The sequence below is a fragment of the Thermococcus henrietii genome, assembly GCF_900198835.1.
GTDB classification, from domain to species: domain Archaea; phylum Methanobacteriota_B; class Thermococci; order Thermococcales; family Thermococcaceae; genus Thermococcus; species Thermococcus henrietii.
The window spans coordinates 1,157,078-1,210,794 of sequence record NZ_LT900021.1; the positions used below are offsets into that span (position 1 = coordinate 1,157,078).

The 53,717-nt window shown below is 52.7% G+C and carries 65 protein-coding genes and 1 tRNA gene (1 of these 66 cut by a window edge); 26 read left to right on the plus strand and 40 right to left on the minus strand.

Annotated elements, in window-relative coordinates; translation table 11 throughout:
* Window positions 1–92 precede the first annotated feature (92 nt).
* A complete protein-coding gene (locus CS910_RS06455; RefSeq protein ID WP_099210423.1) occupies window positions 93–1,433 on the plus strand; it encodes a DUF438 domain-containing protein in 1,341 nt (446 codons plus the stop codon).
* On the opposite strand, the gene CS910_RS06460 is transcribed toward CS910_RS06455, so the two are convergent.
* A complete protein-coding gene (locus CS910_RS06460; RefSeq protein ID WP_099210425.1) occupies window positions 1,430–1,891 on the minus strand; it encodes an Lrp/AsnC family transcriptional regulator in 462 nt (153 codons plus the stop codon). The two genes, CS910_RS06455 and CS910_RS06460, sit on opposite strands and share 4 nt — an antisense overlap.
* A gap of 115 nt (window positions 1,892–2,006) precedes the next feature.
* Here CS910_RS06460 and CS910_RS06465 point away from each other — a divergent pair, with 115 nt between their 5' ends.
* Window positions 2,007–3,347, plus strand: a complete 1,341-nt coding sequence (locus tag CS910_RS06465; RefSeq protein ID WP_099210427.1) for a leucine/methionine racemase — start codon at window positions 2,007–2,009, stop codon at window positions 3,345–3,347.
* An 11-nt stretch (window positions 3,348–3,358) separates the two neighbouring features.
* On the opposite strand, the gene nuoI is transcribed toward CS910_RS06465, so the two are convergent.
* The 14 genes from nuoI to CS910_RS06535 all read right to left on the minus strand — a co-directional run bounded on the left by nuoI (window position 3,359) and on the right by CS910_RS06535 (window position 13,929).
* Window positions 3,359–4,060, minus strand: a complete 702-nt coding sequence (nuoI, locus tag CS910_RS06470) for an NADH-quinone oxidoreductase subunit NuoI (RefSeq protein WP_099210429.1) — start codon at window positions 4,058–4,060, stop codon at window positions 3,359–3,361.
* A gap of 5 nt (window positions 4,061–4,065) precedes the next feature.
* The gene (locus CS910_RS06475; RefSeq protein ID WP_099210431.1) at window positions 4,066–5,250 is read right to left on the minus strand and encodes an NADH-quinone oxidoreductase subunit D; all 1,185 of its coding nucleotides are present in this window, start codon (window positions 5,248–5,250) and stop codon (window positions 4,066–4,068) included.
* A gap of 10 nt (window positions 5,251–5,260) precedes the next feature.
* Window positions 5,261–5,860: an NADH-quinone oxidoreductase subunit C gene (locus CS910_RS06480; RefSeq protein ID WP_099210433.1), complete on the minus strand. Its 600-nt coding sequence runs from the start codon at window positions 5,858–5,860 to the stop codon at window positions 5,261–5,263.
* Complete coding sequence (locus CS910_RS06485; protein ID WP_099210435.1) at window positions 5,851–6,429, minus strand: NuoB/complex I 20 kDa subunit family protein; 579 nt, start codon at window positions 6,427–6,429, stop codon at window positions 5,851–5,853. The genes CS910_RS06480 and CS910_RS06485 overlap by 10 nt, the downstream gene beginning before the upstream one ends.
* 3 nt (window positions 6,430–6,432) lie before the next feature.
* On the minus strand, window positions 6,433–7,332 hold the full coding sequence (locus CS910_RS06490) for a respiratory chain complex I subunit 1 family protein (RefSeq protein WP_099210437.1): 900 nt from the start codon (window positions 7,330–7,332) through the stop codon (window positions 6,433–6,435).
* Window positions 7,333–9,180, minus strand: coding sequence for a proton-conducting transporter transmembrane domain-containing protein (locus tag CS910_RS06495; protein WP_099210439.1), 1,848 nt, complete (start codon window positions 9,178–9,180; stop codon window positions 7,333–7,335).
* Complete coding sequence (locus CS910_RS06500) at window positions 9,177–10,673, minus strand: proton-conducting transporter transmembrane domain-containing protein (RefSeq protein WP_099210441.1); 1,497 nt, start codon at window positions 10,671–10,673, stop codon at window positions 9,177–9,179. Before CS910_RS06500 ends, CS910_RS06495 begins: the two co-directional genes overlap by 4 nt.
* Entirely contained in the window at window positions 10,670–11,026 is a 357-nt protein-coding gene (locus tag CS910_RS06505) for an NADH-quinone oxidoreductase subunit K (protein WP_099210443.1), read from the minus strand. Before CS910_RS06505 ends, CS910_RS06500 begins: the two co-directional genes overlap by 4 nt.
* Window positions 11,023–11,739 (minus strand): Na(+)/H(+) antiporter subunit B, encoded by a 717-nt coding sequence (locus tag CS910_RS06510; RefSeq protein ID WP_099210445.1) that lies wholly within the window; start codon window positions 11,737–11,739, stop codon window positions 11,023–11,025. Before CS910_RS06510 ends, CS910_RS06505 begins: the two co-directional genes overlap by 4 nt.
* The gene (locus tag CS910_RS06515) at window positions 11,733–12,017 is read right to left on the minus strand and encodes a DUF4040 domain-containing protein (protein WP_099210447.1); all 285 of its coding nucleotides are present in this window, start codon (window positions 12,015–12,017) and stop codon (window positions 11,733–11,735) included. Before CS910_RS06515 ends, CS910_RS06510 begins: the two co-directional genes overlap by 7 nt.
* A complete protein-coding gene (gene mnhG / locus CS910_RS06520) occupies window positions 12,014–12,421 on the minus strand; it encodes a monovalent cation/H(+) antiporter subunit G (RefSeq protein ID WP_099210449.1) in 408 nt (135 codons plus the stop codon). Before mnhG ends, CS910_RS06515 begins: the two co-directional genes overlap by 4 nt.
* The gene (locus CS910_RS06525; RefSeq protein WP_099210451.1) at window positions 12,418–12,672 is read right to left on the minus strand and encodes a monovalent cation/H+ antiporter complex subunit F; all 255 of its coding nucleotides are present in this window, start codon (window positions 12,670–12,672) and stop codon (window positions 12,418–12,420) included. Before CS910_RS06525 ends, mnhG begins: the two co-directional genes overlap by 4 nt.
* Complete coding sequence (locus CS910_RS06530; RefSeq protein ID WP_099210453.1) at window positions 12,669–13,202, minus strand: Na+/H+ antiporter subunit E; 534 nt, start codon at window positions 13,200–13,202, stop codon at window positions 12,669–12,671. The genes CS910_RS06525 and CS910_RS06530 overlap by 4 nt, the downstream gene beginning before the upstream one ends.
* Before the next feature lie 226 nt (window positions 13,203–13,428).
* A complete protein-coding gene (locus CS910_RS06535) occupies window positions 13,429–13,929 on the minus strand; it encodes a regulator (protein ID WP_099210455.1) in 501 nt (166 codons plus the stop codon).
* Between the two features lie 157 nt (window positions 13,930–14,086).
* On the opposite strand from CS910_RS06535, the gene CS910_RS06540 reads away from it, so the two are divergent.
* The 3 genes from CS910_RS06540 (at window position 14,087) to CS910_RS06550 (ending at window position 16,758) form a co-directional block, all read left to right on the plus strand.
* On the plus strand, window positions 14,087–15,346 hold the full coding sequence (locus tag CS910_RS06540; protein ID WP_099210457.1) for a radical SAM protein: 1,260 nt from the start codon (window positions 14,087–14,089) through the stop codon (window positions 15,344–15,346).
* A 35-nt stretch (window positions 15,347–15,381) separates the two neighbouring features.
* Window positions 15,382–16,053 carry a hypothetical protein gene (locus CS910_RS06545; protein ID WP_145955374.1) on the plus strand — a complete coding sequence of 224 codons (672 nt, stop codon included), beginning with the start codon at window positions 15,382–15,384 and terminating at the stop codon, window positions 16,051–16,053.
* Window positions 16,054–16,242: 189 nt separating this feature from the next.
* Window positions 16,243–16,758: a hypothetical protein gene (locus CS910_RS06550; protein WP_099210461.1), complete on the plus strand. Its 516-nt coding sequence runs from the start codon at window positions 16,243–16,245 to the stop codon at window positions 16,756–16,758.
* Window positions 16,759–16,763: 5 nt separating this feature from the next.
* On the opposite strand, the gene wecB is transcribed toward CS910_RS06550, so the two are convergent.
* Window positions 16,764–17,897: a non-hydrolyzing UDP-N-acetylglucosamine 2-epimerase gene (gene wecB, locus CS910_RS06555; RefSeq protein WP_099210463.1), complete on the minus strand. Its 1,134-nt coding sequence runs from the start codon at window positions 17,895–17,897 to the stop codon at window positions 16,764–16,766.
* Entirely contained in the window at window positions 17,894–19,165 is a 1,272-nt protein-coding gene (locus CS910_RS06560) for a UDP-N-acetyl-D-mannosamine dehydrogenase (RefSeq protein WP_099210465.1), read from the minus strand. Before CS910_RS06560 ends, wecB begins: the two co-directional genes overlap by 4 nt.
* A gap of 293 nt (window positions 19,166–19,458) precedes the next feature.
* Here CS910_RS06560 and CS910_RS06565 point away from each other — a divergent pair, with 293 nt between their 5' ends.
* On the plus strand, window positions 19,459–20,559 hold the full coding sequence (locus CS910_RS06565) for a DUF354 domain-containing protein (RefSeq protein WP_099210467.1): 1,101 nt from the start codon (window positions 19,459–19,461) through the stop codon (window positions 20,557–20,559).
* On the opposite strand, the gene CS910_RS06570 is transcribed toward CS910_RS06565, so the two are convergent.
* Both CS910_RS06570 and CS910_RS06575 read right to left on the minus strand, forming a co-directional pair.
* Window positions 20,506–21,051: a stage II sporulation protein M gene (locus CS910_RS06570; protein WP_223211937.1), complete on the minus strand. Its 546-nt coding sequence runs from the start codon at window positions 21,049–21,051 to the stop codon at window positions 20,506–20,508. The two genes, CS910_RS06565 and CS910_RS06570, sit on opposite strands and share 54 nt — an antisense overlap.
* 5 nt (window positions 21,052–21,056) lie before the next feature.
* Window positions 21,057–21,335: a lipoate protein ligase C-terminal domain-containing protein gene (locus tag CS910_RS06575; protein ID WP_099210471.1), complete on the minus strand. Its 279-nt coding sequence runs from the start codon at window positions 21,333–21,335 to the stop codon at window positions 21,057–21,059.
* A 69-nt stretch (window positions 21,336–21,404) separates the two neighbouring features.
* Here CS910_RS06575 and CS910_RS06580 point away from each other — a divergent pair, with 69 nt between their 5' ends.
* The 3 genes from CS910_RS06580 to CS910_RS06590 all read left to right on the plus strand — a co-directional run bounded on the left by CS910_RS06580 (window position 21,405) and on the right by CS910_RS06590 (window position 24,005).
* Window positions 21,405–23,327: an arginine--tRNA ligase gene (locus tag CS910_RS06580; RefSeq protein WP_099210473.1), complete on the plus strand. Its 1,923-nt coding sequence runs from the start codon at window positions 21,405–21,407 to the stop codon at window positions 23,325–23,327.
* Between the two features lie 190 nt (window positions 23,328–23,517).
* A complete protein-coding gene (locus CS910_RS06585) occupies window positions 23,518–23,736 on the plus strand; it encodes a DUF5646 family protein (protein ID WP_099210475.1) in 219 nt (72 codons plus the stop codon).
* Entirely contained in the window at window positions 23,733–24,005 is a 273-nt protein-coding gene (locus tag CS910_RS06590; protein ID WP_099210477.1) for a type II toxin-antitoxin system RelE family toxin, read from the plus strand. The genes CS910_RS06585 and CS910_RS06590 overlap by 4 nt, the downstream gene beginning before the upstream one ends.
* A 1-nt stretch (window position 24,006) precedes the next feature.
* Here CS910_RS06590 and prf1 read toward each other — a convergent pair whose 3' ends face one another.
* From prf1 to CS910_RS06605, 3 genes are read right to left on the minus strand one after another with little or no spacing between them, the layout of a single operon-like run.
* Window positions 24,007–25,254: a peptide chain release factor aRF-1 gene (prf1, locus tag CS910_RS06595; protein WP_099210479.1), complete on the minus strand. Its 1,248-nt coding sequence runs from the start codon at window positions 25,252–25,254 to the stop codon at window positions 24,007–24,009.
* Window positions 25,255–25,313: 59 nt separating this feature from the next.
* A complete protein-coding gene (locus CS910_RS06600; RefSeq protein ID WP_099210481.1) occupies window positions 25,314–25,559 on the minus strand; it encodes a pro-sigmaK processing inhibitor BofA family protein in 246 nt (81 codons plus the stop codon).
* Between the two features lie 9 nt (window positions 25,560–25,568).
* Window positions 25,569–26,129 carry a hypothetical protein gene (locus CS910_RS06605; RefSeq protein WP_099210483.1) on the minus strand — a complete coding sequence of 187 codons (561 nt, stop codon included), beginning with the start codon at window positions 26,127–26,129 and terminating at the stop codon, window positions 25,569–25,571.
* A 140-nt stretch (window positions 26,130–26,269) separates the two neighbouring features.
* Here CS910_RS06605 and CS910_RS06610 point away from each other — a divergent pair, with 140 nt between their 5' ends.
* The 3 genes from CS910_RS06610 (at window position 26,270) to CS910_RS06620 (ending at window position 30,976) form a co-directional block, all read left to right on the plus strand.
* A complete protein-coding gene (locus CS910_RS06610; RefSeq protein WP_099210485.1) occupies window positions 26,270–27,319 on the plus strand; it encodes a radical SAM protein in 1,050 nt (349 codons plus the stop codon).
* Between the two features lie 86 nt (window positions 27,320–27,405).
* The gene (locus tag CS910_RS06615; protein WP_158523816.1) at window positions 27,406–28,797 is read left to right on the plus strand and encodes an ArnT family glycosyltransferase; all 1,392 of its coding nucleotides are present in this window, start codon (window positions 27,406–27,408) and stop codon (window positions 28,795–28,797) included.
* Complete coding sequence (locus tag CS910_RS06620; RefSeq protein WP_158523817.1) at window positions 28,778–30,976, plus strand: ArnT family glycosyltransferase; 2,199 nt, start codon at window positions 28,778–28,780, stop codon at window positions 30,974–30,976. The genes CS910_RS06615 and CS910_RS06620 overlap by 20 nt, the downstream gene beginning before the upstream one ends.
* Before the next feature lie 244 nt (window positions 30,977–31,220).
* Here CS910_RS06620 and CS910_RS06630 read toward each other — a convergent pair whose 3' ends face one another.
* Window positions 31,221–31,397: a class III signal peptide-containing protein gene (locus CS910_RS06630; protein ID WP_099210493.1), complete on the minus strand. Its 177-nt coding sequence runs from the start codon at window positions 31,395–31,397 to the stop codon at window positions 31,221–31,223.
* Between the two features lie 260 nt (window positions 31,398–31,657).
* Between CS910_RS06630 and CS910_RS06635 the strand changes: the two genes are divergently transcribed.
* Window positions 31,658–32,080 (plus strand): hypothetical protein, encoded by a 423-nt coding sequence (locus tag CS910_RS06635; RefSeq protein ID WP_099212453.1) that lies wholly within the window; start codon window positions 31,658–31,660, stop codon window positions 32,078–32,080.
* On the opposite strand, the gene CS910_RS06640 is transcribed toward CS910_RS06635, so the two are convergent.
* The 5 genes from CS910_RS06640 to CS910_RS06660 form a co-directional block, all read right to left on the minus strand.
* Window positions 32,073–33,356: a site-2 protease family protein gene (locus tag CS910_RS06640; protein ID WP_099210495.1), complete on the minus strand. Its 1,284-nt coding sequence runs from the start codon at window positions 33,354–33,356 to the stop codon at window positions 32,073–32,075. The two genes, CS910_RS06635 and CS910_RS06640, sit on opposite strands and share 8 nt — an antisense overlap.
* A 64-nt stretch (window positions 33,357–33,420) precedes the next feature.
* On the minus strand, window positions 33,421–33,603 hold the full coding sequence (locus CS910_RS06645; protein ID WP_197704279.1) for a type II toxin-antitoxin system RelE family toxin: 183 nt from the start codon (window positions 33,601–33,603) through the stop codon (window positions 33,421–33,423).
* Window positions 33,604–33,707: 104 nt separating this feature from the next.
* Window positions 33,708–33,929, minus strand: a complete 222-nt coding sequence (locus CS910_RS06650) for a hypothetical protein (protein WP_099210499.1) — start codon at window positions 33,927–33,929, stop codon at window positions 33,708–33,710.
* A gap of 69 nt (window positions 33,930–33,998) precedes the next feature.
* Window positions 33,999–34,394: a DUF126 domain-containing protein gene (locus CS910_RS06655; protein WP_099210501.1), complete on the minus strand. Its 396-nt coding sequence runs from the start codon at window positions 34,392–34,394 to the stop codon at window positions 33,999–34,001.
* A gap of 9 nt (window positions 34,395–34,403) precedes the next feature.
* A complete protein-coding gene (locus CS910_RS06660) occupies window positions 34,404–35,564 on the minus strand; it encodes an aconitase X catalytic domain-containing protein (protein WP_099210503.1) in 1,161 nt (386 codons plus the stop codon).
* A 93-nt stretch (window positions 35,565–35,657) separates the two neighbouring features.
* Between CS910_RS06660 and CS910_RS06665 the strand changes: the two genes are divergently transcribed.
* The 7 genes from CS910_RS06665 to CS910_RS06695 all read left to right on the plus strand — a co-directional run bounded on the left by CS910_RS06665 (window position 35,658) and on the right by CS910_RS06695 (window position 41,017).
* Window positions 35,658–35,735: transfer RNA gene (locus CS910_RS06665), tRNA-Met, on the plus strand.
* Between the two features lie 218 nt (window positions 35,736–35,953).
* A complete protein-coding gene (locus tag CS910_RS06670) occupies window positions 35,954–36,409 on the plus strand; it encodes a 30S ribosomal protein S15 (protein WP_099210505.1) in 456 nt (151 codons plus the stop codon).
* A 31-nt stretch (window positions 36,410–36,440) separates the two neighbouring features.
* Entirely contained in the window at window positions 36,441–37,856 is a 1,416-nt protein-coding gene (locus CS910_RS06675; protein ID WP_099210507.1) for a DHHA1 domain-containing protein, read from the plus strand.
* Entirely contained in the window at window positions 37,846–38,106 is a 261-nt protein-coding gene (locus CS910_RS06680) for a KEOPS complex subunit Pcc1 (protein ID WP_099210509.1), read from the plus strand. Before CS910_RS06675 ends, CS910_RS06680 begins: the two co-directional genes overlap by 11 nt.
* 15 nt (window positions 38,107–38,121) lie before the next feature.
* On the plus strand, window positions 38,122–38,724 hold the full coding sequence (locus CS910_RS06685) for a 30S ribosomal protein S3ae (protein WP_099210511.1): 603 nt from the start codon (window positions 38,122–38,124) through the stop codon (window positions 38,722–38,724).
* Between the two features lie 99 nt (window positions 38,725–38,823).
* Window positions 38,824–39,915 carry an AAA family ATPase gene (locus CS910_RS06690; protein ID WP_317450600.1) on the plus strand — a complete coding sequence of 364 codons (1,092 nt, stop codon included), beginning with the start codon at window positions 38,824–38,826 and terminating at the stop codon, window positions 39,913–39,915.
* A gap of 49 nt (window positions 39,916–39,964) precedes the next feature.
* The gene (locus CS910_RS06695; RefSeq protein WP_099210515.1) at window positions 39,965–41,017 is read left to right on the plus strand and encodes an SPOUT family RNA methylase; all 1,053 of its coding nucleotides are present in this window, start codon (window positions 39,965–39,967) and stop codon (window positions 41,015–41,017) included.
* Window positions 41,018–41,125: 108 nt separating this feature from the next.
* Here the strand turns inward: CS910_RS06695 and CS910_RS06700 are convergent, their stop codons facing one another.
* The 7 genes from CS910_RS06700 to CS910_RS06730 all read right to left on the minus strand — a co-directional run bounded on the left by CS910_RS06700 (window position 41,126) and on the right by CS910_RS06730 (window position 44,901).
* Entirely contained in the window at window positions 41,126–41,839 is a 714-nt protein-coding gene (locus CS910_RS06700; protein ID WP_099210517.1) for a DUF92 domain-containing protein, read from the minus strand.
* A gap of 71 nt (window positions 41,840–41,910) precedes the next feature.
* Window positions 41,911–42,360, minus strand: a complete 450-nt coding sequence (locus tag CS910_RS06705; protein WP_099210519.1) for an Lrp/AsnC family transcriptional regulator — start codon at window positions 42,358–42,360, stop codon at window positions 41,911–41,913.
* Window positions 42,361–42,532: 172 nt separating this feature from the next.
* The gene (locus CS910_RS06710; protein ID WP_223211938.1) at window positions 42,533–42,835 is read right to left on the minus strand and encodes a nucleotide pyrophosphohydrolase; all 303 of its coding nucleotides are present in this window, start codon (window positions 42,833–42,835) and stop codon (window positions 42,533–42,535) included.
* A complete protein-coding gene (locus tag CS910_RS06715; RefSeq protein ID WP_099210521.1) occupies window positions 42,828–43,211 on the minus strand; it encodes an ArsR/SmtB family transcription factor in 384 nt (127 codons plus the stop codon). The genes CS910_RS06710 and CS910_RS06715 overlap by 8 nt, the downstream gene beginning before the upstream one ends.
* A gap of 55 nt (window positions 43,212–43,266) precedes the next feature.
* A complete protein-coding gene (locus CS910_RS06720; protein WP_099210523.1) occupies window positions 43,267–43,635 on the minus strand; it encodes a Mov34/MPN/PAD-1 family protein in 369 nt (122 codons plus the stop codon).
* Between the two features lie 24 nt (window positions 43,636–43,659).
* Window positions 43,660–44,046 (minus strand): RidA family protein, encoded by a 387-nt coding sequence (locus CS910_RS06725; RefSeq protein WP_099210525.1) that lies wholly within the window; start codon window positions 44,044–44,046, stop codon window positions 43,660–43,662.
* 63 nt (window positions 44,047–44,109) lie between these two features.
* A complete protein-coding gene (locus CS910_RS06730; RefSeq protein ID WP_099210527.1) occupies window positions 44,110–44,901 on the minus strand; it encodes a DUF2666 domain-containing protein in 792 nt (263 codons plus the stop codon).
* A gap of 112 nt (window positions 44,902–45,013) precedes the next feature.
* Here CS910_RS06730 and lonB point away from each other — a divergent pair, with 112 nt between their 5' ends.
* The 5 genes from lonB to CS910_RS06755 all read left to right on the plus strand — a co-directional run bounded on the left by lonB (window position 45,014) and on the right by CS910_RS06755 (window position 49,867).
* Window positions 45,014–46,918, plus strand: a complete 1,905-nt coding sequence (gene lonB, locus CS910_RS06735; RefSeq protein WP_099212457.1) for an ATP-dependent protease LonB — start codon at window positions 45,014–45,016, stop codon at window positions 46,916–46,918.
* A gap of 102 nt (window positions 46,919–47,020) precedes the next feature.
* Window positions 47,021–47,761: a Fe-S cluster assembly ATPase SufC gene (gene sufC, locus CS910_RS06740; protein WP_099210529.1), complete on the plus strand. Its 741-nt coding sequence runs from the start codon at window positions 47,021–47,023 to the stop codon at window positions 47,759–47,761.
* Window positions 47,758–49,098 (plus strand): SUF-like minimal system protein SmsB, encoded by a 1,341-nt coding sequence (locus CS910_RS06745; RefSeq protein ID WP_099210531.1) that lies wholly within the window; start codon window positions 47,758–47,760, stop codon window positions 49,096–49,098. The genes sufC and CS910_RS06745 overlap by 4 nt, the downstream gene beginning before the upstream one ends.
* Window positions 49,099–49,176: 78 nt before the next feature.
* Window positions 49,177–49,470: a hypothetical protein gene (locus CS910_RS06750; protein ID WP_099210533.1), complete on the plus strand. Its 294-nt coding sequence runs from the start codon at window positions 49,177–49,179 to the stop codon at window positions 49,468–49,470.
* Window positions 49,471–49,600: 130 nt separating this feature from the next.
* Complete coding sequence (locus CS910_RS06755; RefSeq protein WP_145955375.1) at window positions 49,601–49,867, plus strand: hypothetical protein; 267 nt, start codon at window positions 49,601–49,603, stop codon at window positions 49,865–49,867.
* Here CS910_RS06755 and CS910_RS06760 read toward each other — a convergent pair.
* On the minus strand, window positions 49,864–50,316 hold the full coding sequence (locus CS910_RS06760; RefSeq protein WP_099210537.1) for a hydrogenase maturation protease: 453 nt from the start codon (window positions 50,314–50,316) through the stop codon (window positions 49,864–49,866). The two genes, CS910_RS06755 and CS910_RS06760, sit on opposite strands and share 4 nt — an antisense overlap.
* Window positions 50,317–50,426: 110 nt before the next feature.
* On the opposite strand from CS910_RS06760, the gene CS910_RS06765 reads away from it, so the two are divergent.
* Window positions 50,427–51,152, plus strand: a complete 726-nt coding sequence (locus CS910_RS06765) for a hypothetical protein (protein ID WP_099210539.1) — start codon at window positions 50,427–50,429, stop codon at window positions 51,150–51,152.
* A 1-nt stretch (window position 51,153) separates the two neighbouring features.
* Here the strand turns inward: CS910_RS06765 and CS910_RS06770 are convergent, their stop codons facing one another.
* The 4 genes in view from CS910_RS06770 to hydD are tightly spaced (at most 54 nt apart) and all read right to left on the minus strand, a layout consistent with a single transcriptional unit that may run on beyond the window.
* Complete coding sequence (locus CS910_RS06770) at window positions 51,154–51,582, minus strand: type II toxin-antitoxin system VapC family toxin (RefSeq protein WP_099210541.1); 429 nt, start codon at window positions 51,580–51,582, stop codon at window positions 51,154–51,156.
* Window positions 51,563–51,772: a hypothetical protein gene (locus CS910_RS06775; protein WP_099210542.1), complete on the minus strand. Its 210-nt coding sequence runs from the start codon at window positions 51,770–51,772 to the stop codon at window positions 51,563–51,565. Before CS910_RS06775 ends, CS910_RS06770 begins: the two co-directional genes overlap by 20 nt.
* Window positions 51,773–51,826: 54 nt before the next feature.
* Window positions 51,827–53,113 (minus strand): NADPH-dependent hydrogenase/sulfhydrogenase 1 subunit alpha, encoded by a 1,287-nt coding sequence (gene hydA, locus CS910_RS06780; protein WP_099210544.1) that lies wholly within the window; start codon window positions 53,111–53,113, stop codon window positions 51,827–51,829.
* Window positions 53,110–53,717: the 3' portion of an NADPH-dependent hydrogenase/sulfhydrogenase 1 subunit delta gene (hydD, locus tag CS910_RS06785; RefSeq protein ID WP_099210546.1), read on the minus strand. 187 nt of this gene lie beyond the right edge of the window; only the last 608 of its 795 coding nucleotides appear in the window; its start codon lies beyond the right edge, outside the window; its stop codon occupies window positions 53,110–53,112. The genes hydA and hydD overlap by 4 nt, the downstream gene beginning before the upstream one ends.

The window sequence follows — 53,717 nt, forward strand, 5'->3', positions numbered from 1 at the left end:
CATGTCTCCCCTTTCTTGTGTTCTTTCATACACATTTCTGCCCAGAAAGACTTAAATATGTCCCTCATGACATTTGTCATGAAGGTGGTATTATGACCGAATTGCTCTCAAACCGCGAGCAGAAGAAAGAAGCCCTGAAGGCCCTTCTCCTCAGGATTCATAACGGTGAGGACGTTAATTCACTTAAGGAGGAATTCCGGGCAGTTCTAAGCTCGATATCTCCCCTTGAAATTCCAATCATCGAGCAGGAGCTCGTGAAGGAAGGCGTTTCCGCTAAGGACATCGCCAAAATGTGCGACCTTCACGTCGAGCTCTTCAGGGAGGCCGTGAAGGGAACGGACGAGGTTGAGGAGAAGGAACTTCCCGAGGGACATCCCCTCTGGGTTCGCTACATGGAGAACAGGGAAATCCTCAAGGACGCGGAGATGCTGAACCTCTACGCGAGAACCCTCGCAACGACAAGAGATGAGCGCATGAGGGAGGAAATCCTCGGAGTTCTGGAGGAGATAGTTGGAAACCTCCGGAAGGTCGGCTTCACCCACTACAACCGCGACGAGATGCTGACGTTTCCCTATATTGAGAGGAGGGGTTTGACGGCCATAGCAACCGTCCTCTGGACAAAACACGACGAGATAAGGTTCATGCTAAAGCACCTTTACGGACTTCTGGCAAGGAGGGAGGAGATGCCCTGGGAGGAGTTCGTTGAGCGCTTCAAGGCGAAAGCCGGCGAGGCATCCTTTGCGCTGAGTGATATGGTCTTCAGGGAGAACAACATCTACTATCCAACCCTCAAGGCCCTCCTCAGCGACGGCGAGTGGAAGGCAGTAAGAATGCAGGACGACGAGATTGGCTACTACAAGGTGAACCCGCCTGAATGGGACCCCGGGGAGGACGTTAAACCGCTCCAGCCCTGGCAAATCAACCCGGAGCTGAGCGCTGAGGAACTGCTAAGCCTTCCACGGGAGGTTCAGCAGGCCCTTAAAGGCCAGCCCCTGGAGTTTGATAAAGGCCAGCTGAGGCGCGAGGGGGACATCGACCTCGGCACCGGTTTCGTGAGCGTCGAGGAGCTTAAGGCTATATTCGAGGCCCTTCCCGTTGACGTTACCTTCATAGACAGGGACGACCGCGTTCGGTTCTTCTCCCCGGGCGAGAGGATATTTACGAGGACACCATCGATTCTCGGACGGCCGGTCCAGCTCTGCCACCCTCCGAAGAGCGTTCACATCGTTAACAAAATCCTGAGGGCCTTCAAGGAGGGCAGAAAAAGGGAGGCAACGTTCTGGCTCAGGCTCGGCCCGAAGTACGTCTACATCAAGTACGTGCCCCTCTTTGACAGGAACGGGAACTACCTGGGAACCCTTGAGATTACGATGGACATCGGAGAGTATAAGAGGATAGAGGGCGAGAAGAGACTGCTCGACTGGAGGGATTAGAACACCCTCGCGTAGCCCCACTTCTTCACGCTCGTGAGGATGGAGGTTTCCGTGCTCTTTATTCCATCTATTGAGCCAAGCTTCTCTACAAGGAAGTCTTCAAGCTCGTGGAGGTCCTTCACCGTCACCTGCATCAGTATGTCGTGGGCTCCGGTCGCTATGCCCAGGACGTCCACCTCGGGAAGCTCCTTAAGCTTTTCAACGGCTTCCTTTATCTTGCTCGGCTCAACGTCCACCGCTATAAAGGCCACTATTGAGTAGCCGGCCTTGAAGGGGTTTATCAGCGCCGCGAACTTCCTTATAACGCCCCTCTCAACAAGCTTTTTAACCCTGAGCCTGACCGTCGATTCCGGCACCTTAAGCCTTCTCGCTATCTCCGAGTAGCTGGCCCTCCCGTCCTCCTGTAGGATATGAAGTATCGCCCTGTCCAACTCATCAAGTCGTTCAATTTCCGCCATTTTGGGCCACCAATTTTAGGTTTTTATGATATTATTTTTAAAGTTTTCTACTAATTTCGCAAAAATTAACCGAAATTCCTATTAATTTCAAACGCATATGGTTAACGGTGGTTCCATGTTGCTGCCCCCAAAAGATGAAGTTATCCAAGGCTATTCGCGCTACATCTCCCGGGCCTCCCACGTAACATACTGGCCGGTCGTGCCATACAAGGCCCAAAACGCCCTCGTCTGGGACGTTGAGGGGAGGGAGTACATAGACTTCCTGAGCGATGCGGCCGTTCAGAACGTCGGGCATAACAACCCGAGGGTCGTTGAGGCCGTCAAAAAGACCGCCGAGAGGTTGCTTCACTTCACCTTCATCTACGGCTTTCCAGTAGAGCCTTACCTGCTCGCTCGGAGGCTCAGCGAGCTTGCCCCGGTTGAGAACGCGAAGGTTGCCTTTGGTCTCAGCGGGAGCGATGCGAATGATGGCGCGATAAAGTTCGCGAGGGCTTACACTGGCAGGAGGGTTGTAATCGGCTACCTTCGGAGCTACTATGGGTCCACTTACGGGGCCATGAGCGTTACCGGTCTTGACTTCGAGGTCCGCTCAAAGGTCGGCCAGCTAAGTGACGTTCACTTCATCCCTTACCCCAACTGCTACCGCTGTCCCTTTGGGAAGGAGCCCGGGAAGTGCCGCATGGAGTGCCTCGAGTACCTCAAGGAGAAGTTCGAGGGGGAGGTGCACGCTGAGGGGGTAGCTGTCCTCTTAGCCGAGCCGATACAGGGCGACGCAGGGATGGTGGTCCCTCCTGAGGGCTACTTCAGGAAGCTCAAAAGGCTCCTCGATGAACACGGTATTCTCCTCGGTGTTGACGAGGTTCAGAGTGGTCTCGGGAGGACAGGCAGGTGGTTCGCCATCGAGCACTTCGGCGTTGAGCCCGACATAATTACCCTTGCGAAGCCCCTTGGCGGCGGGCTTCCGATAAGCGCCGTGATTGGAAGGGATGAGATAATGGACTCAATTCCGCCCCTGGGACATGCGTTCACCCTCTGCGGGAACCCGGTCGCCAGCGCCGCCGCTCTGGCGGTAATCGAGGAAATCGAGGAGCGGAACCTCTTACAGAGGGCCGAAAGACTGGGGAAGAAAGCCAAGGACAGACTGGAGAGAATGAGGAAGAGACACGAGCTCATCGGTGACGTCCGCGGGCTTGGATTGATGCTCGGCGTTGACCTCGTTAAGGACAGGGAAACCAAAGAGAGGGCCTACGACGAGGCCAAGAAGGTCGTCTGGCGGGCCTACGAGCTGGGCCTAATCGTCGCCTTTCTCCAGGGCAACGTGCTGAGGATTCAGCCCCCGCTGACGATAGAGGAGGAACTTCTTGAGGAAGGCCTTGACAGGCTTGAAGAAGCAATCGAGGACGTGGAGGATGGCAGGGTTTCGGATGAAGTCCTGGAAAAGGTGCAGGGATGGTAAAAGAAAGAAAGTCACTCCTTCTTCTCAGCCTTTTCAGCCTTCTCTTCCTTCTTCTCAGCCGGCTTTGATTCCTTCTTCTCGGCAGGTTTGGCAGTCTCTTTCTTTGCAGTGGCCTTGGCGGTGGGCTTGGCTGGAGTGGGCTTCTTGGGCGGCCTTATACCGTAGCCGAGTATCTTGAACTCGAAGACCTCGCCATCGCGGAGGTGGTAGCGGTAGGTCCCATCGCCGAGCTTCTCAATCTTGACAACCGGGAAGCGGTAGTCACCGTACATCTCGTTGAGCTCCCTGACCTTGTCGGGATGAATGGGAACCCAGTTGAAGAGCTCGAGGTCCTCCTCACTGCCGCCGGTTGAAAGGTAGTACGCCTCCGTGAAGCCGAGGGCTCCAGTTGGGCAGACGTCCACACAGAACTGACAGAACGTACAGCGGCCGTAGTCCACCTTCGGGTGGGGCCTCTTCTCCATCTTGCCGTCCACTTCAAGCCATGTCATCTCTATAGCCCTCGCTGGGCATATCTGGCCGCAGAAGTTACAGCCAACGCACTTCTTCCAGTCAAGCGTGTGGAAGCCCCTGTACTTCGGTGCTGGCTCTATCCTCTCCTCCGGTATCTTTATCGTGACGGGTTTTTTGAAGAGGTATTTAAGGCCAAGCCAGGGCTTGACGAATGACTTCTTAATCTTGACCTTCTCCTCACCAACGACTCTCGCGGGCATCGTCATCACCTGTCTATGTCCGGCGGGCAGTTGTCAAGGGTCTTCAATATGACCGGCACGTCCGCCAAGCGAGCTCCCTTTAGAAGCTCCTCGAGCACTGTAACTCCGTGGCTCTGGCTCGGACCGCGGAAGTGGACGCGGTAGGGTTTGTGGGTACCGTTGCTCACCATATAGACACCGAAGTCACCCTTTGTGCTCTCGACGTGGGCGTAAGCGTCTCCCGCTGGGACCTTGAAGCGCGGCAGGTTCTTGAGTTTGGGGTCCTGCACCATGTAGGGCCCGCTCGGCGGTCCCATGTCCAGGAGCTGTTCTAGTATGTAGAGGTCCTGCTCCAGCTCGTACCTCCTGACAAGAACGCGCGCGAGGCTGTCGCCCTCTTTCAGGACCGGAACCTCGAAGTCGAGTTCGGGGTAGAGGTAATATGGGTCGTCCTTTCTGACGTCGTAGGGAACCCCGACAGCCCTGAGGTTAGGACCTGTGACCGCGTGTTTGAGTGCGAACTTCTTGTCCATAACGCCCACTCCCTCTGTCCTCTCGAACATAATATAGTTGTCAAAGAGTATCTCGTCGAAGTCCTTGAGTTTGGACTTGATGTACTCGACGGTGTCGCGGAGCTGGCGAAGCCACTTGTCGCCGGGTATGTCCCTCCTGACGCCTCCGGGAACGGTATAGATGTGGTAGACCCTTCCGCCGGTGAGCTCCTCGAACAGGCGCATGAATCTCTCACGGTAAGCCGCGGCCCACTGGCCGGCGGTGTAAAGGCCTATCTCGTTTCCAAATCCCATTATCCAGAACAGCCACGAGGTAACCCTTGCCATCTCGAGAACGGTTGTCCTAATCCATATCGCCCTCTCCGGAACCTCCCAGCCCATTATTTCGTCAACGGCCATTGAGTAAATGTTCTCGGGGACGTCGCTCTCAGGGACGCAGATACGGAGAATTAGAGCTATGTTCGTGAAGTAGGGCCTCTGCTCGGCGAGCTTCTCGAAGCCCCGGTGGAGAAAGCCGGGGTTGACTATGGCCTTCTCTACCCTGTTGCCGTCCATCTTGAGGATTATGCTGAAGTTCTCGGTGGCCATATGCTGTGGCCCGAAGAACAGCTCGTAGGTGTCCTTGTCAATGGGATGAAGGTACATGTCGTGGGCCTTCGCTTCTTCCCTAAGCTCGCGCGGAACCTCCAAATTCGCCATGAGCATCACCTCATATCACGTAGTTCGTCTTACTCTCATCGTACCTGTCGAAGTCCTCGCCGTATATCTGCTTAACGTAGCTCAGCGTGTTGAAGTCCTTCCTGAGCGGGTGCTTCTCGTATTCGCGCGGCTCGAGGATGAATGGACCGAGCCTGGGGTTGCCCTTGAAGATTATGCCGAAGAACTCGTGTGCCTCCCTCTCGTAGGTCTCTGCCACGGACCAGATGTCCATCACGGTTGGCATCTCGGCGTTCTCCCTTGGAACCCTCGTCTTCACGAAGGCGTGAACGCCCTCACTGACACTCCAGAGCTGGTAGACGAGCTCAAATTCATTCTCTTTGAGCCAGTCAACCACGCTTATCTGCATGAGCATCTCAAACCGCTCACTGGCGAGCTCAAGGAATTCGTGGATTCTCTCGGCCGGGACCTTGAATTCAACCCTCCTCTCGCGCCTGACGCTTCCTTCGGCGTAGGGGGCCTTTTCAAGGAGTTCTTTGACGAGCCTGCCCTCTTTGGTGTTGGGGAGCTCTGGCTTCTCCTCCGTGGGGACCCCCTGGGTGTTTGCTTTCTCCTCCGCCTTGTTCTCAACCTTGTTCTCGGTCACAGCCATGCCAACCACCTCTTCGCGTCCTTCTCACGCCATCCTTCTCCAAAGAGCTCGTCCTGGTTCTTCTTATACCACTCGTAGTTCTCCCTATACCTCTTCCAACCATCCGCCGTTCCGTCCTCGATTTTCCTCATGATGTCCATGATTCCCTGCATGACGGCTTCGGCCCTCGGCATGCAGCCGGCTATCGCCACGTCGATTGGGATGTATTTGTCTAGCTGTTTGACAACGTTGTAGGAGTCCCAGTAAACACCGCCGTTGATGGGGCATGAGCCGTGGGCGAGGATGTACTTGGGGTCCGGCATCATCTCGTACGTTATGATGATTCTCTTGAGGGTCTTTGGCGTGACGTAGCCGGTGATAAGGAAGAGGTCGCCCATCCTTGGTGCAGGGTTGGGCATTATACCGTATCGCTCGAAGTCGTAGCGTGCGTTTGCCAGCGGAGGCATCTCTATACCACCGCATCCCGTACAGAAGGCCACTATCCAGAGGCTCTTCTTTCTCGCCCACCTGAAGAGGGGCTCAAAGACCTTGAACTCCTTGAGTTCATAGCTTATGAAGTCGTTTTCCATACCTCACCACCCCATCGTGAGGATTACGGCTATTATTCCCAGTATGGTCGGCCACTTCCAGAAGAACTTCGCGGCTTGGTCGATTGTAAAGCGTGGGTAGATGCTGGCGACGAATATCGCTATGAAGAGCACGACCAGCTGTTTTACCAGGAGCACCAAGAGGTTGCTTGCCCCTCCCAGGAAGAGCACCGCGAAGAACGCGGTCTCGGCGAACAGCTGAACCGCGTGCTGGGTGAAGAGTATAGCCGCGTGCTTGCCGCCGTACTCGAGCATGACACCCATTGAGATTTCTGCAGGCGCGGTCATGATATCGAAGGGCTCCAGTCCGAGCATTGCCTGGAAGACTATGTCGAAGACTATGAACGCCAGGAACAGTGCCGGGACCGTTATGCTCCATCCGTGGACCTGCTGGAGTGCGACGATGTTGCTCAGCTTAAAGGTCCCCCAGTGCTGGACGAGCGCTATTATTGCCAGACCATAGGGGAGCTGCATGGCAACCATTGTGAGCAGACCACGCTGAACACCGACCGCCGAGTAAGGGTTTCCCGAGCTCATGACACCGAGCATTATACCAAGCATTGGCACTTCAAGGAGGTAAGCAACGACGATTAAGTCAGCGTTTGAGCTGAAGAGCTGGAAGTTGGCAATGGGGATAAAGAGCAGGGCCACTATGCTGGCCCCCAGTGCGAACACGGGTCCAAAGTCGTAGATGAAGCCGTGGCTCACGCTCTCTTTCTTGCCGAGCAGTTTGAGTGTGTCTATAATTGGCTGGTATATCGGCGGCCCAACGCGCCGCTGGATTCTCGCTATGGCCTTCCTTTCGATGCCCATGAATATGAAGCCCATGAAGGTCGCGTAGATTAGTATGCCAATCGCCTCGAGGGCTAACTTCCAGTCAAACATTCACAACACCCCCCACAGCGCTAAGATTAGGAGTATTATCGCCAGATACCAGGAGTAGCTCTGGACGTTTCCGTTGTAAAAGCCTTCCCTTAGGAAGTCCGCGAAGTCCTCAAACATCCCCGCGAGGCGCTCGTAGAACCTGTCCCAGCTGTACTTGAGCCAGAACTCAAGGGCTTCCGCAAGGGGCCTGTAGAAGTTTCTCCTTATGCTGAGGTTGTAGTCCTCGGTGACGGGGTTACCGGACTGGTACGTGTTGGTGATGGGTATCCTCCTCGCCTTTGCCCCGTAGATGTAAATCAGCCCCGCGACGGCGATGCCGAATATCAGGAGCACGGTGACGAGGAGGGCGTTGTAAGTTCCCGTCGGGGTCACGAGCTTGTAGTAGGTTCCACCGACTACCGTCTGACCGAAGAGCTTGTTGAGGTACTTGGTGACGAGTCCGGGGGCGATACCGAAGACGAGGTTCGGAATCGCGAGTATGAACATGCCTATGAGGAGCGGAAGCGGGGCCTCCTTGACGTCCTCAAGGTCGCTGGGTCTCTGGCCAAACCACACCGCGTAGAGGAACCTAACAACGTAGGCGAAGGCGAGACCGCTTCCCAGGAATATCGCTCCCGCAACGAGTGGCATGTGAGCGCTTATCGCCGCTTCGTAGATGAGCCACTTGCTCGCAAAGCCCGCGAAGGGCGGGATTCCTGAGAGGCTCATCACGGCTATGAGAGCCATAGCAAAGGTTACCGGCATCTTCTCCGCCAGACCGCCGAAGTCCTTGAACTCAGTCTTGCCGGTTCTAAGTATGAGCGCCGCGACGACGAGCCAGAACAGGCCCTTGAAGACCGCGTGGCTGAGAACGTGGAAAAGTGCTCCGGTTATTCCAAGTCCCGTTCCAACACCGAGGCCGAGGAGTATGTAGCCGACCTGTCCAACGGAGGAGTAGGCGAAGAGCTTTCTTATGTCCTCCTGAAGGACTGCCAGGAAACTCGCAACGACGACCGTTATTGCACCAATCCAAGCTATAATGTAGGAGAACATCATGTGGCCGTGCCACGTGCCGAGGGCGGCGTAGAGCTTGGCTCCCATCAGGATGTAGAGGAGCAGGAATCCGTAGGCTCCGGCCTTGCTTAAAGCCCCGCTGAAGAAGGTCGTGTAACTCTGGTCAACCTCGCTGTAAGCTCCCGGTGCCCAGACGTGGAGTGGGAAGGCACCGGCCTTGACGCCGAAGGCCGTTATGAAGAGCAGGAACACGAGGGCCGTGAGGCTCTTGCTCATGCTTCCGACCATGGCGTCCATGTAGAGGGCCTGCCTGATTGATGCAAAGTCGAGGGCACCTGTTTTCGCATAGATGATGCCTATCGCAATGAGCATCGCGTAGGCGCCGATGACACTGAGAACGAAGTACTTGAGGGACTCGTGCTTGTTCCTCCTGAGGACCATCATGAAGCTGGCGAACGTCATGAGCTCCCAGAACAAGAAGAAGCCCACAAAGTCCCCACTGAGGAAGACGCCCAGCACTCCAGTATAGCTCATGAGCGCGAAGAGCCACTCGTAGGAGTTTCTTGAGGTGCTGGCCATTCCAAAGGCCATAGCGACTCCGACGAGGGAAGCTATTACCGCGAAGTACCAGTTAATCGTGTTCAGCTGGAAGAGGAGCTTAAAACCTCCTACGCTCAGGGAGTACTCCACGTGGGGGTTGCTGCCCGTTATCGTTGAGTAATACTGGATGAGTATCCCCAGCGGAATCGCGGCGCCGATTATCCCGATGGCCTCGCGTATTCCCCTAACGTCTATAATCCACGCTATGAAGCCCGCGAGGAGGGGCGCGAAGAGCATTATCATGAGCTCGTTCATGCTCCCACCCCCGTGAGCGGCATGAGTGGAACGTTCTTAACGTACTGGGCCACGTTGAAGATGTCGCTTCCTGCCTTCTGGGAGATGCTCCAGAGGTAGTTCGGGTAGATTCCTATTGCTATCACGAGTATCACCAGGGCAATTACTATGGCCACGAGCGGGGCGCTCTCCGAAATTCTCTCACCCTCCCCCTCGAACCAGATGGTGTGAATCAGCCTGAAGTAATAGACCGCCTCCACGACGCTGGCGCCGAGGACAAGGAAAGCAGCCCATGTGTAGCCCGCCTGAAGCGTTGCGAGGATTATCCTGAGCTTGCTCCAGAATATGTTGAACAGCGGTATTCCAACGGCGGCAAAGGCACCGACCGTTATTCCGAAGGCGGTAACAGGCATCTTCTTGCCGAGCCCGCGGAAGTTCTCAATCTCTGCTCCTCCGAGCTGTATCGCGACGTAGCCGACGCCGAGGAACAGGAGGACCTTCACTATCGCGTGGTTGACCATCTGGAAGACTCCGGCGTCAACGCCCGCCTGGGTTCCCAGGGCAAAGGCGAGGGCTATAAGCCCAACTTGGCTGATTGACGAATACGCTATCATCCTCTTGACGTTCCTCTGCCTCAGGGCTGAGAACTCCGCCACGACGACGGTGAGGGTCGCCATGACCACGAGGAGCTTAAGGACGTTGTGCCAGGTTCCGACCGAGCTCATGAGGTATAGGAGCCTTGCCATCGCGTAGAGGCCGGCCTTGACGACGAAGGCCGAGAACATGGTCGTTACTGGGTGCGGTGCCGCCTGGTACGCATCGGGTGCCCAGGCGTTGAGCGGGAAGAGCTCGGCTTCGACGGCGAGGCCGAAGACTATGAGCGCCAGTCCGACCTGGGCAACCGTCGGGTTGATGTGGCCGACGAGCTGAGCTATCTGGGCCATGTTGAGCGTCCCTGTGGCGCCGTAGATTAGCGCGACGCCAATGAGGAAGAAGCTTGAACCGATTCCTCCAAGAATCATGTACTTGAGCGAAGCCTCCGCCGCCTCACCCGTCTTGTTGTAAGCCGTCAGCGCGTAGGCCGTTATGGCGGTTATTTCCATGAAGACGAAGAGGTTGAAGATGTCGCCGGTCGCTATCATTCCCGTCGCTCCGAGCATCAGCAGGAGGAACAGCATGGCGTACTTGTCTATTGGCTCAACGTCCACCGCTTTGAAGTTGAATACCGCCATGAGGAAGCTCGCCACAGCCACTATGAGCACGAAAAGTGCCGCGAAGTAGCCTATGTAAAGGTTAATGCCAACGGGCGGCTTCCATGCACCTGCCATGACGATTATCGGCTTTCCCGTGGAGTAAACCTGCTGGAAGACCCACGCCGCGATTCCGGTCTGTATCGCGGTGATTATCAGCACGTAGGTCTTTATCGCCTTCTTTCCAAATCCCTTAATCAGGGGAACGAAGAAGGCACCGAGGAGCGGTAACGCTATGAGGAGTGAAGCGTACTGCCCGTTCATCCTCTCAACCTCCTTATCTCCTCAACGTTAAGGGTCCCGTAACGCTTGTAGAGGACTATAACCGCGCTGAGAGCCATGGCGGTGGTGGCAACACCTATGACTATCGCCGTCAGAACGAGAGCCTGCGGAATCGGGTCCACGGCCTGATTCGGCCCTATCCCCTCGCTCAGAATCGGCGCGCTCCTTCCTGAGATGTACCCTATGCTTATAAGGAGCAGGTTGACGCCTGTTTCCATGATGCTGAGCCCTATGAGCATTTTGAGAATGTTCTTCTTGACGAGCACCGCGTAGAGGCCTATGAGCACGAGAGCAATCGAGGCGAAGTAGAAGGCGCTTATGTGTGGTAGGCTCATTCGCTCACCTCCTCCTTGAGCATGTTGTCGATGATTCCGCTCAGCTCGGTGCCGACTTTGATTCCGATGATTGTGTAAATCACCGGTATGAAGCCGCCGCTGAAGAGTCTGCCGATGTTGTTGTGTCCCCAGCCCCAGGTCTGCCATATCCAGTCAAAGAGGAAGTAACCGCCTATCGCGAGGCCGATGAGACCAACGATGACGTAGCCCATTCCAACGAGTCCCTCTGTCTTCTCAAAGGCCCTGTGTGGAATCTCGTAGACGGTAAAGGCCATGTACATGAGCAGGAACGCTGTTGCTATAGTCGCTCCTCCCGGGAAACCTCCACCCGGGGTCAGGTGTCCGTGGATGAAGATGTACGCACCGAAGAGCATCACGAAAGGTGCGAGAAGCCTGGTTCCGGTTGTGAGGACTATTGAACCTTCCGTCTTTGCGGTCCTCTTTCTCCTCTTGCCCCACAGGAGGGCGGCGACACCTGTTGATGCTATGAACAACACGGTGACCTCACCGAGCGTATCGAAGCCACGGTAATTCACGACTATGGCGGTAACCGCGTTGACCGCCCCAGTTTGCTGCTTGACGTGGTCGAGGTAGTATTGGCCGACGAGCATCTTATCCTGACCGAACGGAACACCGGCCAGTCCCTGGGCGAGCCAATAACCTATGATTAGGAGGGTTATTATTGCGAGGCCCCTCTTTAGAACGCTCACCATCTTATCCACCACCCTGGCCTCTCCTCTTCCTCGGTTTCATACCTCTGAGTTCTCTTAATGGCGAATATGAAGACCGCACCGCTCAGAGCGGCACCTATGGCGGCCTCGGTCATCGCCACATCGGGTGCCTGGAGTATGAAGAACAGTATCGAGGCGAACAAACTTACCGCCGCCATTCCAACGGCCGCCGCCAGGAGGTCACGCCACTCAACGGCGAGTATCGCCGAGAGTATCATAACTGCGATGATTATGTAGTCTATGCACGTTATGCAGTTCATGCGCTCACCCCCTCTGCTTCGGGTGTTTCCTCTTCAGAGGTTTTATTCGCCTCTGTTTTGCCCGCAAGGTGCTCTGCGTACTTGTCCACGACGCTTCCGTGCCAGAGAGGTATTCCGCGCTTGTAGGCGGCCCTTATGAGGGCGTGGGCGCTTATTGGGTTGGTGAGCAACAGGAATCCCGCGACCGCTATCGTCTGCACTATCCACGCCAAAGAATGGCCCTTCCCAACCGCCCAGATTCCGGTTCCGACGATGACACCAAGGGAACCCAACGTCGCGCTCTTAGTTGAGGTCTGCATCCTGTTGTAAACGTCCGGCATTCTTATCAGGCCGAGCGCCGACAGGAAGTAGAAGAACGTTCCTATGAGAACTAAGATTTCACCGATTGCCGCGAGCACGCTCATAGGCCTCCCTCCAGGTAGCGGGCGAACGCTATGACACCACCGAAAGCGAGGACCGCGTAGACCAGAGCAACGCTGATGTAAATCATCCTGCCGTAGTAGAGCGCGAAGAGAACCATCAGCCCCGTGGTTATGGTCGTCATGATATCTACTGCGACGAGCCTGTCAACGGTCGTTGGCCCTCTGAAAACTCTGTACATACTCAGGAGAGTTGCTATCGCAATCAGGGCGAGATAAATGTTAATCCCTATCATTCGAATATCACCCTCAAGAACTTTTCAAAAGGCTTTGTTATAGCTTCAGATGCATGTTCAACGTGTTCTGATTCCTCTTTGGCTCTGAGAACCTCGTCCGGAACCCAAATCCAGTGGATGAAGTACTCGTCCCCGTCAACGTCGAGCGTTATGGTTCCGGGTGTGAGGGTTATGGAGTTCGCGAGGGCAAGTTTGCCCGTGTCGCTGTTGAGAACGGTTTTGCACTTGACGATTCCCGGTCTTATCGGCCTCGCTGGATGGAGGACCCTGTAGGCCACGTCCAGGTTGGCCATTATCATTGCCCACAGGAAGTAGGGTATGTAAGCTATCGCGTAGGCGACCCTTTTGGGATGAAGGTTTCTAAGGCCTGCTTTTGTAAAGACATCGTACGTGAGTGCGGCAACTACAAGCGACATTATAGCCCCCATGGCGAGCTCCTGCGGGTCAAGACTGGCGGTAAAGAACAACCATACAACGAACAGCACAATAAACGTGTAAGCGAACTTGCTGGCAGGACTTGCTTCTTCCATACTCAACCCTCCGGAGGTTGGTGCACTCTTGGGAGTGACTATCGAAGGTTGCCAACCATAACTTATAAACCTTACCTGAGAATAAGAAAGGTTTAGAACTTTTGGTTAAAATAGGGGTCTCTAATTTGTCCCATAGTCCAAAAAAGCGTCCACGAGCGTTCGTTCTTTGAGAGGGAGTAACAAAAATCTTTGTAGAATATGTGGGTATAAGGGGTAAAAAATTCGGTCAGTAGATGGATATCCTCTTGACGCCTTCGAGCTTTGAGAGCTCGTTGATGAGGTCGCCGGGTATGGGCTTCTCGGTTATGATGGTCAGCGTTGCCTCGGGGTAGAGCTCCGGGTCCTCCGCAACGACCTGAACTATGTTGATGTCGCGCTCCGCTATCTTCTGCGCAATCTTGGCGAGGATTCCTATTGCCCTTGGTTCCGGCTCAATCTCGATGACTCCGTATCCAACGTGCCTGCCAACGTACTTCATGTGGACCGTCGGCTCCAGGTTGGTGTACACTTCTTTGAGCTCCGGAACCTTGAGTATCATCGCCACCGTTTCCTTGACGACACGCCTGTCAACGTCGAGAGCCTTGGCTATCTTGGTGTAAGGCACCTCGATGTCCCCCGCCTTTATCTTCATGTCGTCCGAGACCTTGAGGCCGTACTTGAGAAGCGTTTTTGCGATTTGCTTTCTGACGGGATACTCGTCAAAGTAATGCTCAATCTTCCCCCACATAGGCTACCCCCCAGTTCAGTTCACCAGTAGACTCTTTAATCCAATAGTATTAAAATGTTTCCATGCCCGCATGCCTTCACTGGGGGAATTTAAAAGTCTTCCGGACGGATGTTTTGTCCATCAACGGGTTTTTAAACGCACCGTTAAACTCACGACCATGATAGAGCTACGCCTTCCCCACGTGACGTTTGAGGATTTGGGGGACACAATCCGACTAATCTGGCGCGAGACCCTTTATGCGGACTTTCCAAAGCGAGAGCTTGAGCGGGCTATCAGGAGGAAGTACCGCGTCTCGCCTCAAATCACGGCCCGAAACGGCGCGCTGATAATAGACACCGACTACGAGAAGGTTGAAGGCTTCATAGCCCTTTACATCCAGAACAACCTCGGGGCGCTCCTCAGGAACCGCTACACGAAGAGGAAGGTTATCTACATCCACGAGGGGCTTGACGTTCCGCTCCTCGGCTACAACGCCTTCGGTTTGATAGATAGGGGAACGAACCTCATCCAGATAAGGGGCGTTAGCGGGTGTAACCTCAGTTGCATCTTCTGCTCAGTTGACGAGGGGCCATATTCGAGGACGAGAAAGCTCGACTACGTCGTTGATATCGACTATTTGATGAAGTGGTTCGACGAGGTTGCGAGGATAAAGGGGAAGGGTTTGGAGGCACACCTCGACGGTCAGGGTGAACCGCTCATCTATCCCTTCAGAGTGGAACTCGTTCAGGCGTTGCGGGAGCACCCGAACGTTTCGGTAATCTCGATGCAGAGCAACGGGACGCTCTTGACTGACAAGCTCGTTGAGGAGTTGGCGGAGGCCGGCCTCGACAGGGTGAACCTCTCAATACACTCCCTCGACCCGGACAAGGCGAAGATGCTCATGGGAATGAAGAGCTACGACCTTGAGCACGTTCTGGAGATGGCGGAGGCCCTTGTGAACGCGGGAATAGACGTCCTCATTGCCCCGGTCATAATCTTCGGAATCAACGACGACGAGGCGGAAGCATTCATAGAGTTCGCGAGGAAAATCGGTGCAGGAAAGCGCTGGCCGGCCCTCGGCTTCCAGAACTACATTCCCTACAAGTTCGGCAGGAACCCGGTCATAGCCAAGACCGTTCCCTTCAAGGAGTTCTACGCCTGGCTGAGGAGGCTTGAGGAGAAAACCGGGATGAGGCCCCTCGTCCTGAAGCCGGGCCACTTCGGTATGGAGAAGCGCGAGTTTATACCGCTTGCCTTCCGGCCCGGGGAGGTCGTAAAGGCCGAAGTTGTTCTTCCCGGCAGGATTGAGGGTGAAATGCTCGCGAAGGCCAGAAACCGGCTCATCGAGGTCGTTGGAACGAAGGCGGAAGTCGGGGACAGAATCAAGGTGAGAATCGTGAGGACGAGGCACGGCATCTACATCGGAACTGGGGTTTGAGAAACTTTTTAAAGTAATTCCTCGAACATCTTTAGGTGGACTTAATGAAACGCGTCGTTTTAGTGTTGGGCATCGCAGTGCTGATTGTTCTTTCCATCGTTGGGATTGCCGTTGCCAGCGAGTCCTATGTCATTTCTGACTACAGCGGGGCTTCTATGAATGGGAGAACTACAATCGTCGACAGCAACTCCAACTGGACCTCCGCTCCAAAGGACCCCAACGTCGTCTACATAGCCGTCTGGGCACCGAAGCCTTACCAGGTGTACATCGAGGATGCCCTCGTCAAGGTCGTAAGGGAGCGCGGACTCAAGCCGGTGTTGGTTGGTAACGTAACAATGTACGACCTTCGAGGCAGGTTTGTCATGTTCTACAGCCCGATGGTTGGCCACGGGGGTAGCGTTCTCTACAGAATGGTCTCGCTCTCGGGAATCCTCTACTACTCCTACGCCGGCGACGCTAAGTCCGCCGTCGATACCATCAACCACGGCCTTGAGTTCTCAGAAAGCGCAATCTCGAAATCCTCCGAGAAGTTCTGTCAGGCCAGCATGAACAGGCTGATGAAGCTTAAGGTGGCAAACCAGACCTGTGGCGTTGCCTACTGGTGGAACCTGAGGGCAAAGGTCGGAAAGCTCAGCAGGGCAAACCCCTACGAGATGATTGCCAACGAGATAGCCTCACAGCTTGACCAGTTCCTCACGAGCTCTTAATTCTTTTTTGCATGATGGCGTTCAACATTGTAAATTTTTTGAATTGAGCCCAAAAAGCTATGATAAACTTAGTCTAAGTTTGTATTGTAAACATTATCACCCATGATGTACCACTAATATTGCAGAAAATTCAATGTGAATTGTAAATTTTTTAAGGAGAACCGAGAACTCAATATTGGAGGTGGGAATGTGAAGAAAGTTGTTTGGATAATAGCGTTTGTATTAATTCTTGGGTGGGTCTACGGTGGATTGATGTCAACAATCTCCTCCTTTACCTCGACGGTGTCTAAGAACCTAAACTCTCCGGATAGTGTAAAGGTGCAGAGAATAGTATCCAACAGTACCAATGATGTGCTCTATAAGCCGCCCGTCCTAGAGGGGAACAGTACGAATAGGATAGGGCTCCAAAATGGTGTTTACAACTTGAGCGCTCTCAACGGTTCCACCACAAAGGAACTGCTGGACCCAACGAAGTGGTACGTTGGTAACAGCTCTCTCAGCATGGACTACGCTACCAAAGTTTACAACGATACCATGAAAGTTGTTCAAAATGCAACCAAAGAGTCACAATCAATATTGGAAAGATTCCTAGGCATATTCAGAACCTTTGGCTCGGACAAAGGTGGGATATCCCACATGATTGAGGAGACCTTGGAAAAGGCCAAGAACCTTACTAAATCCCTTGGCCGAATGGTAAGTGGATGAATGTCTTAGATGAACCTTGAGCTCCGCACCCTCAGCTCTCCCCTTTCGTAAAGTTCCAAGAGGATTTCCGCTATCCTCTCGCCGGCCTTTCCGTCGCCGAAGGGGTTCGGGGCGTTCGCCATCCTCTCGTAGAACTCCCTGTCTTTCATCAACTGGCCAAGATAGTTAAGGGCGCGGTCCTTTTCGAGGCCGACGAGCACGTTTCCGCCGGCCTCAACAGTCTCCGGCCTCTCGGTGTTGTAGCGAAGCGTGAGACACGGCACGCCGAGGATTATGGCCTCCTCCTGTATTCCTCCCGAGTCCGTCATTATCGCGAAGGCGTTCTTCTCAAGCCTGAGGAAGTCGAGGTAGCCGAGGGGTTTCGTGACGGTCAGGTTCTCAATCGCCTCTACTCGTCCAAGGAGTCCAAACTCCCTCAGCCGGTTCCTCGTGCGCGGGTGCATCGGGTATATGGCTCTCATCGGCAGGCTTTCGAGGATTTGGACGAGCCTCTCAAGGTTCTCCCTGCTGTCGGTGTTCTCCGCGCGGTGGGCCGTTATGAGGACGTATTCCTTTGGTTTAAGGTTAAACTTCTCAAGGACGTCGCTCTTCTTCTCAGCCACCTCGGCGTTCTGTAAAACTGCATCAACAATCGTGTTGCCAACGACGTAGACGTTCTCGGTTATCCCCTCGCGTTCGAGGTTTTTCCTCGCCTCCTCCGTTGGGGGAAAGAGAACCTCGCTCGCGTGGTCTGCGATAATCCTGTTTATCTCCTCCGGCATCGTCCTGTCGAAGCTCCTCAAGCCGGCCTCGACGTGGGCCACCGGGATTTTGAGCTTGACGCTGGCCAAGGCTCCTGCCAGAACCGTGTTGGTATCACCCTGAACGAGCGTCACGTCCGGCTTCTCGTCTATCAAAACCCTCTCTATTTTTATCATCGCCTTTCCGGTCTGCTCTGCCTGGGTTCCGGAGCCGACTTCGAGGTGGTAGTCTATCGGCGGAAGCTCAAGCTCCTCAAGGAAGACACTGCTCATCTCATAGTCGTAGTGCTGGCCCGTATGGATTAGAAGGGGTTCAACACCCCTCTCAAGGAACGCCCTTATGACCGGCGCGAGCTTTATTATCTCCGGCCTCGTTCCAAAGACGAAAGCGGGCTTCAAAACTCACCCCTCCCGATGCCCTTGAAGAGGAAGCCCCTCGGCGGGTTCTCGACCACGTGTCTGCCGTCTATGAGAATTCTCGTCCGCATGAGCTTCCCAAGGCTTTCCCAGTCGAGGGACTTGAACGCCGTGTGGTCGGTCGCTATGACAACCGCGTCCGCGTTCTCAACGGCCTCCTCGACGCTCCCGCTTGTGCCCGGGACGAAGGGGTCGTAGGTTTTAACGGCCTTCACGTCCCCCTCTATCTCTTCGATGAAAGCCAGCGCCGGCGAATTCCTCGTGTCGTCGCTGTCGCCCTTGTATGCCAGTCCGAGAACTGCTATGGTAGCATCCTCCGGCGGAACGTTCAGCTCCTTAAGCGCCGAGAAGAGCAAATCCTTCGTGAAGAGGGGCATGGAGTCGTTTATCTCCCTCGCGAGCTTTATGAGCCCGAAGTCTTCTTTGGCCGGCCAGAGGAGGAGGTGCGGGTCCTTCGGGAGGCAGTGGCCGCCGACCCCTATTCCGGGTGTGTGGATTCTAACGCGCGGGTGCGTGTTGGCGAGCTCTATTGCCTCGAAGACGTCTATCCCGTACTGGTGAGCGAGAAAGGCGAACTCGTTCGCCAAAGCTATGTTCACGTCCCTGAAGGTGTTCTCCATCAGCTTGACAACCTCGCTGACGGTCGAGTTCGTCTTGAACGTCTGCCCCTTGACGAAGGAGCGGTAGAGCCTTTCGGCCATCTCGGCGCTCTCGGGCGTTATCCCGCCGAAGATGCGGGAGTTGTAGACGAGCTCCTTGAAAATCCTGCCAGGCATTACCCTCTCCGGCGCGTGGACCATGTAGAAGTCCTTTCCCGCCTTGAAGCCCGTCAGCTCCTCGATGAGCTCTGCCATCTTAACCGTCGTGAGGGGCGGAACGGTGCTCTCTATGACCACCAGCGAGCCCCTTTTCATGGCCTTTGCAACGGTTTTAACGGCGCTCTCAAGGTAGCTTAGGTCCGGCGTTTTGTCCTCCCTCAGGGGGGTTTGAACGCAGATTATGTACGCATCCTTCCCCCGTATCTCCCCCGGGTCTGAGGTTGCCCTGAGGTTGCCTCTTTCAACGGCCTTTTTGAGCAGCTCGTCTATCTCGGGCTCGACGATATGGGCTTTCCCTGAGTTTATCTTCTCGACTACTTCTTCTCTTATTTCATAACCGGTGACCTTGAAACCGGCGTTCGCGAACATTATCGCCGTTGGGAGGCCTATGTAGCCGAGGCCTATGACCGCTATCTCCCTTATCCCGTCCATCACTTCCACCGGAGCGGGTTGGAACGGCCGGATAAAAGCCTTTTTGAGGTAACGATTTTGAAAGCGTTGGAATCGTTTTGGGGTGTCCCCACTTTGTCCTACTATACTGAACATCCCTGTTCATGAAACCTGCTTTCGGTGACCCTGTGAGAACCCCGGTTACGGAAGGAAAGCGTTAGAAAGCGTTTTTCATTGAAAGGGGCCATCTGAAACGTCCGTAAAAACGCTTCTGCAACCGTTTTTTGGAAAGCCTTATATTGGACAAAGCCGTTCACTCATCGGCGGGTGGTAGAATGAAGGTGTGGATTGACATCACGAACGCGCCTCACGTTCACTTTTTCAAGGGCCTCATCAGGGAACTGGAGAAGACTGGCCACGAGGTTCTAATCACGACGAGGGAGTTCGACGGTCTTACCGGAATCCTCGACATGTTCGGTTTCGACTACTACGTGGTCGGAAAGCACGGGGGTTCCACCCTTGAGGGCAAGCTCATCGCGAGCGCCGAGAGGGTTTACAAGCTCAGCCGGCTGATAATCGAGGAGAAGCCTGATTTGGCGGTTTACAAGCACTCAGTCGAGGCACCGCGCGTTGCCTTCGGCCTCGGGATTCCGAGTATAGGCTTCGTTGATAACGAGACCGCTGTGGCTCAAAACAAGCTCATACTGCCCTTCACGAAGCTCCTCCTCTTCCCGAAGGCGATAGACGCCTACGAGCTCCTCAAGTGCGGTGCCGACCCCAACGGCATGAAGCCCGTAAACGGCTTCTCGGAACTGGCGCATCTCTACGGCTTCAGGCCCGACAGAAAGGTCCTCAGGGAGCTCGGGCTGAAGAGGAACGGCTACATAGTGATGCGCACCGAGCCGGTCAAGGCCAACTACTTCAACGGGCCAGAGAGGAGCGTCCTCGAGGATGTTATTCCCCTCCTGCCGGAGATGCCCATCGTGCTCTTCCCGAGGACGGAGGAACAGAGGAAAAGGTTTGAGCGCTTTGACAACGTGATAATGCCCGAAACGCCGGTCGACAGCCTCAGCCTCCTCTACTACGCGAGGCTCATGATAGGTGCCGGCGGAACCATGAACAGGGAAGCCATAGCCCTCGGAACGCCGACGATATCAACTTACCCCGGAAAACTGCTCGCGGTAACGAGGTGGCTTGTCGAGCTCGGCGTTAAGTTCCACTCAACCGACCCGGCGGAGGTTGCCGAGGTCGCTGAGCGCATGATAGAAGCCAACGGGAGTTACAGGAACTACATAAGAAGCGTTGTCGCAGGCCTTGAAAACCCGATGGACGCAATACTGAGGGAAATAGAAACCTACGAGGAGAGCGGGACCTTCGAGGTCTCAGAGGCCGGCAACCTTGGGGGTTACGTACGCCTCGATGAAGGCCGCAATTAGGAGCATCCCAACCGTCACCGCGTAGAGCCGTAGGGCCCTCTTCATACCTTCTTTGAATCCCCTTGCGGGTTCCTTCGCCTCACGAATACTTCTGTACCAGACTATCCCCGCGGTTCCCGCGAGGACAAAAGCCGGAATCTCGACTATGCCATGGGGGACGAGCCCGAGTATGACTTTGGTTGCCGGCGTCCCCACCTCAACAAGGAAGCCTGCCACGATTCCAACAACCAGACCGTTGAAGAGTATCATCACCCAGGGCCCGAGTCCGAAGAAGAGCCCTGAGACGAGAACGAAGAGCGAAACTCCCGCGTTGTGCGTGAAAATCATCAGGAAGTTATCAAATGGGTTATCCGGCAGCCCCCCTATCTCCTTGGCGAGCTTCATCACGTACTCACCGGCTCGTTCGGGCTGAAGGTAAGCGTAAGCCACGCCGAGAAATGTCCCAGCGAAGAACGTTGCCAGGAGAAGTAAAAAGGTTCGTTTGACCCGCACTACCGTCACCCTTCGAGGGCCTTCTTGAGGGCGATTTTGAAGTCCGCAACGTTGACGTAGGGCATCTCCACGTCGAGGCGCATCGCGAAGAACTCGTCAATCAGGTGCTCGAGCTCGTCAAGGCGGTGTCCTTCAAGCTTCTTCTCGAGCTCGTGGACGGTCTCCTCCGGGTGAACAAAGAAGTCCCCCGTAATCTTGACGTGCTCAGCAACACCGTTCTCCTCGTCGAACTCAATCCTTATGAGGCCCTTCTTGGCCTTGTGCTCACCGACGTGGTGCTTCATACCCATCCCCGTTGTAAACTCGCGGGAGAACTTTTTAAAGGTTAGGTAGTAGTGCCGGCGGTGGTGAAGATGGTCTATAAGGAGATACAGGAGAGGGCGAGGCTTTCTCTGAAGAAGGCACTCGACGGGATGCTCACCGAGGCCGGAAAGGAGTGGGACGGCGAGATAACCTTCGACGATACGCCAAGCCTTGAGCTCGGCGACTTCGGAACGGCCATAGCGTTTCAGCTCGCGAGGGTCTTCCGGAAGGCCCCGAAGCTCATAGCGGAGGAGCTCGTCGAGCGCATCGAGAAGCCAGAAGGGATAGTGGAGGTTAAAGCGGTTAACGGCTACATCAACTTCTACGTTGACTACTCCTACTTCGGACGCGAGCTGGTTAGGGAAATCCTTGAGAAGGGAAGCGCCTACGGCGAGAGCGAAATCGGGAGGGGCAAAAAGGTCATCGTCGAGCACACCTCGGTCAATCCAACAAAACCGCTCCACATGGGACACGCGAGGAACGCGGTTCTCGGTGACACGATGGCGAGGATTATGCGCAGGCTCGGCTACAAGGTTGAAGTTCAGAACTACATAGACGACCTTGGAGTGCAGTTCGCGCAGGTTCTCTGGGGTTACCTCAACATGAGGGAGGAGTTCGAGAGGATTGAGGCGGAGCTGAGGGAGAAGGGCCTCAAGGAGGACTTCATAGACCACATCATGGGACTGCTCTACGTCGAGGTCAACAAGCGCATCGAGGAGAACCCAGAGGTGGATAAAGAGGTTCGCGAGCTCATGAAGAAACTTGAGGAAGGAAACAATGAGATAGCCGAAATCGGCAGGAAGCTTGCCGAGCGCGTTGTTAAAGCCCAAATGCTCACCACTTACCGCATGGGCATCGCCTACGACCTGCTCAGCTGGGAGAGCGACATAATGCGGAGCGGAATCTTCGAGGAGGCCTACGAACTCATCGAGGCCAACGAGAACTTCTTCTGGGGGAAGGAGGGCAAGTACAGGGGAGCGTTCGTCATGGACCTCAGGAAGCTCTTCCCTGACATGAAGAACCCCTTCCTCGTCCTCAAGAGGAGCGACGGAACGGCAACCTACACAGGCAAGGACATAGCCTATCACCTCTGGAAGTTCGGCAAGGTAAAAGCTGATATGCTCTACAAGCTCTGGGACAAGATTGAGAACCACGAGACCTGGACGACGGCTCCGGACGGAGAGGAGATGCCCGGCAGGTTCGGCAGGGGGGATATAGTCATAAACGTCATCGGAGCGGAGCAGAGGCACCCCCAGATGGCGATTAAATATGCTCTCCAGCTCCTTGGCTTCGAAGATTCGGCGAAGAACTTCCACCACCTGGCTTACGAGCACGTTGTCAGGCCAGAAGGTAAATTCTCGGGCAGGAAGGGGACCTGGGTCGGCTTCACCGTTGATGAGGTCCTCAACGAGGCCGTCCAGAGGGCGAAGGAACTGGTCGAGCAGAAGAACCCGAACCTGAGCGAGGAGGAGACGGAGAGGATAGCCGAAGCGGTCGGAGTCGGCGCGGTTCGCTTCAACCTCGTCAAGTACAGCCCGGACAAAATAATAACCTTCCGCTGGGAGGATGTCCTCAACTTCGAGGGGGAGAGCGCGCCGTACATACAGTACGCTCACGCCCGCTGTGCGTCAATCCTGAGGAAGGCCGGGGAGAGCGAAGTCGAGACCGACTGGAAGGCCCTCCTTGAGAAGGCCGACTTTTCAAAGCTCACCCTCCGCGAAAAGGAGCTCATCAAGCTCCTCGCAAAGTTCCCTGAGGTAATAGAGAGCGCAGGCAGGGACATCAAGCCACACCTGATTCCGGCCTACCTCAACGAATTGGCCTCGCTCTTCAACAAGTTCTACATGGACCACCCGGTGCTTAAAGCTGAGGAAGGCGTAAAAGAGGAGCGCCTGCTCCTCGTTCTGGCGGTCAAGCAAGTGCTCAGGAACGGGCTGGAGTTGCTCGGCATAGAGGCGCCGGAGAAGATGTGAATAAGGCACTCATCTTTTCTCTTTTCTCCGGACCAGGCCAGGTATCGCCCCCGATACTAAGTATCGGTACCGATACTTAAAGGTTCCTAAAACGATGCATGCAAATTATAATAATTTCGGTGTATCATTTGGTTGAGCGAATCGAAGGGAAAATTAAAATATCATGCCGAGAATTTAAAGCGGTGGGAACATGGAGCGGGTAAGCGATGCTAACGTGCGTTACGTTATGGAGGAGCTTGAGCGTCTGAAGGTGGAAATCCAGCGTCTTGAGGCTATGCTGGTTCCCATTGTGAGGGGCGAACTCTCCAAGGAAGAACTTGAGGAGATAGAGAGGGAGGCAAGAGATTTCAAGGAAGAAGACTGGATTGACGCGGACGAGCTTGAGCGGATTCTGGAGGAGGACTCATGACTTTCGAAGTCAAAATAAAGAAGGAGGCAGTTAAGGCTCTAAAGTTCTTACCAAAGGCCAACCTCAGAAAATTTCTGGAGTTAAAAGATGCACTTAGATATGAGGCGGTTCCCAAGGATAGATTTGACATAGTCAAACTTAAAGGCTCCGGAGACCTTGATATTTATCGTGTTAGAATCGGCGAATACCGCATTATCTATTCTGTGAACTGGAAGGCTCGTAGGATTCTAATCCACAAGGTTAAGAAAAGGGAGGACGCCTACAAGTAGCTCAGTGAATCTTGTACCTCAGGAACACTCCGAGTCCACCAAAGGCCTTGTAGAACTGCTGGCCCTCCTCGGTGTCGAGGGAGATTATCTCCACGTTCGAGCCGGCTTCCTCCGCCATCTTTATGAGCTCCTCCGCGACGTCCCACTTCTCGAAGGTTATGTTCTGACTGCCACACTTCGGGCAGTGGGTCAGCTTCTTCTTGTAGACGTGGAACTCCTGCTCGCTCATCGTCTTCTCCTCGCTCCATCCACAGTTGTTGCACTTGGCCTTAACCCTAACCTTGTCGTAGCCCTCGCTGATGAGGAGCGTGTCAACGGCGCCGAGCTCAAGGGCCTGGCGGACTTCCTTCTCACCGTAGGTTATCATTCCCGTATCCTTGACGAGGTGCCTGAAGAAGTCCTGGATAAGCTTCCTTTCCTTGACCGCCTCGTGGTCCCTGAGTATGTCGCTGGCCTTCTCGACGAGCTCCCTTAGGCCGTACTCGCCGTGGTAGCTTATGTCCACGACGCCAATAATCTTCTTCTTGAGCTCGTGGTGGAGGTAGTCGCCCTCAACGAACTCCTCCTTGGTCGGTCCGGGACCGCCGATGATGATTCCCCTCAGCTCGCCTTTCTCGAGGAGCGGGAGGAATGCCTGATTGGCGTGCTCGCCGATGCGCTTCATGAACTCGTGCGTTTCTTGCTCGCGAATCCTCTCGTAACGCCTCGCCGACTGACCACCGGCCCTCGTCTTTCCAGGGACGTTCGAGGTGAGCTCATCTATAACCTCAATCCTCTTGCCCCTGAGGAGTCCGATGGTGGCCTCGTTCTTCTCGACGGTTATGAGGCCGTACGCATCTTTAACGCGGAGCATCTCCTCAAGCGGTTCGGTAACGAAGGTCTGGTCACAGCGGTAGAGGCGGACCTTGAGCGGTTCCGGCGGGACTATGGCCCAGAGCCTTATGTCGCTGACTCCCTCCTGCTCGCTGACGTTACCGACGAACAGGGCAAGGCCGTTCTCCGGAGTCTTGCGGTAGAGCTTGAGGTGTTGCATCGCCCTTTCAAGCGCTCCTAAAACGTTCTTTCGAGTGGACTTGCTCTTGATGTTCTGGGCCGTTCCGTACTCCTCGCGAAGCTGCTGCATGACCTTGTTGATGTCGTAGCCGGCCGGGATGTAGAGGCTGACGAGTTCGGTCGCTCGACCTCGATAGTTCTTCAGCTCCTCAACCTTCTTCTTGAGCTCGTACATTTCCGCTGACTTGTGAGACATGAGCATCACCCCTTTCTCTTCCCGTTCCCGGTTAAAAGAGGCCACTTATAAAAGTTAGCCTAGAAGAGGGATAGGATTATGAGTATAAACGCGCCGATGACTCCTCCAATGGCCAGGATTAGCAGTGTCAGCCAGTTTATTGGGACGTGCGTGACCCCAAGGAAGTTCAGGACGCCGATTATGATGAGGCCGGTAATCGCGTTCACCGCGAGCCACTTGAGAATCGCTATGGTGAGGGCTAAGATTGCCCACCCAACGAGCGCGAGAAGGAAAAGGAGAACCAGAAAGAGGAGGATGTTTGGCATGGACCCACCTCAGAGCTTTTCGAGGGTCTCCTTGGCTATCTCCCCGAGGGGGACCCACTTCTTGCCTTCAAACGGGAGGACAACCTTGTCTTCCACGCTGGTGAATTCTTCCACAAGGGGTTTGAGCTCGCTGAGCCCGAGTTCTCCTATGACGACCAGCAGAAAGCCCTTCTCATCCCTTTTGCCCTCTCGGAGGCCCCGTTTTATCTCTTCAACTACCCAGGAGCGGTACTTTCTGGCCAGTTCAGGATAGGTTTTGATTATGTCGTAGGCGAGCACCATGGCGTTTTCTCTGATGTAGGGATTCCTATGGTGGATTAAGTTCATGAGCTTCTTGAAGTTGTTCTCATCGAGGTACTTTGAGAGAATATCCCTGTCAGTCTCCAATACCTGGGTCAGGGCTAAGAGCGCATCTCCAACGATTCCTGGATTCTCATCGTCGAGGAGTTCCACTATTGCACTCATAATTTTCTTGTCCTTAATGGCCTCCTGAACGAGTAGCTCAAACTGTCCCGATTCAAGCATCTCTCTAACTTTCTTCTTTTTGGAACCGAAGGATAGGAAGGGCATGTTTGCTCACCGTTATCTCTATTATGTTGTCTTCATTAAAACTTTTCGTGTGTCTATTTTTGGAGTAATCTTTAAATATTCAATTCAAGTCTCTACTAAAGCATAAGTTTAGAGCGCTCATAGCTAACTGGGTGTCTTTAATGATTGCGAAAACATGGTTTCAGTTATATCATACCAAGGGAATTGTTAAAGCGAACTTTTCAGTTACCAATATTTGTAATTATAGGTGTAATCATTGTAATATATGGCGTAAATATCTTGAGAATCCAGAACTTTTGAGGAGGGAATTATCCTTTAAAGAGTTTCTTAAAATTTCTGAACAAACTACTAGTCTTAGATGGATTTCTATTACTGGAGGAGAGCCAACATTAAAAAAAGGTTTGGACAAGTTTCTAATTGCACTCCCAGATAGCATAAAATTAGTTTCATTAAATACAAATGGGTCCTTGCCAAATAAGATAACTGATATAATAAAAATTGCCGCAGAAACTATGCCAAAGAGGCTTTTTTATGTCTCCGTAAGCTTAGATGGTCCTCCGGAGGTTCATGATAAACTACGTGGAATTCCTGGCGCTTTTGAAAATTCTATTTCTACATTTTTACAATTAAAACAGTTAACTGATGAATTTAAAAACGTACATGTCAATTTTGAATATACAATTACTCCTTGGAATCTAGGTCAATTTGAGGCCTTGCTTCGTTATTTCAATAAGACTAAATTTCCGGCCTCTGCAGCAGATTTTGTGATATCCCTATATGAGACTGCGGCCTATTATCATCATGATGATAGTCGTGGCTCAAAACCTACCCTAAAAATTCTCAAAGAAGCACAACGGATAGTATCATGTTTTCCTCGTATCTCCCTAAATCCGTCAACTCTATTCTGCCGTGTATTCTTGGCATTATCTTCTGAGTATTACACTAAAAGAAAACGTCATCCGTGCTTTGCTGGGGAGAAGAGCGTATGGGTTAATCCTTATGGGGAAGTCCAAATGTGTATATATAAATCTCAACCGCTTGGTAACATTAAGGATTATGACTACGACCTAAATCGGTTAGTTAGTTCACAAAAAAATGAAATATTGGAACTCAGAAATTCTTGTAAGGGATGTTGGACTCCATGTGAATCATACACTACTCTAATGTTTCGCCCTTTATTCCTTATTGAGGGGGTTGTGAAATCATGGTAACTTTCTCAATGTTTGATTCACAAAATAAATGCCCCTGGAGAATTATTATGAAATATACTTTTATCATATCACTAGTTACTTTCGTGATGTACATAGTTACAGGCTATCGAGTTGTTTCTCATGGAGGTGTTGCAATAGATTTCGGTGAAGGTCCAATTGCATATGAAAGTTGGCTGGCTTCCCAAGGTCACAATTTTTATGTATCATATATTCATACTTCAAAATTAGTCCTGGTTGTTCCCTATCCTCCCCTATTCCAATGGTTTTCCTCTATGCTTATTAAATTTGGTTTTTCTCCTATTACTGCTGGACGCGGGTTATCATTTACTTCGACCTTAGTAAGTAGTATGTTGGTGTATCTACTTCTCAGGAAACTTAAAGTTGACAAATTAATCTCTGGAGTAATAGCACTCTCCCTATTCTCATTACCTCCCATATTTATGTGGTCACTGCTCAATAGGGTCGATATGCTTGGTCTCATGTTTACATTAATCTCCCTTCTGCTGTTTTTTGAGGAAAAACATTTCCTATCTTTTATAACCATAAGTCTTGCTATCTTGACAAAACAATCTTTTATCTCATTGCCTTTTGTTATTTTTGTATATTTACTCATTTCTAAAAAATATGCTCGGGTTATTGAACTTGTTTTTCTTGTAGTCTTCCCCCAGATTGTCTTGTCTTTATCTCTTCCAAATTACTTTGACAATGTAATCTTAGCTAACATGTATCAACATTTGAATTTTGATATCTTTTATAGGGGGGTTCAGATCGTATTATACTACTGGATATTAATTGCACTAAGTGTTTATGCTACACTATTAATACTACAGAAACAAGGGATCAATAAAGAATACACGCTTTTAACTGGGTATTTTATAGTTTCTATTGTGTGGGCACTTGTGTCATATAGTAAGCCTGGAAGCTCAATCAATTACTTTATAGAGCCTCTCGTGTTAAGCTTAGTTATGATAGGATTACTTTTCTCTTTCTCATCCAGCTCTCAAACACGGCTCTTACTTAGTATCCTGTTGTTTGGCATGTTAGTAAACTTTGCATTAACTGATAACTCTATATCTGAGTTTTATTCTACACAAATTAGCATAAATTATGCTCCCCTATACCATAAACTAGAGACGATCAATGGGACTATATTCTCTGAGGATCCATATCTTGCATTTAAAACGCATAAGGGTCCTGTTGTTGACATATTTTTATTAACCCGCCTTTATTATGCGGGAGTTTGGAACCAAAGTGTGTTCCTAAATGATATTGCATCTCAAAAGTTTTCCGAGATAATAACATTAGAGCGGTTGAACAATAATACTGCATTAAACCCCAATTCTAGGTATACAAAACAAATGGTTCAATGTATCTTACTTTACTACCAGTTAAATGGTTCTATAGGAAAATATTATATATATCTCCCAAAGCCTAATGCCCCTAGAGAGGGGATTTGCCATGGACTCCAAGGGCAGTAAAACCTTCTCACTACTCTTAATTCTGGGTATTGTAGTGGTATACCTATTACTTAGACTGCCTCTGCTCAGTGTTCAAAATGAATATGTTGATTATGATGAGGGAACATATTTAATGATTGCACGATTGATAAACCATGGATATTTGCCATATAGGGATATTTTTGCTGTCCACCCTCCGTTGTATTATTATAGCCTGGCTCTTTGGTTGAGAGTATTTGGAGATACTTATATTTCTGGTAGATTGTTTTCATTAGTTCTCGGTTTGGGATCGGTTATTATTGCATATATCATTGGATCCAAACTTAGGGATTATAAATTAGGTGTGTTATTTTCACTTGTTGTATCGTTAGATCCGACTACGATTCATATAAATACATTAGTATTGCATGATACAATGATAGAGTTCTTTACACTTTTATCTATCTGGGCCCTTGTGGAGTACTTACATACTAAACATCTGAAATTTGCATATGCTTCTCTTGCGATAGCCGCGATAGGTAGTGCAACAAAATTTACGATTTTCCCTTATCTTATCTCATTGTACACTTTTGTTATTTTTAGTACCTCCCCCCGACTTATCGAGATTCTTGAAAAATTGACTAAACATATTATTACGTTTAAGCAAGTCCTAATTGCACTCATATCCTATCTATTGTGGATTATTGTTATAGTGATACTTGTTCTCCTTGATCCCTCCCCCCTAATTAGAATATTAGGCATTGCTCCTGGAATTCATAATATTACTAAAATAGGCCATATCTATACTTCAATTGCGTTCTTATTCTTCTGGCTTGGTTTGACTATTTATACTTTCAATATTAGGTACTTGAATGCTCTTCGTGATGTTCTAATAAAGATTCCCAAAATTCTAAAAATCGGCATTGTTTCCTTTATTATAATCTTATTAACCAAGGCACTTATTGAGGTTCCTCTGGGATTTTTAGTTTCTCATACATATATTACACAGACATATTTTCAACAAACAACTCGTTCTTATCCCTTTATTGGCATATTTGTTATGATGCACAATGTTCTTTCTACCCTACAATCCAATTATCCTGAAACGCTTGTGTACCTTGTTCCCTTCTTTCTTCTTCTTTCTATCATAATTCTGGAAAAACTTAAGAACAACCTTAATGAGGCTTCTTCTGAGTTGAACATTCTCCTATTTTTGAATTTTGTGTTTTATTTCATATTGATGCCAATCATTCCAAATGTTAGATATGCATATTCAATGTTTTTAGTACTTTATCTTGCATTGCTGTATCCAATTGATGTTTCATCTAAGCATGAATTTTTTAAAATTTTATCTGTTATTTTTATTACCTTGTTATTGGTGGATACTGGGATAATTATAAATTACCCTAAAGGGAATTTAGCTCTCTCAATGGGTCCTCACACCAAGGAACTACGGAATAATCTCAATGATTTTATCGTGTCTCACAACCTTACTACCGGAACGTATCTTTCAATAAACCCCATGAATGCATATTACCTGAATCTCAGTGTTGTTCCTTATATGGTTGATACTTTTGGTCTTGGCTATTTAAACCATAAAAATCTTGTAAATCTAACTAATGAATATCATCCAACATATGTCATTTTTAGTACCTGGATGTTTTCAATTATGCAACATTCAAGTGCTCTCTTCAATGTCTATTGGCCCCTTTTTAAGTACGCACTCTCTCATGGTACCCTCCTTTTTGGTGAATCCTGGAAAGATGGAGAGCGTATTGAGTTATTCAGTTTACACTATTCTAAACAAGCTACTTCTTCTATAAATCTGGCCTTGTACAATGATGGTTTGAGCTTGTACATCAATGGGACATCATTTTTAAATGTAAGCCTACGATATGGAGATAATGAACTCTTTCAAAATATTTCGGTGTTTAATGTAAATCCTAGCAGTTATATACTCAAAGCGCAGGATAAGACTGCTAAGGTCACAGGGAGAATATTGTTTAAAAACAATACTGTTCTGTTTATGGTGCCATATTGTTATTTTAATCTTAGTTTTAATGGAGTAGCTGTATCTCTAGGAAAACATACAGTTATATATCTTCACGATGGAAGATGCTTAACTGTTGTGGGCAAGCAACTAACAATACTCAACAATTCTATAATTACTGGAGATGGGCAAATTGGGATAAAATTAGGGTGTGGATATCATGGAGTTTAACGTTGAGACAGTGTCGTTTACTGTCGTGTTAATTTTAGATCCTGTTCTTTTGAGTGTCCCAGTACGGGGATCTATGAATGTCTTGATAACTACCAAAATTACCACCAACGCAAGCGCAGTCATGAAGATATACTCAATTGAAGCTTGAGCCGTTCTCATAGTACCACCATGATGCCGGATATTCGAGATGTCTTTTTTGTTGTACATAGATAAAAGGAGAGGATAAAATAGCGAAATACTATTATCAGCTGCTGCTCATCATGCTGTTAAGCTCACTTCCTATCGAGGATTCTGCTGTGTTTGCAGTAGTGCTGGCGCTGCTTCCCTTGCCCCTGAGCTGCCTAACAACTATCAGGATTATCACTAGCGCCGCGGCAATCATGAACAGGTACTCAATTGCACCCTGGGCCTTTCTCATCATGGCAAATCACCTCCAGAGAGTTACTTCAACCTAAACTCGACTAAAAAGGCTTATATATCTTTCTACCCAATACTGAGGAGAAACATGCCCAATATTGTAAGACCTCCAAGAGGTGTTGGCTCATGCTACTAAGCTTTCACTGTGAATCATCAAGCATTGAGGATTGCATTGAAGAAATCAACAAAAAATCAGAAAATATCCTATGTACCCTCCCGGGTTTTGTAAATTCTGCAAAGATATTGCTGAGCTTTGGAGCCTTCATGAACCTTGGGGTTGTTCTAGCCGTTGATAAGTCCCTAACAGCGTACAAAGTTGTGCGTGCCGAGTTCTCCTCCGGCAAAAACAAAGAAGATGCCATCAACAAAACACTCGAAAAGCTCAACACGATAATCCCTGACAGGGCCAAAATAGTTGATTTTGAAGTTAAGACGTATACCACACCGGTGACAAGGAGAACGTACGCCGTTGGGGTAGTCGTTTACAACGTCTTTGAACAGAAGAAACCCACCGCGGAGTACACCCTCAAGGAGAGGCGAAAGCTGATAGCGATGGTCCTTGAGGCCTTCAACTACAATCCCCGGGTTCTCAACATCTCCGAGCTCGCAAGGGTCTTCGGTGTTTCAAGGGACAGCATCTACTACGACATCGAGCAGATACTTAAAGAGGCGGGCAAATCTAAGTAGTCCATATCGGCCTCGGTGTTGCGGTGAGGATGAATATGAGGGCCGCCAGTATCGCGAGGGCTATCCTCTTCTTTGATATCGGGGATACCTCATCGAGTGCTCCGGGATTACCGGCGGCCCCTATAAGCAGAACCAGCAACCCCCAGATGAACCAGCCACTCCACAGGTAGCTCATTCCGATGAGAACAAAGGCAGTGACGTATGTCACTATTCTGTGCGTCCTCTCGCTGATGAACGCCCTCAGAACATGACCCCCGTCGAGCTGGGCAACGGGAATCAGGTTGAGGAACGTGACGAGCAGTCCGACCCAGCCGGCCATTGCAATCGGGTGGAGAAATATCACGTAATTGTCTGGAATGTGAAGTACGGCCTTTGTCAAAAGTTCAAAGAGCAGGTTCGTGCCGAAGTAAACACCTCCGCTTGTGTGAGGGACCATGCTCTGGGGGACTACAATGGACAGCTTTAATCCTATGGCAGTGACGGGAATAGCCACCAAGAAGCCTGCTATCGGTCCGCTAACGCCAAGGTCTATCGCCGCGTCTCTCGTGGGAAGGGGAGACTTGACTCTTATCACCGCGCCGAGGGTTCCTATAAAGCTGAATGGGAATGGAATGAAGTAGGGCATCGTTGCGCGGACGCCGTGGTAGGCAGCGGCTATCTTGTGGCCGAGTTCATGGGTGCCGAGAATTGCCATGACGCTAACCGAGAATGAGAGTGCTATGAGATAGGGGTCCCTCATCCCCGGAAGTCCATAATAATCGAGGGCTGAGATGTAGTTGAGGGCAAGCATGTAACCAGCGAAGAACGTCGTCGCTATAGTCGCGAGCAGGAAAACCCAGGGTAGCCACTTATTGTCCGGCTTAACTTCCCCCGCTGGGAACACGAAGAGGAGAATTTTACCATCGCGCTTCTTCAGAGCGCACCAGTAGCCGAGCTTCTCCATCTCGCTCAGAACTTTCTCGAAGTTCGGCTCAAGGATGTCCTCAACCTCAAAAATGAAGACCCTCCCGTCGAAGCCTGCAAAGCGGAGGTTGTAAAACGTCCTGAGTTTGGCCTCGACCTCCGGCGGAAGGCCCGGCGTCTCGACAACTTGCACCTCGTGGGGGGAAGCCGGTTCCAGTGATGGACTATGTGGTCTTTCGGCATCCTCCCTCGTGTAGCCCACTAGAATCATGTCCCCCCCGCAACGGGGGCACGAGCGCTCAAGAAGGGGCTCGGTGGAATCCCTCTCCTCGCGGTGGCCACAGTTAAGGCACTCGTAGATTCCCCTCGGCATCTTTTACCTCCTGGATTAAAATTGGGGGGAGGGTTAAAAAGTTAGTCCTTTACTGGTGTCCTCCTCACTGGTATGCCCCTTCCCTCGGTTTTATTTCCGTCACGATGATGAGCCGTTCGTCCCAGTAAACCGTGTAGAAAACTCTGTAATCTCCAATTCTAAAGCGATAGGTGTTCGTCTCTTTTGTTTTGCTACCCTTCACGGGCTTCAGGTCGTAGGGTGGTTTCGGGTAGGGGTTGGTTTTCAACGCCTCAAGGAACTCGGCCAGCTTCCGACGTTGAGCGGGTTTTAGGTATTTTCTGGCCTTTTAACAACGCTCCTGTCCACAATAACCCTGTACAAAGTTCTCACCTAACTTAGAAGCTCCTTAATTGCCTCGTCTACGGTGAGGCCTTCATCGGGGTTCTCTTTTAGGTGTTCAGCACGTCTTTTGAGCGCTTGGTACTCCTCCTCTGGAATCACATCAGCATCATCTTTTTCCGCCTGAAGCTTTAGAAGCTCCAGCTTCAGCTCTTCAAGTTCCCTCTCGATTTTCTCGATTCGGTTGATGATTACCTGAACGCTCTCGCTCACAATACCACCATCGGGATGTTGTAATCAGACCTCAAAAGGTTTGCGAAGTCGAGAAAAAATGGAAACGGCTCAACCTTCCTCGACCTCAACCTCACCAGAGTCGGCGTCAACCTTAACTTTCATTCCGCTCCTCAGCTTTGAAATGTCTATCCCCTGAACCATTGGAATACCGGCTATTATCGCGCCCGTTGCCACTATCGTCTCGGCCTCGCCGACGATTATCGCCTTCGGCGCCTTCCCGTTCTTCTTGAGAGCGTAGAGCACGTAGGAGCCAACGGTGGAGCCCTTTCCGCGCGGGAAGGCGAGGATTTTGCCCGCTATGCTCTGGCCCCTTATGTCGCTCTCCGCGTCGGTGACGATTCCAGTCTCGGGGTCAACCCCGCCGAGGAAAGAGAGCGGTTTCTTTGACACTATCAGCTCGCCCTCGACCTTCCCGCCAACGACCTTCCTTCCCTTCAGCTTCATTCTACCACCTCACGGTGCCTCCTTTATGAGCCTCTCGGCGTCGTCGAGCCTTACGCTAAAGCCGAATGAGCGGAAGTAGAAGGCGCTCTTCCCGCTGTTGGTGGCGATGCCGTTGTACCAGCCCTTAATCGGAGACACGACGAAGCACGAGTCCGCTATAATCCGCCCGTTGTAGCGCTCTATCGTTTCGGTGTAGCCAAGCGAATCCGCTAAAGCCTTAACGGCCCTGCTCGCGGTTATGAATAGCGGTATCTTTAGGGGCCTTCCGCGCATTCTCAGAAGTTCGGCTATCTCCTTGATTTCCACCAGGGAAGCGTGCGGACAGCCGATGAGAATCATGTCTATCTCGCTCCAATCGTCGGAGAAGCTCTCCCTGACGGCCTTCAGGTCAGCTTCCTCAACCGTTACCGTCTCTATCCCGTCGGAAATAGCGTTCCTGTATTCGGGCGTTTCGCCTTCGACGTGGTAGAGCGCTATCGAACCGGTAGCGGCCATAGAAGCGCCGAGTTCCTTGAGATAGTCGAGGCTCTCCGGTTTCAGGCCGGTTATGTAGGGCACGTCGTTTCCGAGGGCCTTTCCAAGGTGGTAGCCGAGGGCGGAGTAGTCAACAAAGGTCCTAACCTTGGCTTCTACCTTCACCTTCACGGTCGCCTTCCTGTTCTCGTCGAGGTGGAGTCCGTACTCCGGCGTTTTGCCGACTATGGCTGATGCCAGGCTTGACGGCCCACCCTCGCGGTTGGTTCTGGCACCTATTATCGAGTTTGCAAAGGAAACCGCCGAGCTCTCGCTCCAAGCTAAGTGGTCGCCGAACTTCGGAAGGTTCGCCCCGTAGTAGGGGGTGCAGGTCGAGGTCACCTCTATCCCCATGGCACGGTAGAGCTCCAAAACTTCCCTCTGCTTCTCCATGAACTCGTCGTCGCCTATTCCCGCCGGGTTGAGGGTCGTGTAGACGCTGACCTTCGCTCCTGCCTCCACGAAGTCCCTCAGGAACTCAATGCCGGCCTCGCCGAGGTTTTTGTAGGAAACCCCTGCTATCTGGGCGCTCTTTATGGGAATCAACCGTTCCGCCCCGTAGATGTCGCCGAGCGCAACGAGGATTTCCATCGCCTTCTGGAGCGCGTAGCCGTACTCACCGGCCAAAACCAGCTCCTCTTCCTTCGTCAGGTACATGACACCACCGACCTAAGAACGGCCTTGAAGAATATAAAGCCCGCTCCGAAAAATTTATAAAGTCTCTCCTGATGACTAACTAACGGGTTGAGCAGCGGGGTGGGGCAGCTAGGAGTGCCCGCCGGGCTCATAACCCGGAGGTCGGAGGTTCAAATCCTCCCCCCGCTACCAGATTTCTTGTGTGAATTCATTAGGTCGGCAATGTTTTGTTTGTTGTCTGATTCTCCAAAACACAAGATATGGGGAAAATACGCTGGATGATTTCTCTCTGCGGGCTGTGAATTCCCAAGAACCTGAAGTCAAGCGGGGCAAACCTTTTTAAATCCCTCATCAATTCCCAACGCGAAGGGGCGGCTGGCGGGAGCTGGCCGTCACCGGGAGGTGGTTGTATGGCAAGAATACACGCGAGAAAGAGAGGTAAATCAGGCTCAAAGAGGCCTCCAAGGACCGCTCCGCCGACCTGGGTGGAGTACACCGCCGAGGAGGTCGAGGCTCTCGTCGTTAAGCTCAGGAAAGAGGGCTACAGCACCGCCATGATAGGAACGATTCTCCGCGACCAGTACGGCATCCCAAGCGTCAAGCTCGTCACTGGCAAGAAGATAACCAAGATTCTCGAGGAGAACGGCCTTGCGCCCGAGATTCCCGAGGACTTGATGTTCCTCATCAGGCGCGCGGTCAACCTCAGGAAGCACCTCGAACAGCACCCGAAGGACAAGCACTCAAGGCGCGGCCTTCAGCTCATCGAGAGCAAGATTAGGAGGCTCGTTAAGTACTACAGGAGAACTGGAAAGCTCCCAGAGAAGTGGCGCTACGACCCGGAGCAGGCAAAGCTCCTCGTCCGCTGACCCTCCCCTTCTTCTTCCTTGGTGATGCCCCGTGGACAGGGAAGCCTTTCTGGAGAGGGTTCGCGAGGGAGCCGAGCTTATTAAGATGCACATCGAGTTAGGTCACACCATAAGGCTAATCTCGCACCGCGACGCGGACGGGATTACCGCCGGCGCTATTCTGGCTAAAGCGGTGGCAAGGGAAGGCGGAAGTTTTCAGCTCAGCATCGTCAAGCAGGTCAGTGAAGAGCTCATCGACGAGCTCGCGCGGGAGAACAGGGAGATATACGTCTTCAGCGACCTCGGAAGCGGTTCAATCGAGCTGATTGAGAAGAAGCTCGACGGGACGGTTGTCGTTGCCGACCATCACCCGCCGGAGGGCGACTTTTCGAGCGAGTCCAAGGTTCTCATTAACCCGGTTCCCTTCGGGGCCAACAGCGTCCGCGATTTGAGCGGTTCCGGCGTCGCCTACTTTCTTGCCAGGGAGATGAACGAGAAGAACAGGGATTTGGCCTACATAGCGACCGTTGGCGCGGTCGGCGACATGCAGGAGATAGACGGTCAATTCCACGGCCTCAACCTTGAAATCCTTGAGGACGGCAAGAAGCTCGGAATCCTTGAGGTCAGGAAGGAGTTGAGGCTCTTCGGCAGGGAGAGCAGACCGCTCTACCAGATGCTCGCCTACGCGACCAATCCCGAAATACCAGAGATTACCGGCGACGAGAGAAAGGCCATAGAGTGGCTCCGCGCGCGGGGCTTCGACCCGGAAGTCCACTACTGGCAGCTCCGCGAGGAAGAAAAACGAAAGCTCCACGAGGCCCTTCTCATCCACATGATAAAGCACTCCGCACCGAAAGAGGCCATCGACAGGCTCATCGGCGACGTGGTGATAAGCCCGCTCTATCCCGAGGGTGACGTCAGGCACGAGGCGAGGGAGTTCGCGACGCTCCTCAACGCGACCGGTCGCTTGAACGCGGGAACACTCGGAGTGGCGATATGCCTCGGCGATGAAGACGCCTACAAGAAGGCCAGGAAGATGCTCGAGGACTACAAGAGGGAGCAGATAGAGGCGAGGAAGTTCCTGATTCAGAACTGGAGCATGGCCGAGGAAGGCGAGCACGCCTACGTCTTCTACGCCGGCAAGAACATAAGGGACACGCTCGTAGGCATAGTGGCTAACATGGCCATCAACGCCGGTCTGGCCAACCCAGAGAAGCCCGTAGTTGTGATAGCGGACAGCGAAGAGGACGAGAACCTCGTTAAGGCCTCAGCAAGGACAACCGAGAAAGCGCTCAAGAAGGGTTACCACCTCGGAGAGGCCCTGAAGGAGGTCGCCGAGAAGCTCGGTGGGGAGGGCGGTGGCCACGCTATTGCCGCGGGCATAAGGTTCCCCAAGGGCAGGATAGACGAGTTCATCAGGTACTTCAACGAGGCACTGGCGAAGCAGGTGAAGAGAAATGAGGATTGAGGCGAACGTTGAGATACGGTGGCACTACGGCGATGAACTCAAGGCCCGGGCAATAGCGGAGGCGATAGAGGTCGACAACGAGGCTATGCCGGCGGAGCTAAAGAAAAGTTTAAATGTGCGAACCCGATGGGTTGATGGAGACGTCATAACAAAGGTTAAATACTCGGGTGAGATTGAGACCCTCATCAAAGCGCTCGATGATTTGGTGTTTTCGGTCAAGGTCGCCGAGGAAATGACCGAAAAGGTGTGAATTGGAGGTGTTAAGATGGCAAGGGGTAACCCAAGGCGTAGGGCAGCCGCTACCAAGGATAAGTGGAAGATGAAAGACTGGTTCGTGATTTACGCTCCGGAGTTCTTCGGAAGCAAGGAGATTGGCCTCACCCCGGCCGACGAGCCGGAGAAGGTCGTTGGAAGGGTTATCGAGACGACCCTTAGGGACCTCACCGGCGACTTCACCAAGAGCCACGTCAAGCTCTACTTCCAGGTTTACGACGTCAAGGGCCAGAACGCTTACACCAAGTTCAAGGGGCACACCCTCGCGAGGAGCTACATAAGGAGTCTCGTCAGGAGGAGAACCACTCGCGTTGACGGAATCTTCAACATCACCACCAAGGACGGCTACAAGCTCCGCGTTATGGGCATGGTCATAGCCTACAGGCGCATTCAGACCAGCCAGGAGAGGGCCATAAGGAAGATAATGCAGGACATCATCTACAAGAAGGCCGAGGAGCTCAACTTCGCCGACTTCGTTCTCCAGTCCGTCAACGGCCAGATTGCCCAGGAGATTGCCAAGGAAGCGAGGAAGATATACCCGATTAAGCGCGCCGAGGTCAGAAAGATTAAGGTCCTCGCCGAGCCGGAGGCCTGATGGCCTCCTGAAAAATCTCTTTTCTGGTTCCGCTTTGGCAGATTACCCACACATTCCAAAAGGCTTATTAACTTGCACCCCTACAAGTAACTTGCGGGGGTGCGAGTTGTGCTGTTCTCACCCTACCCCAAGACCAAACGGGAGGAGCTCTTTGACAGAGATGAAGAACTAAAGGAGATTAAAGACGTCGTGGAGCGCGGGGAAAGGCTTATACTGCTGTTGGGCATCAGGAGGCTCGGTAAGAGCTCGCTCCTCAACGTCGCGCTCAACGAGCTTCCTTACCCGTCCGTGAAGGTTGATGTGAGGAAGACGTACTCCGAATATTCCTCTGTGAGCAGGTACGCAATAGGAAGGGCGATTGTCTCGTCTTTGGAAGGTAGACGTCGGCTTTTGGAGGAGCTCAAGGATTTTCTCTCAAGAATTCGCGGTATAGCCGTTTCGGGCTTAAGGATTGAGGTTTCTCCCAAAGGTTTCTCTCTCACGGAACTGCTCGAGGCTCTCAACGAGTACGGGGAGAAAAAAGGCCGGGTGATTATAGCCTTCGACGAGGCTCAGTACCTCAGGTTCGGCGGTGCAACGAGGTACGACGGCATAATCGCCTATGCCGTGGACAACCTTGAGAACCTGACCTTCGTACTTACCGGTTCAGAGGTCGGTCTGCTCTTCGACTTTCTGAAGTTTCACGACCCTGAGGCACCTCTCTTCGGCAGGTACCACCACGACATCGAGCTCAAGAGGTTCTCGCCCGAGCTGAGTGAGGAATTCCTCAGAAAGGGCTTTGAGGAAGCAGGTGTCCCCGTGGGAGACGACGAGCTCAGAATGGCCGTGGGGGAACTCGACGGCATACCCGGCTGGCTTGCCCTCTACGGCTACATCAGAACAACCCGCAACCTTGGCCATGACGATGCCATCGCGGAGGTTCTGAAGGAAGCTAAGGCGGTAGTCGGCAGGGAACTCTTAAGGCTGTTCTCGTACAGCCCGCGCTATCGTGTGATTCTGAAGGCGGTAGCGCTCGGCTATTCCCGCTGGAGGGACATCAAGGACTACGTGACGATGAAGCTCGGCTACATAAATGACTCCAACTTCTCGGCGCTCCTAGAGAACCTCGTCAAGTCCGGCTACGTCAAGAAGGCGGGGGGAGGGTATAGAATCCCAGACCCGGTTCTTGAGAGGGTTTTCAGGGAGCTTTGAAATCGAGAACCTTTTTAAAAGCCCTTCCAACTCCAGAGGGGGTGAGAGAATGAAGTTCCTCGTCAAGACCCAGCGCGACATGGAGGCCGTTGCCGGCAACTACATCAGAGAGGCAATTCCAGAGGCAGAGGTCTGGATTGCGCCGATGGGCTACACGGGATTGGTTCTGGTCGAGGCTGATGAAAATGCCCTTGAAAAGCTCCTTGAGATTCCCGAGGTCGAGAGGGTAATCCCGGTTCTGGTCGAGACCGAGGCCGACCTCGATAGGATAGCCGAGAGCGCCGAGAAGATTGCACACCTCATCGGCGAGAATGAAACTTATGCCGTCAAAACCAAGAGGCGCGGGAAGCACGACTTCTCAAGCATAGACGTGAACCGGGTTCTCGGGGCCAAAATCAAGGAGCTCACCAACGCCGACGTGAACCTCAGCTGGCCCGACAAGGTCGTTCAGGTCGAGATAATAGGTGACAGAGCTTACATCTCCGTCCTTCCGGGTGAGGAGTACAGGAAGTACACTCCCGACAAGATTGACGCGAGGAAGCTCTTCAGGAAGCTAACGATAGTCCAGATGCCCTACTGGGGCGATTATAAAGCCTGCAGGAAGTTCGGCGAGAAGATAGGTCGTGCGGCGCAGGCCTTCGAAGTTAAGGAGCTCATAATAGCGCCCAAGGAGAAGATGGACGCCTTTGAGCTGATGGAGTTCCTGAGGGGCGTCAAGGCCGGCCAGGAGAGCCGCTACAAGATACAGCGCGAGGCTTATCCCTGGAAGGTGGAGAAGATTCCCGTCTCGCTCTGGGACCTCTACCAGGTGATTCGCGACAAGAGGAGGAACAAGAGACTGCTCATAATCACAGACCCGAAGGGGCCGACCCTGGCAGAGGTCAAAGATAAGCTCGCCAGGGACATGCACCACGCGAGGGAGGTGGTTGTCTTCATCGGCTCGCGTGAGGGAATCCCGCGCGGTCTGTTCCGGTTCGCTGACTACGTCGTCGATTTGGCCCCGTACATGACCTTTGCCACCGAGCACGGCATTCCGGCGACGCTCGTTTCCCTCTGGGAGGTTTACGAGGAGTTCCTGAGGGAGAACGAGAAGGGGGAGTGACCCCTTTTCCTTTTTCTGGCGTCAGACCCTAAGGTCGTCCTCACCGCTCGGGAATCCGCCGTAGTCATCATCCGCCGTCCCAAGTTCTGGAGAAGAGGTTCTTAAAGCTCACGAAAGGATGTAGAATATCCCCGCTCCAATCAGGCCCCCCATCAGGGCAGCGAGGAAGTTCGTCGAGTTGTTGTCGGTGATTCCCCTGTTCTCAAGCGTTGCCCCTATGAGGCTGTCGAGGTTGACCCCTACGAAGCCACCGAGAACGACGGCCAGGAGCATCTGAGTTTTGTGGGCCGTCAGAGGGAGGGCGAAGAGCGCTATCACCAGGCAACCGAGGAGGGCGAAGAGCTCGCCGGGGAGTGAGATTGCGCCGTTGGTTCCCGGCTTTGCAGGCCTGAAGTTCGTGATGAGCCTCGGCTTCCTGCCGAAGACTTTTCCAAGCTCGCTCGCGAGTGTGTCGCCGTTAACGGTCGCTATCGCCGAGAAGGTCGCCGCCCAAAATGTGTCCATCATTGAGAGCTTCTCGAGGACTAGGAAGAGAACCACCGCGAGACCATTGCCAATCACGTTGCCCCAGCTCCTTATGCCCCCGTTGGACTGGGCAACGCCCTTCTTCCTCTTTTCATCGTAGCGGTATTTGGTTGCTAAAACACCAAGGACCACGAAAGCGAGGAGCGCGAGGAAAGGATAGATGCCACCGAGTTCGATGACAGCCAATCCAAGGAGGGCCGCCGAAAAGGCACCCTTTCCGTCGAGGGCGCCCACTTTGTAGGACCCAGCGCCAAGCACTGCCACGACTGCAACGTCAGTGATGAGCCTTTCGAGCATCCCTGACACCTGGGGGTAGTTTTGGGGTTGGCTTATTAAAGTTTCCATGCATCAATGTGAAGAAAAAGAGTTCAGAGAGCCTCGAACTTGACAACGTCCGTGACGAACGTAATGTCTATGTGGTCTATCCCAGGTACCTTCTTCATTATATCAGAGACTATTTTCTCGAGTTCTTTCATGTCCTTAGGGCCGATAACGTGGAGTATCAGGTTGTGGGAGCCGATTGCCCTTTCAATTATCTTTATGTTGTCGTCTTCTTTTAGTGCCTCGATGATTTCATCAAGGTTAACATCGGGTTTAACACTAACACCGAGAATGACATGAATGTAACCGAGAGCATCGTAGTTGGGAATGACTGTGTACTTGAGTATAACCCCGTTGCGTTCAAGTCTGTTCATCCTCCTCGAAATCCTTTGCCTTGTCGTGCCGAGAAGCTCGGCAAGCTCCTTGTATGTAAGACGGGCGTTCTTGGCGAGCAGCTTCAAAATCCTAATGTCGATAGCGGTTATTTTATCGCTCATTCACTCACCTCCGGCTTTATTTACTTAGAGAGTTTCTCAACTCCTATAAAAATATTTCGTTCTGTGTGGTATTTCAGGCCATTAGGTTATTCGAAAACGCTTGTAGTTCCCCATTACTTGAGAAATATATAGAACAAAATGTTAAAGGCATGCCGTATTACTTGGGAAAAATTTACTTGGTTTTCGAACCCCCTGATTTGACGTCTCTAGCCCGGTATTTCGCAACGCTCACCTTTAGCGCTTCCTCGGCGTTAATCCCGTAGTAGTTGGCTATGCAGAGGAGCGCAAAGAGTACATCCCCCAGTTCTTCCTCCAGCTTTCCTTCGCCAGGGCTCCCTTTTATGCCTTCTTGGGCGAGCATAGCGTCGGCCAGTTCCCCAACTTCCTCAGTTAGTGCCGCCAGCATTTCAAAGGGTTTCCAATAGCCTCCAAGCTCGTTTATAAGTTCATCTACGAGCTTCTGCCACTCATTCACCGAGGAGTTCCCCCCTAACCTTGGCCAGGTAATCCTCGAGGATGTCTTTTCTCGTTCTGTAAAACCTCATCCTTCCCTCTTTCCTCTCCTCGACGAGACCAAGGGATTTGAGTGTCCTGAGGTGATGGCTTATGAGGGTCTGGTCTTGCTCGAGTGCCTCGGAAATTAGGCAGACACACAGCCACTGGTCGCGAAGGAGCTTTAAAATGGCCAGTCTGATGGGGTTCGAAAGAACCTTGAGAAACTTCACAGCTTCTTCTTTAACTTCGGGCTCTATCTCAGCATCGAGTTCTGGGATTCCACACTTCTCAACGCACCTCATAACCGTCTTTTTCTGCCTTTCATCGAGCTTTTCAAAGAGTTCCCCGACCTTCACGAACATCACCAGAGGTAATAGAGACTCCCGGATTAATAAAACTTTTCATATGAAATCAATCAACAATCTCAATTGGCAGTTCACGACCGTCGCTCGAGTAGGCCCTCACGCTCTCCTCCGTGAAGGGCCAGGCTATTATGAGATGAACCCCGCCGAACTTCGAGAAGAACTCCAAATCGCCCTCGGACGGCCAAGGAGCCGGACTCGGGTGCGAATGGACTGTTCCCTTGATGCTCTCGTCGTAGGGGAGCATCCACGTGTCGAAGAATATGCTCCTCGGCCCCGCGTGCGGGTTCGGGGCTATCAGAACCTCCTCGAATATTCCTTCCTTCTCCCTCAGAAAGCCAGCGAACTCGTTGGGATACGCGCTCCTCGCGAGCTGAAGGAGATACTCGAAGAGCTCGCGCCTAATCCTTACCTTCATGCTTCCACCTCAAAAGGGAAAGAATCAGAGGACGGCGATGCACTCAATCTCGACCTTAACGCCCTTGGGCAGGTTGGCCACTTCAACGACCGCCCTGGCGGGCTTCGCCTTTGAGAAGAACCTCTCGTAGACCTCGTTGAACTTGGGGTAGTCGTTGATGTCGCTGAGAAAGGCGGTAACCTTGACCACGTTCTCAGCGCTTCCCCCTGCTTCTTCAACTATCGCCAGCATGTTCCTTATGGCCCTCTCGGCCTGCTCCTCGATGGTTTCGCCGACTATCTCTCCGGTCTCTGGGTCAAGCGGTATCTGGCCGGAAACGAACAGGAGCTTTCCGCCCTCGACCAGTATCGCCTGGCTGTAGGGCCCTATCGGCTTGGGGGCCTTCTCCGTGTAGACAACCTTTTTCTCCATCTCAATCACCTCCGTCAGCGAAGCGAAGATTCCTCATCGTTTCCTCGGGTGTCCTCGGCCTCATCATCCTTTCTTTTCGAGGTACTTCTCGAGGGATTTAGCCGGAACGTCAAGGTTGAGGCCGATTTTATCGAGCGCAATCCTGAGGGCGTAAACCCTCGCGTGCTCCTCAAAGGGCTCGTCCGCGTAGAGTGAAGGCTCGAACGCCTCGTAAACCTCAATGACCTTTGGAATGTCCGACTTCTTGACCTTCTTGAAGGCCGAGAACTCCTCCTCAATTCCCTCTACATCTATGTCCGCGTAAACGGGGAGCTTGAGCGTGGCGGTTTCATTTATGCTCGCGAGCAGTCTCGCCACGTCGAGCATCGGGGTCTTCTCGTCTATGATGAGCCTCTTGACGACTATCCAGCGTCCGTGCTTTGCGGTGAAATTGACGTGCTCGTCCTCGAAGGGAAACTCCACGTCAACGCCTTCGAGGATTCCCTCGGGGTAATCAATGGGGACAAGGGGCCTGAGTGTTTCTCTGACGAGGTAGGCCTTGGCGACATCCACGAGGAGCTTCCTGAGCTTCTTGTCGGTCTCGTTCACGAGGTTGCCGAGCTTCCTCGCGGTTCCGGGGGACTTGAGGGCAACGACGGTATCGGCCAGCGAGTCCTTCCTGAGCTCCCCCGCGAGGGCCTTCACGCCCTCAACGTCTATTGCATCGCTCAGGTAGCCACCAATCTTCGCGTTGACAGTGTTTGAAACTCCGGCCAAAAAGTGCGCTATCCTTTCGTTCTCCATATCGGTCAGCTTTTTGGCGACGTTCCAGTCCCCGTGTTTGGCTGTAAACGCAACGTGCTCCTCAACCTTCATACTCTCACCTGAGTTGAGTTCTCGTCCGGGCTTTTATCTTTTTCCACCGCCGTCGAAAAAGGTTATAAATCGCCCGGTTCATTGGGTCTTAGAGATGAGAGAGGGAAAGGAGATGGGCGAGGAGGAGATGGTTAAGGAAAAACCCCTCCCGCGCGAGTACGGGGAAAAACTGGACCTTGGCGTCGAGTTCGAGACGACCGAGGAAATCAAGGTTCCCGAGAAGCTCATAGACCAGGTCATTGGGCAGGACCACGCGGTCGAGGTCATAAAAACCGCCGCGACCCAGAGGAGACACGTCCTCCTAATCGGCGAACCGGGAACGGGCAAGTCAATGCTCGGCCAGGCGATGGCGGAGCTCCTCCCAACAGAGAACCTCGAAGACATTCTCGTTTTCCCGAATCCAGAAGACGAGAACATGCCCAAAATCAAGACCGTTCCGGCGTGCCAGGGTAGGAGGATAGTCGAGAAGTACCGCGAGAAGGCAAAGAGCCAGGAGAGCATGAAGTCCTACATACTGCTCTTCGTCATGTTCACCGTCATGTTCGCCCTCTTCCTGCAGTTCACGGCAACGACGCTCCTCATGGGAATCTTCGTCATAATCCTCACCATGATGGCGCTCTCGAACATGCGCTTCAGGAACACCGTCCTCGTTCCCAAGCTCCTCGTTGACAACTGCGGAAGAACCAAGGCCCCGTTCATAGACGCGACGGGGGCGCACGCAGGTGCACTGCTTGGAGACGTTAGACATGACCCGTTCCAGAGTGGTGGATTAGGTACTCCTGCTCATGAGAGAGTTGAGCCGGGAATGATACACCGCGCCCACAAGGGCGTCCTGTTCATAGACGAGATAGCCACGCTGACCCTCAAGATGCAGCAGAGTCTCCTCACTGCGATGCAGGAGAAGAAGTTCCCGATTACGGGCCAGAGCGAGCTCTCGAGCGGTGCCATGGTGAGGACCGAGCCGGTTCCCTGTGACTTCATACTGGTTGCCGCTGGAAACCTCGACACGATAGAGAAGATGCACCCCGCGCTCCGCTCGAGGATTAGGGGCTACGGTTACGAGGTTTACATGAGAACCACGATGCCGGACACGATAGAGAACAGGAGAAAGCTCGTCCAGTTCGTTGCCCAGGAGGTAAAGCGCGACGGCAAGATTCCGCACTTCACCCGCGAGGCCGTTGAGGAAATCGTTCGCGAAGCTCAGAAGAGGGCCGGCAGGAAGGGCCACCTAACGCTACGCCTCCGCGACCTCGGCGGTATAGTGAGGGCCGCCGGAGACATCGCGATAAAGAAGGGCAAGAAGGTTGTCGAGCGGGAAGACGTTCTTGAGGCCCTCAAGCTCGCGAAGCCCCTCGAAAAGCAACTCGCCGACTGGTACATCGAGAGGAAGAAGGAATACCAGGTCATAAAGAGCGAGGGAAGCGAAATCGGTCGCGTCAACGGCTTAGCTGTTATCGGCGAGGAGAGCGGTATCGTACTGCCGATTGAAGCGGTTGTTGCTCCCGCCGCGAGCAAGGAAGAAGGAAAGATAATCGTCACAGGAAAGCTCGGAGAGATAGCGAAGGAGGCCGTTCAGAACGTCTCGGCCATAATCAAGCGCTACAAGGGCGAGGACATCAGCAGGTACGATATCCACGTCCAGTTCCTCCAGACCTACGAGGGCGTCGAAGGCGATTCGGCGAGCATAAGCGTTGCCACCGCCGTCATCTCGGCCCTTGAGAACATTCCGATAAGGCAGGACGTTGCCATGACCGGCTCGCTCAGCGTCCGTGGCGAGGTCCTGCCGATAGGCGGTGCGACGCCGAAGATTGAAGCCGCCATCGAGGCTGGCATAAAGAAGGTCATAATCCCCAAGGCCAACGAGAAGGACGTCTTCCTGAGCCCGGACAAGGCCGAGAAAATAGAGATTTACCCGGTCGAGCGGATTGACGAGGTGCTTGAGATAGCCCTCGAGGACTCGCCGGCCAAGGACGAGCTCCTCAGGAAGATTCGCGAGACCCTTCCGCTCGCCCACTGAGCGGTCTTTTCTACTTTTCGTTTCTCCCCCTCTTGGAATTCACATCCGTGTCCAGTAATGCTTAAAAAACGTCCCATCTACGTTACCCACGGGGGTGAGCTAATGCTCAAAGTTGAGAACCTTCACGTGAACGTTGAGGACAAGGAGATACTCAAGGGGGTCAACCTCGAGGTCAAACCCGGCGAGTTCCACGTCATAATGGGGCCCAACGGGAGCGGTAAATCAACTCTCGCCCTGACGATAGCGGGCCACCCAAAGTACGAGGTCAGGGACGGAAGGATTCTCTTCGAGGGCGAGGACATAACCGGACTCGGCCCGGACGAGAGGGCCAAGCGCGGGATTCTGCTGGCCTTCCAGGTTCCGCCCGAGGTCGAGGGCGTTAAGATAATCGACTTTCTCCAGCAGGTTCTGGTCGAGCTCAAGGGCCTCGACCCGGTGGAGGCCTACGACCTTATAGTTGAAAAGGCGAAGGAGCTGTGGTTCAAAGAGGAGGACCTGCACCGCTACGTGAACGTCGGCTTCTCCGGCGGCGAGAGGAAGAGGCTCGAGCTCCTCCAGGCGGTTCTCATCGAGCCGAAGCTCCTGATTCTGGACGAGCCCGACAGCGGTGTTGACGTTGACTCGCTCAGCGTAATCAGCAGGAAGATTGAGGAGCTCCACGAGAGGGGAACCGCGATACTCCTGATAACCCACTACGGCAGAATCCTCGAGCACATCGACAAGAACAGAATCACCGCCCACGTCATGAAGGACGGCAGGATTGTGAGGACCGGCGGGGGAGAGCTCGTTGACAGGATAGACAGGGAAGGCTTCGCCGGAATCTTCGAGGAGGTGGGAGCATGACCGAGACGATAACCATGAGCGATGCCAAGGCCATAATCGAGAACCAGATTGAGGAGCTCGCAAAGAGGAACAGGGAACCGGAGTGGATGACGAGGATAAGGTACAAGGCGTTAGAAGCGTTCGAGAGGGCCCCGCTGAACGACCCGGTCATAAGCGAGGAGGAACTGCTCCAGTTCATAGCGAAGCCCGAAATCGAGGGCCTGCCCGAGAACATCGAGAGCCTCGACGATTTGCCACCGGAGATGAAGGCTCTCCTCGACAGGCTTGGAATCAGCGAGGTCGAGCAGAAGTACATAGCCGGCTTAGCGGTTCAGACCGACACCGGCGTTATCTACAACCAGTTCCTTCAGGAGTGGGCCAAGAAGGGCCTGATAGTCCTTCCGACCGAGGAGGCGGTGAGAAAGTATCCCGACCTCGTCAAGGAGCACTTCCTCAAGCTCTTCCGCGTTGACGAGAGCAAGCTTACGGCCTACCATACAGCAGTCTGGAACGGTGGAATCTTCCTCTACGTCAAGGAGGGCCTTAAGGTCCCGTTCCCGCTCCACCTGTTCTTCCTGATACAGGAGAGCGCCCTTGCTCAGGCACCGCACATCATCATAATCGCGGAGAAGAACACGGAGTTCCACCTCATAGAGGGCTGTACGGCTCCGATACTCGTCAAGCACTCACTCCACCTCGACATGACCGAGGCGTACTTCCACGAGGGAGCGAAGGGCCAGCTGACCGTTCTGCAGAACTGGCCGGAGTACGTCCACACGAGGCCCATGACGAGAGCGAGGATAGGAAAGGGGGCGCGCTTCATCAACACCACCGTCGGCCTCGGAACCGGAAGGAGCAACGTCGCCAATCCGAAGTACTGGGTGGAGGAGAACGGCTACGTCGAGCTGAACGGTATCTTACTCGGCCAGAAGGACTGGTTCGTGGACCTGGGCGGTGAGATGTACCTCCGGGGCAAAGGCGCTGGGGGAATAAACGCGAGCAAAGCTGTGATAATGGACGAGAGCACCGTGATAACGCGCGGAATCATAAGGGCAGAGGCTCCTAAGACGAAGGGCCACATAAGCTGTGATGCCCTGCTCCTCAGCGACAGGGCCACGATGGAGACCTACCCCGGGCTGGTCAGCAAGGTTGACGATGCCGAGCTGAGCCATGAGGCAGCGATAGGCAAGATACGCGAGGAGGAGCTGTTCTACCTCATGAGCAGGGGACTCGACGAGGAGAAGGCGACACAGCTCATAGTGAAGGGCTTCCTCGAGCCAATGCTCAAGGACATTCCGATGGAGTTCCTCGTTGAAATAAGGAAGATAATAGAGCTAGCGGTCAGCGGGGGCATGTGAGCCCCAACCTTTGGTTTTAAATGAAAATTTTTCAAAGTATTTTTAAATCTGGCTTTCCTTTTTAAACTCGGTGGTCCCATGAACCCGATGGAAAAAGCCTTTGAAGAGGCTATGAAAAACCCCAAACTCCGGAAGAAACTGCGAGTGAAGGCTTTCCTCTCGCTCCTGCTCCTCGTAGGGTTCCTCGGGGTAGTTTTCATAACAATCGGCACGATAGTGGCGAGCAAGAACGGAACGTTCCTCGGAATGACTCACCTGGACTTCCTAAAGTTGCGCGCCCGCTACGGTCTCTTCATGATGGTCCTGATAACAATCCACATAATCATGAACAGGGGCATAATGCGGAGGGAGTTACAACTCCTCTTTGGCTGATTCTTTTAATTTTTATCAAACTTCATACGTTTTTTCAGGGGCGCTTGACATCGAGCCAGTGATTAGTTACCAATAAAAGGGTTTCATTTTACAAAAGATTTTTAAAAGGGCATGACACTCGTCATAACCGGTGGTAGGGATGGCAGGAAACGGAAAGAGGATAGTCAAGACGAAGGCAATAATATCGTCGATACTGATAGCCCTCTACGTTGGAGCAGTGTTCCTGACGATATCGAGCGCAATCGCCGCACACAGGGGAAGCTTCCTCGGCGAGCCCGCTAAGAAACTCCTCCAGCTCCACGTGCACTACGGAATGGTCATGCTGGCCCTCATAGCAATCCACCTGTACCTGAACTGGGGAATGTTCAAGAACGAGCTGAAGGTTCTCAGGTCTTAATCCCCCGCTACAATTTTTTCGATGAGCTCAACAGCTTTGGGAACGGCTTTTTTGACCTCCTCGCTGAGCTCGGTTCCGAGGTCAATCTCCTTCGCAACTATTCCAACGAAGTGAACCTCCGCCCGGGCGAGCCTTTCATCGAGCTTCATGAGGAGCTTAAGGCCGTCTATCGCCCCCATGAAGTGAGCGCTCCTTATCTCGGCCTTCAGCTTCTCGAAGACATCCTCCCCTTTGAGGTGTATAACATCTCCCGGCTTGAGCGTCTCGCTCAGAATTGCGTCAACGATTATAATCCGCTCCTCACCGTTGTAGTGGCTTGATAGCATGAAGATGTCGGTCCCAACTTCAAGGACGTTGTAGCCCTTCTCGGCGAGAATTCTACCGACCTTGAGCCCAACTCCGTCGTCCTTCATCAGCTCGTTTCCAAGGGCAAGTATAAGCGTTCTCATATCTTCCCCCCACCTTAGTTGCCACTGGGGTTTATGAGCCTTATCGAAACCCTTATATACTCTTCACAGTAGTTACAATCATCTCAAAATTTGAAAGGAGGGATGTTCCGATGATGAGAAAGATTGTACCGCTGGTGCTGGTGCTCGTCGTTTTCTCGGCCGGTTGCCTCGTACAGACCGGGGGCAAGACCGCGTCATCAAGCTTCGCCCTCAACGTGACCTACACGCCGTTTAAAGTGCCCATCAACGTGACAGTTGTCACGATTAACGTGAGTACGCACTTCGTCGGCTACAAGAGCCTTGCCATAAACGATGTCTACCCTGCCGTGCTGATAAAGGCTGGCTCGGATGTAAAGAACGTTTCCGCCTTCAGACTCTCAAAGGACGTTTACATGCTTCCCCCGTACCTGTTCAACAATTCCCTACGGACGTACTCCGCAACGGTGTGGCTCAAGAACGGTTCCATTGCGATAGCGAACATAAGGTTCTCGGGAACTCCAACAAAAGTCGTTGACCTCGTCGTCAACTACGATGTCGAGAAGAATGGAACGCACTACATCGTCAGGCCCATCGGTTGGTCCCTGAAAAGGATAACCCTCTGGAACGAGACCTTCAACGTAACTGTTGAACTGCCGGAGCCAATTCAAATTGCCAACGCTCCCTCTGTTGAATATAAAAACGGCACCTACGTTCTGCCCGAGGTCTGCAAAACGACGAGCGGGGGCGTTACAGTAATCTACAGATACTCCATCGGCGAGATTCACATTGTCGGGCCAACGGGAGATGTCTTCGTCGGGAAGGTGTACTTCCCCTGCGAGAAGATGGCTGGAAAGTGATTCAGGAAATCAGCTCCACCCTTTCCTTCTTTGCAGGTTCAAAGAAGTCCTCGTCGAGTGTAGCCAAGGCAAAGCCGTGCTCGATGCAGGTCGCGAGAATTAGTGCATCGTTCGGGAGCATGGCGTACTTTTCGATTAGCTCCATTGCTTTGAAGACCGTTCTCTGAGAGGATTCGATAAATCCAAAACCCTTCAGCGCCTTGAAAACGGCTCTAATCTCCGGCGGCAGTTTGTCCCTTCGCCCTTTGACGGTTCGGGGGGCGAGCTTTGAAAAATAACCGATAAGCAGGTATGTGACCTCACTGAAAACGGTCTCCGTTATGTAAAGGGCAACCTCTTCGTTCTCAAATGACTCAAAGAGCTTAACCGCCCGTTCGTTGCCTTTGAAGTACTCTACAAGGAGAGAGCTGTCAATCAGCAATTCCCTCATAAATCTCCCTCTTGAGTTCCTTCCAGCTCTTGTCGGTTTTCATTATTCCTTTGAGCTTTTTCATGTTCTCAAACAGTTCGTCTTTGTGGGAAAGATACCAAGCCATGGCCTCGACGTCCTTCTTAAACGTCTCGGCGTACTTTTTGGGAACCTTCACCTGAATAACAACATCCACGATTTCTTCAGCCATGTTAACCCCCGATGAGTTCTATCTTCGACTCCCTATAAAAAATTTGAGAAGAGCTCAGAGCTTCGCTACATGGACAGAACAGGAGATGCACGGGTCGTAAGCCCTTACTACCATCTCGGTGAGGAACTTAATCCTCTCGGGGTCGTCGTTGTAGTGCTTCTCGGCCATCATCCTGACGTGCTCCTCCATCATGGCGAGGTTGAAGGCGGTTGGCGTTATGATGTCCGCGTAGGCGACCTTTCCGTCCTTTACTTCGAGCGCGTAGACGAGGATTCCGCGCGGTGCCTCGGTCGTGCTGACGCCGAAGCCGTCCCTAACCTCTACCTCGTCCCTCGGCATTATCGGCCACTTCGCGAGGGCCTCGTCAAGCAAATCGATTCCGCGCTCGATGAAGTAAACGAGCTCAAGGGCCTGAGCTAAGTTGTTGGCGAAGGGGTTCGTTGGGCGGAGGAGCTCCTTATGAGCATCGTAGAGTTCCTTCGCCCTGCCGTAGAGGAGTGAAGCGTTGTTGACGACGCGCGAGATGGCACCGACCATGAAGGGCTTTCCGTGGTAGTGGGAGTGCTTGGCGAAGCTGTGCTCGACTACGAACTCCTTTATGTGCTCCTTGTAGTCCTCGCTCGGGAACTCGTTTCCGTCGCTGGCCTTTATGTAGTCCCCGTAGATTCCGTAGACGTCGTTCCTCGGCTTCACGGCGAGGTGCGTTATCGGCCCTTCGACTTCCTTGTACTGCTCCAGCTTGGCGAACAGCTCGAAGGTGTATTCGGCCTTCGGAAGGGCTTCCTTAAGTTTATCCTTCATCTTCTCGAGGGTTTCCCTGCTTGGGAGCTTTCCAAAGCCCCCGAGGACGACGTTCTCCTGGTGTATGGCCCTCGCGCCGAGTTCGTCCATCATCCAGCTTCCGAGGTTCTTGAGGTCGAGGGCTATGCCTATCTCCTTCTTGTACTTATCAACCATGTGGAGCGGTCCGGAGTAGCCGAGGTAGTCCGGCAGGACGAGTAGGTAGAGATGCAAAGCGTGGCTCTCAATCATGTCGCCGATGTAGAGGACCTCTCTCAAAGCCTGAATCTCCTCGCGTGGGGTGAAGCCTATCGCCTTCTCGGCCGCCTCCACGGCGGTGAGCTTGTGCGCCGCTGAACAGAAGGAGCATATCCTCGGGTAAACCGCAAGGGCCTCGTCGAGCTTCTTGCCGATGGTTATAGCCTCGAAGAACCTCGGCCCCTCTATGATGTTGAGCTTGACCTCCTTGACACCATCGTCGCCGATGACTATCTCGACGCCACCCTTGCCCTCTACCCTTGCGATGTGGTCAACGGTGATTGGCAGGTAAACGTTCTTCATTGGCTCTCCCCTCCGAAGATTTTCTCAACCATCTCTTCCAGCTTCGGGTTGTGGGCGTTGAAAATCTTCATCCTCTCAAGGATTTCCTCCTTGGTCAGGCCCTTCTCCTTGAAGACCCTCGCGAGGGAGTCGAACCAGGCAACGTCGTAGCCTATCGCGCCCCTGCAACCGATGCACGCTATTCCAAAGCCTGGACACCTCGCGTCACAGCCGGCCCTCGTTATCGGACCGAGGCAGGGCTCGCCCCTCTCAAGGAGCACGCACGGGTTGCCCTTCAGCCTGCACTCAAGGCAGACCGGGTAGTCTATATCTTCTGGCCACGAGCCGACGAGGAACGTTCCGAGGGCGTAGAGGAAGTCCTTCTTCTCCGGCGGACAGCCGTAGATGTTGTAATCCACCTTGATGTACTTCGAGACGGGCTCGGCCATCTTGGGCTGGAACTTGACCTTTCCGTCGCCGTAAACGGTCTTCCAGAGCTCCTCAAGGGGCTTGTCCTTCTCCCAGCTTTGAACCCCACCCTGAACGGCACAGGAACCGACAGCCACTACAATCTTCGCGTTCTCGCGGATTTTCTTGACGAGCTCAACCTCTTCCTCCGTTGAGA

Bases quoted from the DNA above. Each gene is read 5' to 3' on its own strand.
- CS910_RS06455 (WP_099210423.1), top strand. From the start codon at position 93: ATGACCGAATTGCTCTCAAACCGCGAGCAGAAGAAAGAAGCCCTGAAG.
- CS910_RS06460 (WP_099210425.1), bottom strand. From the start codon at position 1,891: ATGGCGGAAATTGAACGACTTGATGAGTTGGACAGGGCGATACTTCAT.
- CS910_RS06465 (WP_099210427.1), top strand. From the start codon at position 2,007: ATGTTGCTGCCCCCAAAAGATGAAGTTATCCAAGGCTATTCGCGCTAC.
- nuoI (WP_099210429.1), bottom strand. From the start codon at position 4,060: ATGCCCGCGAGAGTCGTTGGTGAGGAGAAGGTCAAGATTAAGAAGTCA.
- CS910_RS06475 (WP_099210431.1), bottom strand. From the start codon at position 5,250: ATGGCGAATTTGGAGGTTCCGCGCGAGCTTAGGGAAGAAGCGAAGGCC.
- CS910_RS06480 (WP_099210433.1), bottom strand. From the start codon at position 5,860: ATGGCTGTGACCGAGAACAAGGTTGAGAACAAGGCGGAGGAGAAAGCA.
- CS910_RS06485 (WP_099210435.1), bottom strand. From the start codon at position 6,429: ATGGAAAACGACTTCATAAGCTATGAACTCAAGGAGTTCAAGGTCTTT.
- CS910_RS06490 (WP_099210437.1), bottom strand. From the start codon at position 7,332: ATGTTTGACTGGAAGTTAGCCCTCGAGGCGATTGGCATACTAATCTAC.
- CS910_RS06495 (WP_099210439.1), bottom strand. From the start codon at position 9,180: ATGAACGAGCTCATGATAATGCTCTTCGCGCCCCTCCTCGCGGGCTTC.
- CS910_RS06500 (WP_099210441.1), bottom strand. From the start codon at position 10,673: ATGAACGGGCAGTACGCTTCACTCCTCATAGCGTTACCGCTCCTCGGT.
- CS910_RS06505 (WP_099210443.1), bottom strand. From the start codon at position 11,026: ATGAGCCTACCACACATAAGCGCCTTCTACTTCGCCTCGATTGCTCTC.
- CS910_RS06510 (WP_099210445.1), bottom strand. From the start codon at position 11,739: ATGGTGAGCGTTCTAAAGAGGGGCCTCGCAATAATAACCCTCCTAATC.
- CS910_RS06515 (WP_099210447.1), bottom strand. From the start codon at position 12,017: ATGAACTGCATAACGTGCATAGACTACATAATCATCGCAGTTATGATA.
- mnhG (WP_099210449.1), bottom strand. From the start codon at position 12,421: ATGAGCGTGCTCGCGGCAATCGGTGAAATCTTAGTTCTCATAGGAACG.
- CS910_RS06525 (WP_099210451.1), bottom strand. From the start codon at position 12,672: ATGATAGGGATTAACATTTATCTCGCCCTGATTGCGATAGCAACTCTC.
- CS910_RS06530 (WP_099210453.1), bottom strand. From the start codon at position 13,202: ATGGAAGAAGCAAGTCCTGCCAGCAAGTTCGCTTACACGTTTATTGTG.
- CS910_RS06535 (WP_099210455.1), bottom strand. From the start codon at position 13,929: ATGTGGGGGAAGATTGAGCATTACTTTGACGAGTATCCCGTCAGAAAG.
- CS910_RS06540 (WP_099210457.1), top strand. From the start codon at position 14,087: ATGATAGAGCTACGCCTTCCCCACGTGACGTTTGAGGATTTGGGGGAC.
- CS910_RS06560 (WP_099210465.1), bottom strand. From the start codon at position 19,165: ATGGACGGGATAAGGGAGATAGCGGTCATAGGCCTCGGCTACATAGGC.
- CS910_RS06565 (WP_099210467.1), top strand. From the start codon at position 19,459: ATGAAGGTGTGGATTGACATCACGAACGCGCCTCACGTTCACTTTTTC.
- CS910_RS06575 (WP_099210471.1), bottom strand. From the start codon at position 21,335: ATGAAGCACCACGTCGGTGAGCACAAGGCCAAGAAGGGCCTCATAAGG.
- CS910_RS06580 (WP_099210473.1), top strand. From the start codon at position 21,405: ATGGTCTATAAGGAGATACAGGAGAGGGCGAGGCTTTCTCTGAAGAAG.
- CS910_RS06585 (WP_099210475.1), top strand. From the start codon at position 23,518: ATGGAGCGGGTAAGCGATGCTAACGTGCGTTACGTTATGGAGGAGCTT.
- CS910_RS06590 (WP_099210477.1), top strand. From the start codon at position 23,733: ATGACTTTCGAAGTCAAAATAAAGAAGGAGGCAGTTAAGGCTCTAAAG.
- prf1 (WP_099210479.1), bottom strand. From the start codon at position 25,254: ATGTCTCACAAGTCAGCGGAAATGTACGAGCTCAAGAAGAAGGTTGAG.
- CS910_RS06600 (WP_099210481.1), bottom strand. From the start codon at position 25,559: ATGCCAAACATCCTCCTCTTTCTGGTTCTCCTTTTCCTTCTCGCGCTC.
- CS910_RS06605 (WP_099210483.1), bottom strand. From the start codon at position 26,129: ATGCCCTTCCTATCCTTCGGTTCCAAAAAGAAGAAAGTTAGAGAGATG.
- CS910_RS06610 (WP_099210485.1), top strand. From the start codon at position 26,270: ATGATTGCGAAAACATGGTTTCAGTTATATCATACCAAGGGAATTGTT.
- CS910_RS06615 (WP_158523816.1), top strand. From the start codon at position 27,406: ATGTACATAGTTACAGGCTATCGAGTTGTTTCTCATGGAGGTGTTGCA.
- CS910_RS06620 (WP_158523817.1), top strand. From the start codon at position 28,778: ATGGACTCCAAGGGCAGTAAAACCTTCTCACTACTCTTAATTCTGGGT.
- CS910_RS06630 (WP_099210493.1), bottom strand. From the start codon at position 31,397: ATGATGAGAAAGGCCCAGGGTGCAATTGAGTACCTGTTCATGATTGCC.
- CS910_RS06635 (WP_099212453.1), top strand. From the start codon at position 31,658: ATGAACCTTGGGGTTGTTCTAGCCGTTGATAAGTCCCTAACAGCGTAC.
- CS910_RS06640 (WP_099210495.1), bottom strand. From the start codon at position 33,356: ATGCCGAGGGGAATCTACGAGTGCCTTAACTGTGGCCACCGCGAGGAG.
- CS910_RS06655 (WP_099210501.1), bottom strand. From the start codon at position 34,394: ATGAAGCTGAAGGGAAGGAAGGTCGTTGGCGGGAAGGTCGAGGGCGAG.
- CS910_RS06660 (WP_099210503.1), bottom strand. From the start codon at position 35,564: ATGTACCTGACGAAGGAAGAGGAGCTGGTTTTGGCCGGTGAGTACGGC.
- CS910_RS06670 (WP_099210505.1), top strand. From the start codon at position 35,954: ATGGCAAGAATACACGCGAGAAAGAGAGGTAAATCAGGCTCAAAGAGG.
- CS910_RS06680 (WP_099210509.1), top strand. From the start codon at position 37,846: ATGAGGATTGAGGCGAACGTTGAGATACGGTGGCACTACGGCGATGAA.
- CS910_RS06685 (WP_099210511.1), top strand. From the start codon at position 38,122: ATGGCAAGGGGTAACCCAAGGCGTAGGGCAGCCGCTACCAAGGATAAG.
- CS910_RS06695 (WP_099210515.1), top strand. From the start codon at position 39,965: ATGAAGTTCCTCGTCAAGACCCAGCGCGACATGGAGGCCGTTGCCGGC.
- CS910_RS06700 (WP_099210517.1), bottom strand. From the start codon at position 41,839: ATGCTCGAAAGGCTCATCACTGACGTTGCAGTCGTGGCAGTGCTTGGC.
- CS910_RS06705 (WP_099210519.1), bottom strand. From the start codon at position 42,360: ATGAGCGATAAAATAACCGCTATCGACATTAGGATTTTGAAGCTGCTC.
- CS910_RS06720 (WP_099210523.1), bottom strand. From the start codon at position 43,635: ATGAAGGTAAGGATTAGGCGCGAGCTCTTCGAGTATCTCCTTCAGCTC.
- CS910_RS06725 (WP_099210525.1), bottom strand. From the start codon at position 44,046: ATGGAGAAAAAGGTTGTCTACACGGAGAAGGCCCCCAAGCCGATAGGG.
- CS910_RS06730 (WP_099210527.1), bottom strand. From the start codon at position 44,901: ATGAAGGTTGAGGAGCACGTTGCGTTTACAGCCAAACACGGGGACTGG.
- lonB (WP_099212457.1), top strand. From the start codon at position 45,014: ATGGGCGAGGAGGAGATGGTTAAGGAAAAACCCCTCCCGCGCGAGTAC.
- sufC (WP_099210529.1), top strand. From the start codon at position 47,021: ATGCTCAAAGTTGAGAACCTTCACGTGAACGTTGAGGACAAGGAGATA.
- CS910_RS06745 (WP_099210531.1), top strand. From the start codon at position 47,758: ATGACCGAGACGATAACCATGAGCGATGCCAAGGCCATAATCGAGAAC.
- CS910_RS06750 (WP_099210533.1), top strand. From the start codon at position 49,177: ATGAACCCGATGGAAAAAGCCTTTGAAGAGGCTATGAAAAACCCCAAA.
- CS910_RS06760 (WP_099210537.1), bottom strand. From the start codon at position 50,316: ATGAGAACGCTTATACTTGCCCTTGGAAACGAGCTGATGAAGGACGAC.
- CS910_RS06765 (WP_099210539.1), top strand. From the start codon at position 50,427: ATGATGAGAAAGATTGTACCGCTGGTGCTGGTGCTCGTCGTTTTCTCG.
- CS910_RS06770 (WP_099210541.1), bottom strand. From the start codon at position 51,582: ATGAGGGAATTGCTGATTGACAGCTCTCTCCTTGTAGAGTACTTCAAA.
- CS910_RS06775 (WP_099210542.1), bottom strand. From the start codon at position 51,772: ATGGCTGAAGAAATCGTGGATGTTGTTATTCAGGTGAAGGTTCCCAAA.
- hydA (WP_099210544.1), bottom strand. From the start codon at position 53,113: ATGAAGAACGTTTACCTGCCAATCACCGTTGACCACATCGCAAGGGTA.